Here is a 51,635-nt window from a genome sequence, read left to right as displayed (position 1 = left end):
GCCAATCCGACCGGTCCGGCGCTCCGGCAAGGCCGCTCCTACGCCGACCGCGTAAAGCCGGGCAACGCGGTCAACTGTAGGAGCGGCCTTGTGTCGCGAAAGGGCCGCAACGCGGCCCCAGCTCTCCATCTGACACCCTACAATCCCACCGGCTCCAAGAACAATTCGCCCGCATAGCCAGCCCCAAGGTCGCCTTTTCCTATGCAAGCCAGCAGGCCATGGCTATCATTCCAGCCTTATTCAAAGTCGAGACTGGCATGCTGAAGTTGTTGAATCTCCTCAAGGATGGCCGGTTTCATTCCGGGCAGGCACTCGGGGAAGCTCTCGGAGTGAGCCGCAGCGCCGTCTGGAAGCAGCTGCAGCATCTGGAATCCGAGTTGAATCTGTCTATCCACAAGGTTCGCGGTCGCGGCTATCAGTTGGCAGCGCCGTTGGCCCTGCTTGATGCCAGCGTCATCGCTGCGCAATCCGAAGGTGAACTGTGGCCGCTGTACATCCATGACGCTATCGACTCGACCAATGCCGAGGCCCTTAGAGCAGTAGGGCAGGGCCAGTCCGCCCCCTTTTTGGTGCTGGCCGAGCGGCAAAGTGCTGGTCGGGGCAGGCGTGGCCGGCAGTGGGTCAGCCCATTTGCCGAAAACCTGTATTACAGCCTCGTGCTCCGGATCGAGGGCGGCATGCGTCAGCTCGAAGGCCTGAGCCTGGTCGTAGGGTTGGCCGTCATGCGCACGTTACAAGGGTTTGGTGTAGAGCAGGCTGGCCTGAAATGGCCCAATGACGTGCTGGTTGCCGAGCAAAAGATCGCTGGCATCCTGCTTGAGCTGGTGGGCGACCCGGCCGATGTCTGCCATGTGGTGATCGGTGTCGGGATCAACGTCAATATGCAGACCAACGACCAGGTCGATCAGCAATGGACGTCAATGAAGCGTGAAGCCGGTGCGCCGATCGATCGCAATCTGCTGGTCGCGCGCCTCAATGTGCAGTTGCAGCATGAGTTGGCTCGCCATCGTCGTTATGGCTTTGCCGCGTTCCAGGAAGAATGGGAGCACGCGCATGTCTGGCAGGGGCGCAATGTCTCGCTGATCGCTGGTGCGAGCCATACCCATGGCATCGTCCGTGGGGTAGATGGGCAGGGTGGATTGCGGCTTGAGGTTGACGGTGTGGAAAAGAGCTTCAGCGGTGGTGAGCTCAGCCTGAGGTTGCGTGATGATTCTTGAGCTCGATTGCGGTAACAGCTTTATCAAGTGGCGCGTCATTCATGCCAGCGACGCCACCATTGTTGGCGGCGGGATTGTCGACTCGGATCAGGCCCTGGTTATCGCTGTGCTGGGCTTGCCTTCGTTGCACCTGCAAGGCTGCCGAATCGTCAGCGTGCGCAGTGAAGAAGAAACCGCGGCGCTGCGCGCCGTTCTGTCGACCGAGTTTGCCATAGATGCCCAGGTAGCCTTGCCAGCGCAGGCCATGGCCGGTGTGCGCAATGGCTATGAAGATTATCAGCGGCTGGGCATGGATCGCTGGTTGGCCGTATTGGGGGCTTATCACCTGGCCAAAGGCGCATGCCTGGTGATCGATCTCGGGACCGCCGCGAAGGCTGACTTCGTTGCTGCGGATGGCGAGCATCTTGGTGGCTACATATGCCCAGGGATGCCGTTGATGCGTAGCCAGTTGCGCACGCATACCCGGCGCATTCGTTATGACGATGCCTCGGCGGAGCGGGCGCTGAACACGCTCGCCCCGGGCCGTTCTACAGTCGAAGCGGTTGAGCGCGGTTGCGTGCTCATGCTGCAAGGCTTTGCTCGAACTCAGATCGAGCAGGCGCGGGCGTTGTGGGGTGACAGCTTCACTGTATTCCTCACAGGTGGTGACGCGCCGCTTGTTCGCGATGCGGCCCCGCAGGCGCGAATCGTGCCGGATCTGGTATTTGTCGGCTTGGCCATGGCTTGTCCACTGGATTGAGGTGCCTATGCGTTGGTTGTTTCTGTTGCTGTTGGTGCTTAACGTCGTTTTTTACGTGTGGCATCAGCAGGAGGCGCCGTTGAGAGTCAAAGAGGTCGCGCCGCTCTCTCTGTATAAAGGTAATCAGCAGGAGATCCGCCTGCTGCGCGAGACGGGTGCTGCGGCGCCGGCGCGCCGCCGCGATGAATGCCTGGTAGTGGGTGGCCTGCCCAGCAAGGAGCAGATCGATGCGCTGCGCCAGCGGCTGCTGAGCCTGGATATTGACACGCAGGTCGTGGCTGGCCAGCTGCCGGGAGCTGACGGTCAGTGGCTAAAGGTTGCAGTTGAAAGCGAGCGTTTGCTGGACCAATCAGTGGTCGAGAGTCTTTCCAAGGATTTCAAAGACTTAAAACGCAAAATTATTTTCTGCGGGGGTATTGCAACTGCTGAATAGCTTGATAGAATGGCGCCCGCTTCGCAGGGAACACCACTCAGGTGGTAGGACCGGAAGCTGTTGTCAAAGCAGCTAACTTCAAGATTTAATTGAAAAAAAGCTTGACAGCAGGACGGCAAAAGCTGAAAATGCCGCCCACGCTCAGGAGGGGTTCCCGAGCGGCCAAAGGGAGCAGACTGTAAATCTGCCGTCTTCGACTTCGAAGGTTCGAATCCTTCCCCCTCCACCATTTTAGCGAGAGCCGCAAGCTCCGCGGGTATAGTTTAGTGGTAGAACCTCAGCCTTCCAAGCTGATGATGCGGGTTCGATTCCCGCTACCCGCTCCAAGTTTGCTGTTATTGCACATTGTTTCGCTCTTGTAGCTCAGTTGGTAGAGCACACCCTTGGTAAGGGTGAGGTCAGCGGTTCAAGTCCGCTCAAGAGCTCCATATAACAAGGCAGATATGAAAATATCTGCCTTTGTTTTATCGGTAGTAGTGACTATTTTCTTCTGCGGAGGACTGTTCGATGGCTAAGGAAAAGTTTGATCGTTCCCTACCACACGTAAACGTTGGCACTATCGGCCACGTTGACCATGGTAAAACCACTCTGACCGCAGCTCTGACTCGCGTCTGCTCCGAGGTGTTCGGTTCGGCAGTCGTCGACTTCGACAAGATCGACAGTGCTCCAGAAGAGAAAGCGCGTGGTATCACCATCAACACCGCGCACGTCGAGTACAACTCGAAGATCCGTCACTACGCTCACGTCGACTGCCCAGGTCACGCTGACTATGTGAAGAACATGATCACCGGTGCTGCGCAGATGGACGGCGCTATCCTGGTTTGCTCGGCCGCCGATGGTCCGATGCCACAAACCCGTGAGCACATCCTGCTGTCCCGTCAGGTTGGCGTTCCGTACATCGTGGTCTTCCTGAACAAGGCTGACCTGGTAGACGACGCTGAGCTGCTGGAACTGGTCGAGATGGAAGTTCGCGACCTGCTGTCCACCTATGACTTCCCAGGCGACGACACTCCGATCATCATCGGTTCGGCTCGTATGGCTCTGGAAGGCAAAGACGACAACGAGATGGGCACCACTGCCGTCAAGAAACTGGTAGAAACTCTGGACAGCTACATCCCAGAGCCAGAGCGCGCTATCGACAAGCCGTTCCTGATGCCAATCGAAGACGTATTCTCGATCTCGGGTCGTGGTACCGTTGTTACCGGTCGTATCGAGCGTGGCATCGTCCGCGTTCAAGACGCTCTGGAAATCGTTGGTCTGCGTGACACCACCACCACCACCTGCACCGGTGTTGAGATGTTCCGCAAACTGCTCGACGAAGGTCGTGCTGGCGAGAACTGTGGCGTTCTGCTGCGTGGTACCAAGCGTGACGACGTTGAGCGTGGCCAGGTTCTGGTCAAGCCAGGTTCGGTCAAGCCGCACACCAAGTTCACCGCAGAAGTTTACGTTCTGTCGAAAGAAGAAGGCGGTCGTCACACTCCGTTCTTCAAAGGCTACCGTCCTCAGTTCTACTTCCGTACTACTGACGTGACCGGTAACTGCCAGCTGCCGGAAGGCGTTGAGATGGTAATGCCAGGTGACAACATCCAGATGGAAGTCACTCTGATCAAGACCATCGCAATGGAAGACGGTCTGCGCTTCGCTATCCGTGAAGGCGGTCGTACCGTCGGCGCCGGCGTCGTAGCAAAAATTATTGAATAAGTAGTTGATTTCATAAGATCAGGTCGGCATAATGGCCGGCCTGGTACAGTGTTAAAGGTCAGTAGCTCAATTGGCAGAGCGACGGTCTCCAAAACCGTAGGTTGGGGGTTCGATTCCCTCCTGACCTGCCATTCACCTCGGTGTGATTGGCTTTCTTCTCACAGGATCCTCCTCGATGACTCCCAAAACTGAAGCCCAAGATTCGCGTTTTGATCTTTTCAAGTGGCTCGCTGTTGTTGCACTGGTAGTCGTTGGTGTCGTGGGTAATCAATATTACTCCGCCTCTCCGATTCTGTACCGCGTACTCGCACTTCTAGCCCTGGCTGCTGCTGCTGGCTTCGTTGCCTTGCAGACTGCAAAGGGCAAGTCGTTCTTTGCGTTGGCGAAGGAAGCTCGTACCGAGATCCGTAAAGTCGTGTGGCCGACCCGCCAAGAAACCATGCAAACCACGCTTATCGTTGTGGTCGTTGTATTGGTTATGGCACTGCTGCTGTGGGGTCTCGACTCCCTGCTCGGCTGGGCGGTTTCCTTGATTGTTGGCTAAGGGTGTCCCGTGGCTAAGCGTTGGTACGTTGTGCATGCTTACTCGGGTTACGAGAAGCATGTGATGCGCTCTTTGACTGAGCGTGTCAAGCTGGCTGGCATGGAAGACGGTTTCGGCGAGATTTTGGTTCCGACCGAAGAAGTCGTCGAAATGCGTAATGGCCAGAAGCGCAAGAGCGAGCGTAAGTTCTTCCCTGGCTATGTATTGGTCCAGATGGAAATGAACGAAGGTACTTGGCACCTTGTCAAGGATACCCCTCGTGTAATGGGCTTCATTGGTGGTACTGCAGACAAGCCTGCACCGATCACCGATAAAGAAGCTGAGGCTATTCTGCGTCGCGTTGCCGACGGCAGCGACAAGCCGAAGCCAAAAACGCTCTTCGAGCCAGGTGAAGTGGTTCGTGTTGTTGACGGTCCCTTTGCTGATTTCAACGGTACCGTTGAAGAAGTTAACTACGAAAAGAGCCGGCTCCAAGTGGCGGTGCTCATTTTCGGTCGTTCCACTCCGGTGGAGCTCGAGTTCGGCCAGGTCGAGAAGGTCTAGGCGAACGACGCATCCCATACCCCGCAGCCCTATGTGCTGCGGGGTTTTGTCGTCACTGGGATAAAACGCACGTAATCCGGGGAGCCTTCAGGCGTTCGTACCCGATATTGGAGTAGCTCATGGCTAAGAAGATTCAGGCTTACATCAAGCTGCAAGTAAAGGCCGGCCAGGCCAACCCTAGCCCACCCGTTGGTCCAGCACTGGGTCAACACGGTGTGAACATCATGGAATTCTGCAAGGCCTTCAACGCCCGTACTCAGGGTCAAGAAGCCGGCCTGCCGACTCCTGTGATCATCACTGTTTACAGTGACCGTAGCTTCACCTTCGAAACCAAAAGCACCCCTGCTTCGGTTCTGCTGAAAAAAGCAGCTGGCCTGACCAGCGGCTCCGCGCGTCCTAACACCGTCAAGGTGGGTACTGTGACCCGTGCTCAGCTGGAAGAGATCGCCAAGACCAAAGAGGCTGATCTGACTGCCGCTGACCTGGATGCAGCCGTGCGTACCATCGCCGGTTCTGCTCGCAGCATGGGCCTCAACGTGGAGGGTGTGTAATGGCTAAGCTGACCAAGCGCCAAAAGGCTATTGCTTCGAAAATCGAAGCTGGCAAAGTCTACAACTTCGAAGACGCAGCAGTGCTGCTGGCCGAACTCTCCACCGTGAAGTTCAGCGAATCCTTCGACGTTGCCGTCAACCTCGGTGTTGACCCGCGTAAATCCGACCAGGTCGTTCGTAGCGCTACTGTGCTGCCACACGGCACTGGCAAGACCGTACGCGTTGCCGTGTTCACCCAGGGTCCTGCTGCTGAAGCCGCTCTGGCTGCCGGCGCTGACCGTGTAGGCATGGACGATCTGGCTGCCGAAATGAAAGCCGGCGACCTGAACTACGACGTAGTCATCGCATCCCCGGATGCCATGCGCGTTGTTGGTCAGTTGGGCCAGGTTCTCGGTCCTCGTGGCCTGATGCCTAACCCTAAGGTTGGTACCGTAACTCCAGACGTAGCTACCGCGGTTAAAAACGCCAAAGCTGGTCAGGTTCGCTACCGCACCGACAAAAACGGTATCATCCACACCTCCGTTGGCAAGGTTGGCTTCGAAGCCGGCAAGCTGAAGGAAAACGTTGAAGCCCTGATCGCTGATCTGAAGCGTATCAAGCCAGCTTCCTCGAAAGGTATCTACGTCAAGCGCGTTACCCTGAGCACCACTATGGGCCCAGGTCTGGTCATCGACCAGAGCTCGCTGGACGCGTAAGACAAAGCCGGCGTGCTCAGGCACGCCAGCTGCAAAAATTGGGGTCCCTGCCTGGCGGGGGCTATCCAAGACCGTAGGCGGCGCAAGCCTTAAACACCCAGCCTACGCAGATGGTGCTCCCGGTTCCTTACCGAATCAGACACCAAAACGACATCCGGCTTCGGCCAGATGAAACGGTAACAAGCAGGAGTTTTACCCGTGGCAATTAAACTCGAAGACAAGAAGGCCATCGTCGCTGAAGTCAACGAGGCTGCCAAAGTCGCTCTGTCCGCTGTCGTGGCTGATGCCCGTGGTGTGACTGTAGGCGCAATGACCGGACTCCGTAAAGAGGCTCGTGAAGCTGGCGTATACGTACGTGTTGTACGTAACACCCTGCTCAAGCGCGCTGTTGCTGGCACTGACTTCAGTGTCCTCAACGACGCCTTCACTGGCCCGACCCTGATCGCTTTCTCCAACGAACACCCGGGCGCTGCTGCTCGTCTGTTCAAAGAGTTCGCCAAGGGTCAGGACAAGTTCGAGATCAAGGCAGCTGCGTTTGACGGCAAGTTCATTGCAGCGAACGAAATCGACGTGTTGGCTACCCTGCCGACCCGCGACGAAGCCATCGCAAGGCTGATGAGCGTTATCCAAGGCGCTACCAGCAAGCTGGCTCGTACCCTGGCAGCCATTCGCGACCAGAAAGAAGCTACCGCTGCCTAAGGCAACGAAGCGCTTTCAAAATCATACGTTTAATTTGATGGCTGCGTAGGCCTTCACCCCAATACAGGATTTAAGTCAATGTCCCTGACTAACGAACAAATCATCGAAGCAATCGGCCAGAAAACCGTTCTGGAAGTTGTTGAACTGATCAAAGCAATGGAAGAAACCTTCGGCGTGACCGCCGCTGTTGCCGCTGCTGGCCCAGCTGCTGCTGCCGCCGTTGTTGAAGAGCAGACCGAATTCAACGTCGTTCTGCTGGAAGCTGGCGAGAAGAAAGTAAACGTGATCAAGGCAGTTCGTGAACTGACCGGTCTCGGCCTGAAAGAAGCCAAAGAGAAAGTCGATGGCGCTCCTCAGGTTGTAGCTGAAGGCGTTTCGAAAGAAGCCGCTGAAGACGCTAAGAAGAAGCTGGAAGAAGCAGGCGCTAAAGTCGAACTGAAGTAATTTCGACTTTGCGACTCCAGCCGGAGCGTTGAGCTAAGGCTGACGGCTGGTGGCTTTTGCCACCGGCCTTTTTCCGTTATTGGCGGCCGACCAGGTCGGCCCCGATAACGTGCTGTAGCCACCTAGAGGGTGGAGCAAACCATGGGGTTTGCACGATTTTCTGGTTGCTCCCGCCGGGAGACGCCAAACAAGCAGGTGACCAAGCTGGGGAACGCTGATGGCTTACTCATACACTGAGAAAAAACGTATCCGCAAGGACTTTAGCAAGTTGCCGGACGTGATGGATGTGCCTTACCTCCTGGCCATCCAGCTGGATTCGTATCGCGAATTCCTGCAAGCGGGAGCATCCAAGGATCAGTTCCGCGACGTCGGTCTGCATGCTGCCTTCAAGTCGGTCTTCCCGATCATCAGCTACTCCGGCAACGCTGCCCTGGAGTACGTTGGCTATCGTCTGGGCGAACCGGCTTTCGACGTCAAGGAATGCGTCCTGCGCGGCGTGACCTTCGCCGTACCGCTGCGGGTCAAGGTCCGTCTGATCATCTTCGACAAAGAGTCGTCGAACAAAGCGATCAAGGACATCAAAGAGCAAGAAGTCTACATGGGTGAAATCCCCCTGATGACTGAGAACGGTACCTTCGTTATCAACGGTACCGAGCGTGTGATCGTTTCCCAGCTGCACCGTTCGCCGGGTGTGTTCTTCGACCACGACCGTGGCAAGACGCACAGCTCGGGCAAACTGCTGTACTCGGCTCGTATCATTCCTTACCGCGGTTCCTGGTTGGACTTCGAGTTCGACCCGAAAGACTGCGTATTCGTGCGTATCGACCGTCGCCGCAAACTGCCGGCCTCGGTACTGCTGCGCGCGCTGGGCTACAGCACCGAAGAGGTTCTGAACGCCTTCTACACCACCAACGTGTTCCACGTTACCGGCGAAAGCCTGAGCCTGGAGCTGGTACCTCAGCGCCTGCGCGGTGAAGTTGCGGTCATGGACATCCATGACGAAAATGGCAAAGTCATCGTCGAGCAGGGCCGTCGTATCACTGCACGCCACATCAATCAGCTCGAGAAGGCTGGCGTCAAGCAGCTGGACGTGCCGATGGAGTACGTACTGGGTCGCACCACTGCCAAGGCAATCGTGCATCCGGCTACCGGCGAGATCCTGGCTGAGTGCAACACCGAGCTGACCACCGAGCTGCTGATCAAGATCGCCAAGGCTCAGGTTGTTCGCCTCGAGACCCTGTACACCAACGACATCGACTGCGGTCCGTTCATTTCGGACACCCTGAAGATCGACACCACCAGCAACCAACTGGAAGCGCTGGTCGAGATCTACCGGATGATGCGTCCAGGCGAGCCGCCAACCAAGGATGCCGCCGAGACCCTGTTCAACAACCTGTTCTTCAGCGCCGAGCGGTACGATCTGTCCGCCGTTGGCCGCATGAAGTTCAACCGTCGTATCGGTCGCTCCGAGATCGAAGGTTCGGGCGTGTTGAGCAAGGAAGACATCGTTGACGTACTGAAGACGCTGGTCGACATCCGTAACGGTAAAGGCATCGTCGACGACATCGACCACCTCGGCAACCGCCGTGTGCGTTGTGTTGGCGAGATGGCCGAGAACCAGTTCCGGGTTGGCCTGGTGCGCGTTGAGCGTGCGGTCAAAGAGCGTCTGTCGATGGCAGAAAGCGAAGGCCTGATGCCGCAAGACCTGATCAACGCCAAGCCGGTTGCGGCGGCGGTGAAAGAGTTCTTCGGTTCCAGCCAGCTCTCGCAGTTCATGGACCAGAACAACCCGCTCTCGGAAATTACCCACAAGCGTCGTGTCTCTGCACTCGGCCCTGGCGGTCTGACCCGTGAGCGCGCTGGCTTTGAAGTCCGTGACGTACACCCGACCCACTACGGCCGTGTGTGCCCGATCGAGACCCCTGAAGGTCCGAACATCGGTCTGATCAACTCCCTGGCGGCGTATGCCCGCACCAACCAGTACGGCTTCCTCGAGAGCCCGTACCGCGTGGTGAAAGAGGGTGTGGTTTCCGACGACATCGTGTTCCTGTCGGCGATCGAAGAAGCTGACCACGTCATCGCCCAGGCTTCGGCCACCATGAGCGAAGACAAGCGTCTGATCGACGAACTGGTAGCAGTACGTCACCTGAACGAATTCACCGTCAAGGCGCCGGAAGACGTCACCCTGATGGACGTTTCGCCGAAGCAGGTAGTTTCGGTTGCAGCGTCGCTGATTCCGTTCCTCGAGCACGACGACGCCAACCGTGCGTTGATGGGTTCGAACATGCAGCGTCAGGCTGTACCAACCCTGCGCGCCGACAAGCCGCTGGTAGGTACCGGCATGGAGCGCAACGTTGCCCGTGACTCCGGCGTCTGCGTCGTGGCTCGCCGTGGCGGCGTTATCGACTCGGTCGATGCCAGCCGTATCGTGGTTCGTGTTGCAGATGACGAAGTTGAAACCGGTGAAGCCGGTGTCGACATCTACAACCTGACCAAGTACACCCGCTCGAACCAGAACACCTGCATCAACCAGCGTCCGCTGGTCAGCAAAGGTGATGTGGTCAAGCGTCATGACATCATGGCTGACGGCCCGTCCACCGATATGGGTGAGCTGGCTCTGGGTCAGAACATGCGCATCGCGTTCATGGCGTGGAACGGCTTCAACTTCGAAGACTCCATCTGTCTGTCGGAGCGCGTGGTTCAGGAAGATCGCTTCACCACTATCCACATCCAGGAACTGACCTGTGTGGCGCGTGACACCAAGCTTGGGCCTGAGGAAATCACTGCAGACATCCCGAACGTGGGTGAAGCTGCACTGAACAAACTGGACGAAGCCGGTATCGTTTACGTGGGTGCTGAAGTCGGCGCTGGCGACATCCTGGTCGGCAAGGTCACTCCGAAAGGCGAGACCCAACTGACTCCGGAAGAAAAACTGCTGCGTGCAATCTTCGGTGAAAAAGCCAGCGACGTTAAAGACACCTCCCTGCGCGTGCCAACCGGCACCAAAGGTACTGTCATCGACGTGCAGGTCTTCACTCGTGACGGCGTTGAGCGCGATAGCCGCGCCCTGTCCATCGAGAAGACCCAGCTGGACGAGATCCGCAAGGATCTGAACGAAGAGTTCCGCATCGTTGAAGGCGCAACCTTCGAACGTCTGCGCTCGGCTCTGAACGGCCAGGTTGTCGACGGTGGCGCGGGCCTGAAAAAAGGCACCGTGGTCAGCGACGAAGTCCTCGACGGTCTGGAGCACGGCCAGTGGTTCAAACTGCGCATGGCCGAAGACGCGCTCAACGATCAGCTCGAGAAGGCTCAGGCCTACATCGTCGATCGTCGCCGTCTGCTCGACGACAAGTTCGAAGACAAGAAGCGCAAGCTGCAGCAGGGCGATGACCTGGCACCGGGCGTACTGAAGATCGTCAAGGTCTACCTGGCTATCCGCCGCCGCATCCAGCCGGGCGACAAGATGGCTGGCCGCCACGGTAACAAAGGTGTGGTCTCGGTGATCATGCCGGTCGAAGACATGCCGCACGACGCCAACGGTACTCCGGTAGACGTCGTACTGAACCCGCTGGGCGTACCATCGCGTATGAACGTCGGGCAGATCCTCGAAACCCACCTCGGCCTCGCAGCCAAAGGTCTGGGCGAGAAGATCGACCGGATGATCGAAGAGCAGCGCAAAGCCACTGAGCTGCGCAGCTTCCTCACCGAGATCTACAACGAGATCGGCGGTCGTCAGGAAAGCCTGGAAGACTTCACCGACGCTGAGATCCTTGCTCTGGCGCACAACCTGAAGAAAGGCGTGCCTATGGCTACTCCGGTCTTCGACGGTGCCAAGGAAAGCGAAATCAAGGCCATGCTGAAACTGGCTGACATGCCAGAAAGCGGCCAGATGGTGCTGTTCGACGGCCGTACCGGCAACAAGTTCGAGCGTCCGGTGACCGTTGGTTACATGTACATGCTCAAGCTGAACCACTTGGTGGACGACAAGATGCACGCGCGTTCCACTGGTTCGTACAGCCTGGTTACCCAGCAGCCGCTGGGTGGTAAGGCGCAGTTCGGTGGTCAGCGTTTCGGGGAGATGGAAGTCTGGGCGCTGGAAGCATACGGCGCGGCGTACACTCTGCAAGAAATGCTCACAGTGAAGTCGGACGACGTGAACGGCCGTACCAAGATGTACAAAAACATCGTGGATGGCGATCACCGTATGGAGCCGGGCATGCCCGAGTCCTTCAACGTGTTGATCAAAGAGATCCGTTCGCTCGGTATCGATATCGATCTGGAAACCGAATAACACGTGACGCGAATGGGAGCGGGGCTGTAACAGCCCGCTCCTTGCTCCGCCAGGAGGAAAGGCCTTGAAAGACCTACTGAATTTGCTGAAAAACCAGGGTCAAGTCGAAGAGTTCGATGCCATTCGCATCGGCCTCGCGTCGCCTGAGATGATCCGTTCGTGGTCGTTCGGTGAAGTTAAAAAACCGGAAACCATCAACTACCGTACGTTCAAACCTGAGCGTGACGGCCTGTTCTGCGCCAAGATCTTTGGCCCAGTCAAGGACTACGAGTGCCTGTGCGGTAAGTACAAGCGCTTGAAACACCGTGGTGTGATCTGTGAGAAGTGCGGCGTTGAAGTCGCCCTGGCCAAGGTTCGTCGTGAGCGCATGGCGCACATCGAGCTGGCCTCGCCAGTGGCCCACATCTGGTTCCTGAAGTCGCTGCCGTCCCGTATCGGCCTGCTGATGGACATGACCCTGCGTGATATCGAGCGCGTTCTCTACTTCGAGAGCTACGTCGTTATCGACCCGGGCATGACCACCCTGGAGAAGGGTCAGCTGCTCAACGACGAGCAGTACTTCGAAGCGCTGGAAGAGTTCGGTGATGACTTCGACGCGCGCATGGGTGCCGAGGCTGTTCGCGAACTGCTGCACGCTATCGATCTGGAGCACGAGATTGGCCGCCTGCGTGAAGAAATTCCGCAAACCAACTCGGAAACCAAGATCAAGAAGCTGTCCAAGCGCCTCAAGCTGATGGAAGCCTTCCAGGGCTCGGGCAACCTGCCTGAGTGGATGGTCCTGACCGTTCTGCCAGTACTGCCGCCGGACCTGCGTCCGCTGGTACCGCTGGATGGTGGCCGCTTCGCGACCTCCGACCTGAACGACCTGTACCGCCGCGTGATCAACCGGAACAACCGTCTCAAGCGTCTGCTTGACCTGTCGGCTCCGGACATCATCGTGCGCAACGAAAAGCGCATGCTGCAGGAAGCGGTCGACGCCCTGCTCGACAACGGCCGTCGCGGTCGCGCCATCACTGGCTCGAACAAGCGTCCGCTGAAGTCGCTGGCTGACATGATCAAAGGTAAGCAAGGTCGCTTCCGTCAGAACTTGCTCGGCAAGCGCGTGGACTACTCCGGCCGTTCGGTAATTACCGTAGGCCCGACCCTGCGTCTGCACCAGTGCGGTCTGCCGAAGAAGATGGCTCTCGAGCTGTTCAAGCCGTTCATTTTCGGCAAGCTGGAAATGCGTGGTCTGGCGACCACCATCAAGGCTGCCAAGAAGATGGTCGAGCGCGAGCTGCCAGAGGTCTGGGACGTGCTCGCCGAGGTCATCCGCGAACACCCCGTACTGCTCAACCGTGCACCGACCCTTCACCGTCTCGGCATCCAGGCGTTTGAACCGGTACTGATCGAAGGTAAGGCTATCCAGCTGCACCCGCTGGTCTGTGCTGCGTACAACGCCGACTTCGACGGTGACCAAATGGCTGTGCACGTGCCGCTGACGCTGGAAGCCCAGCTCGAAGCGCGCGCGCTGATGATGTCGACCAACAACATCCTGTCGCCAGCCAACGGTGAGCCAATCATCGTTCCGTCGCAGGACGTTGTATTGGGTCTGTACTACATGACCCGTGAAGCCATCAACGCCAAGGGCGAAGGTCGCGTCTTCGCTGACCTGCAGGAAGTCGACCGGGTATTCCGCGCCGGCGAAGCTGCCCTGCACGCCAAGATCAAGGTTCGTATCAACGAAACCGTGAACGACCGTGATGGCGGCAGCGTCAAGAACACCCGTATCGTCGACACCACTGTCGGCCGTGCACTGCTGTTCCAGGTTGTACCACCAGGTCTGTCGTACGACGTGGTCAACCAGCCAATGAAGAAAAAGGCGATCTCCAAGCTGATCAACCAGTGCTACCGCGTGGTTGGTCTGAAAGAGACCGTGATCTTCGCTGACCAGCTGATGTACACCGGCTTTGCCTACTCGACCATTTCCGGCGTCTCGATCGGTGTTAACGACTTCGTTATCCCGGACGAAAAAGCCCGCATCATCGGTGCTGCCACCGACGAAGTGAAGGAAATCGAGAGCCAGTACGCCTCCGGCCTGGTAACCCAGGGCGAGAAGTACAACAAGGTCATCGACTTGTGGTCCAAGGCGAACGACGAAGTCTCCAAGGCGATGATGGCCAACCTCTCGAAAGAGAAAGTCATCGACCGCAATGGCGACGAAGTCGACCAAGAGTCCTTCAACTCGATGTACATGATGGCTGACTCCGGTGCTCGGGGTTCGGCAGCTCAGATTCGTCAGTTGGCCGGTATGCGTGGTCTGATGGCCAAGCCGGACGGCTCGATCATCGAGACGCCGATTACCGCGAACTTCCGTGAAGGCCTGAGCGTTCTGCAGTACTTCATCTCGACGCACGGTGCTCGTAAGGGTCTTGCGGATACCGCCTTGAAGACTGCGAACTCGGGTTACCTGACTCGTCGTCTGGTCGACGTGGCGCAGGATCTGGTGGTTACCGAGATCGATTGCGGCACTGATCACGGCCTGCTGATGACTCCGCACATCGAAGGCGGCGACGTGGTCGAGCCATTGGGTGAGCGCGTACTGGGTCGAGTAATCGCCCGCGACGTGTTCAAGCCTGGCACCGACGATGTCATCGTTCCGGCCGGTACCCTGGTCGACGAGAAGTGGGTCGAGTTCATCGAGCTCAACAGCATCGACGAAGTTATCGTGCGTTCGCCGATCAGCTGCGAAACTCGCTTCGGCATCTGCGCCAAGTGCTACGGTCGTGACCTGGCTCGCGGTCATCAGGTGAACATCGGTGAAGCGGTCGGCGTTATCGCTGCCCAGTCCATCGGTGAGCCGGGTACCCAGCTGACCATGCGTACGTTCCACATCGGTGGTGCTGCAAGCCGGACCTCGGCTGCCGACAGCGTCCAGGTGAAGAACGGCGGTATGGTTCGTCTGCACAACCTCAAGCAGGTAGAGCGTGCTGACGGCAACCTGGTTGCTGTATCGCGTTCCGGCGAGCTGGCCATTGCCGACGAATTCGGTCGTGAGCGTGAGCGCTACAAGCTGCCTTACGGCGCCGTGATTTCGGTCAAGGAAGGTGACAAGGTCGACGCAGGCGCAATCGTCGCCAAATGGGACCCGCACACCCACCCGATCGTTACCGAGCTGAAAGGTACCGTGACCTTCGTGGGCATGGAAGAAAACATCACCATCAAGCGTCAGACTGACGAGTTGACTGGTTTGACCAACATTGAAGTCCTGGACGCCAAGGATCGCCCTGCCGCTGGCAAGGAAATCCGTCCGGCCATCAAGATGGTCGACGCCAACGGCAAGGATCTGATGCTGCCAGGTACCGACGTACCTGCTCAGTACTTCCTGCCGGCCAACGCCTTGGTAGGTGTAGCTGACGGTGCCCAGATCGGTGTTGGTGACGTTATCGCGCGGATCCCGCAAGAAACGTCGAAGACCCGTGACATCACCGGTGGTCTGCCACGTGTTGCCGACTTGTTCGAAGCACGTCGTCCGAAAGAAGCGTCGATCCTGGCGGAAGTCAGCGGTACCATCGCGTTCGGTAAAGAGACCAAAGGCAAGCGTCGTCTGGTCATCACTCCGACCGACGGTAGCGATCCGTACGAAGAGCTGATTCCGAAGTGGCGCCACCTGAACGTCTTCGAAGGCGAACAGGTCAACCGCGGCGAAGTTATCTCCGACGGTCCAAGCGATCCGCATGATATCCTGCGTCTGCTGGGTGTCAGCGCGCTGGCGAAGTACATCGTCAACGAGATCCAGGACGTTTACCGTCTGCAAGGCGTTAAGATCAACGACAAGCACATCGAGACCATCCTGCGTCAGATGCTGCGTAAGGTCGAGATTGCCGAGTCGGGCGACTCCAGCTTCATCAAGGGCGACCAGATGGAACTGACTCACGTGCTGGTCGAGAACGAGCGTCTCGCAGCCGATGACAAGTTCATCTCCAAGTTCACCCGTGTGCTGCTGGGTATCACCAAGGCCTCGCTGTCCACCGAATCGTTCATCTCGGCGGCTTCCTTCCAGGAAACCACCCGTGTACTGACCGAAGCGGCGGTAACCGGCAAGCGCGATTACCTGCGCGGCCTGAAAGAGAACGTGGTCGTCGGCCGTCTGATCCCGGCCGGTACCGGTCTGGCTTACCACAGCGAGCGCAAGCGTCGCCGTGATGCCGACAAACCGCTGCGCGTAAGTGCCAGTGAGGTGGAAGCCGCACTGACCGAAGCGTTGAATTCCAGCGGTAATTAAGTAACAGGGCGGGGCCCCGGCCCCTCTCCGCGGTGCTTGGTGACATGCAATGTTACCGATCACCGGGCGGGGAGGGCCGGGGCCTTGTCTTGACTGGGTGCAAGAACCTCTTTAGACTTTTGTACCCTTAAATTTGGTGAGGCTCCGTCTCGTCAATTTTAGGCTTTCTTGCAAGACAATAGCGTCGCAAGACAATCAGTGGAGCTAGTAGATGGCAACTATCAACCAGCTGGTACGTCAGCCGCGTAAGCGTACCGTCGAGAAATCCGACGTACCTGCGCTGCAGAACTGCCCGCAACGTCGTGGCGTGTGCACCCGTGTGTACACCACCACGCCGAAAAAACCTAACTCGGCACTGCGTAAAGTATGCCGTGTGCGTCTGACCAACGGTTTCGAGGTTTCCTCGTACATCGGCGGTGAAGGCCACAACCTGCAAGAGCACAGCGTCGTCCTGATCCGTGGCGGCCGTGTAAAAGACTTGCCAGGTGTTCGTTACCACACCGTTCGCGGCTCCCTGGATACCTCCGGCGTCAAAGGTCGTAACCAAGGTCGTTCGAAGTACGGTACCAAGCGTCCGAAGTAATCGGCCGTTTGCACATAATCAATTTTTTCAGTCGATAAGAGTAAGGTCGGGCGGGGGTCGTAGACCCAGGTCCCGGGCTAACCTGAAGACCGTTTGAGGGCTTATCATGCCAAGACGTCGTGTAGCAGCAAAACGTGAGATTCTGGACGATCCAAAATACGGATCGCAAATCCTCGCGAAGTTCATGAACCACGTGATGGAAAGCGGCAAGAAGGCCGTTGCCGAGCGTATCGTTTACGGTGCGCTGGACAAGGTCAAAGAACGCAAGAACAGCGATCCCCTGGAAATCTTCGAGAAAGCTCTCGACGCCATCGCTCCGCTGGTCGAAGTAAAGTCCCGCCGTGTCGGCGGTGCCACTTACCAGGTTCCGGTCGAAGTTCGTCCATCCCGTCGTAACGCTCTGGCAATGCGCTGGCTCGTAGACTACGCCCGCAAGCGCGGCGAGAAGTCCATGGCTCTGCGCTTGGCTGGCGAGCTGCTGGATGCTGCTGAAGGCAAAGGTGCTGCAGTCAAGAAGCGTGAAGACGTGCACCGTATGGCTGAAGCCAACAAAGCGTTCTCGCACTACCGCTTCTAATTCAAGCATCAATCATTTTGCGAGGGCTTTATGGCTCGTACTACAGCAATTAACCGCTACCGTAACATTGGTATTTGCGCGCACGTCGATGCGGGCAAAACTACCACTACCGAGCGGATCCTGTTCTACACAGGCCTGAGCCACAAGATGGGCGAGGTGCATGACGGCGCCGCGACCACCGACTGGATGGTGCAGGAGCAGGAGCGGGGTATTACCATTACCTCCGCTGCCGTTACCACCTTCTGGAAGGGTTCTACCGGTCAGTACGACAACTACCGCGTAAACGTCATCGATACCCCTGGCCACGTTGACTTCACCATTGAAGTTGAGCGTTCGCTGCGTGTACTCGACGGCGCGGTCGTTGTGTTCTGCGGTACCTCCGGCGTTGAGCCACAGTCCGAAACCGTATGGCGTCAAGCCAACAAGTACGGCGTTCCACGTGTTGTCTACGTGAACAAGATGGACCGTGCAGGCGCTGACTTCCTGCGCGTTATCGGCCAGATCAAGAACCGCCTGGGTCACACCCCGGTTCCGATCCAGCTGGCAATCGGTTCGGAAGACAACTTCCAGGGTCAGGTCGACCTGATCAAGATGAAAGCTGTCTACTGGAACGATGACGACAAGGGCACTTCGCCGCGCGAGGAAGAAATTCCTGCCGACATGCTCGAGTTGGCTGAGAAGTATCGCTCCGAAATGGTCGAGGCTGCTGCCGAGTCCAGCGAAGAGCTGATGAACAAGTACCTGGAAGGCGAAGAGCTGACCGTCGAAGAAATCAAGGCCGGTCTGCGCGCGCGCACCCTGGCTGGCGAGATCGTTCCGGCTGTCTGCGGTTCCTCGTTCAAGAACAAGGGTGTTCCCCTGGTTCTGGACGCCGTAATCGAGTTCCTGCCTGCTCCTACCGAAATCCCGGCGATCAAAGGTATTCACCCTGATCTGATCGAGAAGTCGAAAGAAGAGCTGGTCGATGCCGACTACGACGAGCGTCACGCTTCCGACGACGAGCCGTTCTCGGCTCTGGCGTTCAAGATTGCCACCGACCCGTTCGTTGGTACTCTGACTTTCGTGCGCGTCTACTCGGGTTTCCTGACCTCGGGCGACTCCGTGATCAACTCGGTCAAGGGCAAGAAAGAGCGCGTTGGTCGTATGGTGCAGATGCACGCCAACCAGCGTGAAGAGATCAAAGAAGTACGCGCAGGCGACATCGCTGCTCTGATCGGCATGAAGGACGTCACCACTGGTGACACCCTGTGCAACGCCGACAAGCCGATCATCCTCGAGCGTATGGACTTCCCGGAGCCTGTAATTTCGGTTGCTGTTGAGCCGAAAACCAAGCAGGACCAGGAAAAGATGGGTATCGCACTGGGCAAACTGGCTCAGGAAGACCCGTCGTTCCGCGTCAAGACCGATGAAGAAACCGGCCAGACCATCATCTCCGGTATGGGCGAGCTTCACCTGGACATCCTCGTTGACCGCATGAAGCGCGAGTTCAACGTCGAAGCCAACATCGGCAAGCCGCAGGTTTCGTACCGCGAGCGTATCACCAAGTCCAACGTCGAAATCGAAGGCAAATTCGTTCGTCAGTCGGGTGGTCGTGGTCAGTTCGGTCACTGCTGGATCCGTTTCTCGGAGCCGGACGTGGACGACAAAGGCAACATCACCGAAGGTCTGGTGTTCAGCAACGAAGTGGTTGGTGGTGTGATTCCTAAGGAATTCATCGCTCCGATCCAGAAGGGTATCGAAGAGCAGATGAAGAACGGCGTTGTTGCCGGTTATCCTCTGATCGGCCTCAAGGCCACGGTATTCGACGGTTCGTACCATGACGTCGACTCCAACGAGATGGCGTTCAAGGTTGCAGCTTCGATGGCAACCAAGCAGCTGGCCCAAAAGGGCGGTGGTCAGGTTCTCGAGCCGATCATGAAGGTTGAGGTTGTAACCCCTGAGGACTACATGGGTGACGTGATGGGTGACCTGAACCGTCGTCGTGGTCTGATCCAGGGTATGGATGATTCGGTCTCCGGCAGGGTTATCCGTGCTGAAGTGCCGCTCGGGGAAATGTTCGGTTATGCGACCGACGTTCGTTCCATGTCTCAGGGTCGCGCGAGCTACTCCATGGAATTCTCCAAATACGCCGAAGCTCCGTCGAACATCGTCGAAGCTCTCGTTAAAAAACAAGGCTGATTCAGCCCCTTTAGGCTAGGAGTTCACTGTCGTGGCTAAAGAAAAATTTGATCGTTCCCTTCCGCACGTCAACGTTGGCACCATCGGTCACGTCGACCACGGTAAAACCACTCTGACTGCTGCTCTGACTCGCGTCTGCTCCGAAGTTTTCGGTTCGGCTGTTGTTGACTTCGACAAGATCGACTCGGCTCCAGAAGAGAAAGCGCGTGGTATCACCATCAACACCGCGCACGTCGAGTACAACTCGAAGATCCGTCACTACGCTCACGTCGACTGCCCAGGTCACGCTGACTATGTGAAGAACATGATCACCGGTGCTGCGCAGATGGACGGCGCTATCCTGGTTTGCTCGGCCGCCGATGGTCCGATGCCACAAACCCGTGAGCACATCCTGCTGTCCCGTCAGGTTGGCGTTCCGTACATCGTGGTCTTCCTGAACAAGGCTGACCTGGTAGACGACGCTGAGCTGCTGGAACTGGTCGAGATGGAAGTTCGCGACCTGCTGTCCACCTATGACTTCCCAGGCGACGACACTCCGATCATCATCGGTTCGGCTCGTATGGCTCTGGAAGGCAAAGACGACAACGAGATGGGCACCACTGCCGTCAAGAAACTGGTAGAAACTCTGGACAGCTACATCCCAGAGCCAGAGCGCGCTATCGACAAGCCGTTCCTGATGCCAATCGAAGACGTATTCTCGATCTCGGGTCGTGGTACCGTTGTTACCGGTCGTATCGAGCGTGGCATCGTCCGCGTTCAAGACGCTCTGGAAATCGTTGGTCTGCGTGACACCACCACCACCACCTGCACCGGTGTTGAGATGTTCCGCAAACTGCTCGACGAAGGTCGTGCTGGCGAGAACTGTGGCGTTCTGCTGCGTGGTACCAAGCGTGACGACGTTGAGCGTGGCCAGGTTCTGGTCAAGCCAGGTTCGGTCAAGCCGCACACCAAGTTCACCGCAGAAGTTTACGTTCTGTCGAAAGAAGAAGGCGGTCGTCACACTCCGTTCTTCAAAGGCTACCGTCCTCAGTTCTACTTCCGTACTACTGACGTGACCGGTAACTGCCAGCTGCCGGAAGGCGTTGAGATGGTAATGCCAGGTGACAACATCCAGATGGAAGTCACTCTGATCAAGACCATCGCAATGGAAGACGGTCTGCGCTTCGCTATCCGTGAAGGCGGTCGTACCGTCGGCGCCGGCGTCGTAGCCAAAATCATCGAGTAATCACTCGATCGGTTGAAAAAGGCCTCCGCTCAGCGGGGGCCTTTTTTATTGGGTTGACACAAAATCGGACCGTCTATAGAATCACGCCTCCTTTTAGCGGGCGTAGTGCGTCCGTTGGGAACAGCCTGGAGTCTGAAATCCAATGCAAAATCAGCAAATCCGTATCAGGTTGAAGGCTTTCGACCATCGCCTGATCGACCAATCCACCCAGGAAATCGTGGAAACCGCGAAACGTACTGGTGCACAAGTGCGTGGTCCGATTCCACTGCCTACTCGCAAAGAGCGTTTCACCGTTCTGGTCTCCCCGCACGTCAACAAAGACGCGCGTGACCAGTACGAGATCCGCACTCATAAGCGCGTTCTGGACATCGTCCAGCCAACGGATAAAACCGTTGATGCGCTGATGAAGCTGGACCTTGCGGCAGGTGTGGAAGTACAGATCAGCCTCGGCTAAGACTTCGGTCTTAACCGTGTAACGCTCTGAAATGGGCGGCCATAGCGGGTGAAAGCCCCGTACACTCATGAGGTTCACAACATGACTATTGGTGTAGTCGGTCGTAAATGCGGTATGACCCGTATTTTCACCGAAGAAGGTGTCTCCATTCCGGTCACGGTCGTTGAGATCGAGCCGAATCGCGTCACCCAGTTCAAAACCGAAGAAACTGATGGCTACCGTGCAGTGCAAATCACTGTAGGCGAGCGTCGTGCTTCGCGTGTGACTGCTGCTCAAGCAGGTCACTTCGCTAAGGCGAACGTTGCCGCTGGTCGCGGTGTTTGGGAGTTCCGTCTTGAAGAAGGCGATTTCCAGGCTGGCGATCTGATCAAAGCTGAACTCTTTACTGCAGGCCAGCTGGTAGACGTCACCGGTCAGTCGAAAGGTAAAGGCTTCGCCGGTACCATCAAGCGCTGGAATTTCCGTGGCCAAGATAACACCCACGGTAACTCCGTATCGCACCGTGTTCCGGGTTCCATCGGCCAGTGCCAGACTCCTGGTCGTGTGTTCAAGGGCAAGAAAATGTCCGGTCACATGGGCGCCGAGCGCGTTACTGTGCAGTCCCTGGAAGTAGTTCGCGTCGACGCTGAACGCAACCTGCTGCTGATCAAGGGTGCCGTTCCTGGCGCTACTGGCGGCGACGTGGTTGTACGTCCAGCTGTCAAGGCTCGCGGTTAAGGGGAAACTGACATGCAACTTAACGTAAATGACGCTCAGGCGATCGAAGTTTCCGAACTGACCTTCGGTGGCGAATTCAACGAGACGCTGGTTCACCAAGCAGTCGTGGCCTACATGGCCGGCGGCCGTCAGGGCACCAAACAGCAGAAGACCCGTTCCGACGTATCCGGTGGCGGTAAGCGCCCATGGCGTCAGAAGGGTACTGGTCGTGCTCGTGCTGGTACCATCCGTAGCCCGATCTGGCGCGGCGGTGGCACCACCTTCGCAGCTCGTCCTCAGGACCACTCGCAGAAGCTCAACAAGAAGATGTATCGCGCAGCAATGCGTTCCATCCTCGCTGAGCTGGTGCGCACCGACCGTCTGGTCGTTGTCCAGGACTTCGCTGTTGAAGCGCCAAAGACCAAAGATCTGCTGAACAAGCTGAATGGCATGGGCCTGACTGACGTCCTGATCGTATCGGACGCCGTTGATCAGAACCTGTACCTGGCTGCTCGTAACCTGCCGCACGTCGACGTTCGTGACGTTCAAGGTTCCGATCCGGTCAGTCTGATCGCCTATGACAAAGTGTTGATCACTGTGTCGGCCGTGAAGAAATTCGAGGAGCTGCTGGGATGAACCAGGAACGCGTATTTAAAGTCCTCCTTGGCCCGCACGTTTCCGAGAAGGCTACCGTTCTGGCTGAGAAAAAAGGCCAGTTCGTATTCAAGGTTGCTACCGATGCAACCAAGCTGGAAATCAAGAAAGCTGTCGAAGGCCTGTTCGGCGTAAAAGTCGAAAACGTGTCGACTGTTAACGTATTGGGTAAAACCAAGCGTACCGCACGTGGTCTGGGCAAGCGTAATGACTGGAAGAAGGCGATCGTCTCCCTTCAGCCAGGCCAAGATCTCGATTTCAGCAGCAGTGCTGAGTAAGGAAGGGGTGCATCATGGCAATCGTTAAATGCAAACCGACTTCCCCTGGCCGCCGTTTCGTGGTCAAGGTGGTCAACAAGGAGCTGCATAAAGGCGCTCCTCACGCACCGCTGCTCGAGAAGAAATCGAAGTCTGGTGGTCGTAACAACAATGGCCGTATTACCACGCGTCACATTGGTGGTGGTCATAAGCAGCATTACCGTATGGTCGACTTCCGTCGCAACGACAAAGATGGCATTCCAGCCACTGTCGAGCGTATCGAATACGATCCAAACCGTACTGCTCACATCGCCCTGCTGTGCTACGCAGACGGTGAGCGTCGCTACATCATCGCCCCTAAAGGCGTGAGCGCTGGCGATCAGCTGATCGCAGGTGCACTGGCCCCAATCAAGGCCGGTAACTCCCTGCAGCTGCGCAACATCCCAGTAGGTAGCACCATTCACGGCATCGAACTGAAGCCGGGTAAAGGTGCACAGATCGCTCGTTCCGCTGGTGCTTCGGCTCAGCTGATCGCTCGCGAAGGTGTCTACGTGACCCTGCGTCTGCGCTCTGGTGAAATGCGTAAAGTCCTGGCTGAGTGCCGTGCGACCCTGGGCGAAGTCTCGAACTCCGAGCACAGCCTGCGTTCGCTGGGTAAAGCTGGTGCCAAACGCTGGCGTGGCGTTCGCCCAACCGTTCGTGGTGTTGCCATGAACCCGGTTGACCACCCGCATGGTGGTGGTGAAGGTCGTACCTCCGGTGGTCGTCATCCGGTATCGCCATGGGGCTTCCCAACCAAGGGTGCGAAGACTCGTGGTAATAAGCGTACCGACAAAATGATCGTCCGTCGTCGCAAGTAAATAGAGGGATACGACAGTGCCACGTTCTCTGAAAAAAGGTCCTTTTATCGATCTTCACCTACTGAAGAAGATCGAAGTGGCGGCGGAAAAGAACGATCGCAAACCGGTGAAAACCTGGTCGCGTCGTTCGATGATCCTGCCACAAATGGTCGGTCTGACCATCGCGGTTCATAACGGTCGTCAACATGTCCCAGTTCTCGTGAACGAAGACATGGTCGGTCATAAACTGGGCGAGTTTGCCGGTACCCGCACATATCGTGGGCACGTGGCTGACAAGAAAGCCAAGCGTTAAGGGGTAGGAAATGGAAGTAGCCGCTAAGTTGTCGGGCGCTCGAATCTCCGCCCAGAAAGCCCGCTTGGTCGCCGACCAGATCCGCGGGAAGAAGGTGGGCGAAGCGCTCAACCTGTTGGCCTTCAGCAGCAAAAAAGCCGCTGAAATCATGAAGAAAGTCCTCGAGTCGGCCGTTGCCAACGCCGAACACAACGAAGGCGCAGACGTTGATGACCTGAAGGTCTCCACCGTTTTCGTCAACGAAGGGCGTTCGCTGAAGCGCATCATGCCGCGTGCCAAAGGCCGCGCTGATCGCATCGTCAAGCGGTCTTGCCATATCACTGTCAAGGTTGCGGACAAGTAACGGAGTCGATCAGATGGGTCAGAAAGTACATCCCACTGGCATTCGCCTGGGAATCGTCAAGGAGCACACGTCCGTCTGGTATGCAGATGGCGCGACTTACGCAGATTACCTGTTGAAGGATCTGAAAACTCGTGAGTACCTCCAAGACAAACTAAAAAGCGCGTCCGTAAGCCGTATCGATATCCATCGTCCGGCCCAAACTGCACGCATCACCATCCACACCGCTCGTCCAGGTATCGTTATCGGGAAGAAAGGTGAAGATGTTGAGAAGCTGCGTCAGGACCTGACCAAGCAGATGGGTGTGCCTGTGCACATCAACATCGAAGAGATCCGCAAGCCGGAACTCGACGCCATGCTGGTTGCGCAAAGCGTAGCTCAGCAGCTGGAGCGCCGCGTAATGTTCCGTCGTGCTATGAAGCGCGCCGTGCAGAACGCCATGCGTATTGGTGCCAAGGGCATCAAGATCCAGGTGAGCGGTCGTCTCGGCGGTGCCGAGATTGCTCGTACCGAGTGGTATCGCGAAGGTCGTGTGCCGTTGCACACCCTGCGTGCTGATATCGACTACAACACCTACGAAGCTCACACCACTTATGGTGTGATCGGTGTGAAGGTTTGGATCTTCAAAGGCGAAGTAATTGGTGGTCGCCAAGAAGAGCTGAAACCACAAGCACCAGCGCCTCGTAAAAAAGCTGCTAAGTAAGGGGTACGCCAAATGTTGCAACCTAAGCGTACAAAATTCCGCAAGCAGATGACCGGCCACAACCGTGGTCTGGCACTGCGCGGTAGCAAGGTCAGCTTCGGCGAATTCGCCTTGAAAGCTGTCGCCCGCGGTCGCCTCACCGCTCGCCAGATCGAGTCTGCACGTCGTGCTCTGACTCGTCACGTTAAGCGTGGCGGCAAGATCTGGATCCGTGTGTTCCCGGACAAGCCGGTTACCAAGAAGCCTCTTGAAGTGCGGATGGGTAAAGGTAAGGGTTCCGTGGAATACTGGGTTGCCCAGATCCAGCCAGGCAAAGTCCTGTATGAGATCGAGGGTGTTTCTGAAGAGCTGGCGCGCGAAGCATTCGCCTTGGCTGCTGCAAAGCTGCCACTCGCCACCTCCTTTGTTAAGCGGACGGTGATGTGATGAAAGCGAATGAACTTCGTGAAAAATCGGCACAGCAGCTGAACGAGCAACTGCTCGGCCTGCTGCGCGACCAGTTCAATCTGCGTATGCAGAAAGCAACTGGTCAGTTGGGGCAGTCGCACCTGCTCTCGCAAGTTAAGCGTGACATCGCTCGCGTGAAAACTGTGCTCAACCAGCAGGCAGGTAAGTGATCATGGCTGAAGCTGAAAAAACCGTCCGTACGCTGACTGGCCGTGTCGTCAGCGACAAAATGGACAAGACCATCACCGTTCTGATCGAGCGTCGCGTAAAGCACCCGATCTACGGTAAATACGTTAAGCGTTCGACTAAGCTGCACGCGCACGACGAAACCAATCAGTGCAAAATCGGCGACAAGGTTTCCATTAGCGAAACTCGTCCGCTGGCCAAGACCAAGTCTTGGGCACTGGTTGAAGTCCTCGAACGCGCTGTTGAAGTCTAAGGGCTAGGGGTCGGAGAAATTTTATGATTCAGACTCAATCCATGCTCGATGTGGCCGATAACAGCGGCGCTCGTCGCGTCATGTGCATCAAGGTGCTCGGCGGTTCCCACCGTCGTTACGCCGGCATCGGTGACATCATCAAAGTAACCGTCAAGGAAGCAATTCCGCGCGGTAAGGTCAAAAAAGGCCAGGTGATGACCGCCGTAGTCGTACGTACCCGTCATGGTGTACGTCGCGCTGACGGTTCCATCATTCGTTTCGACGGTAACGCTGCTGTTCTGCTGAACAACAAGCAAGAGCCGATCGGCACTCGCATCTTCGGGCCAGTGACCCGTGAACTTCGCAACGAGAAGTTCATGAAGATCGTCTCGCTCGCCCCTGAAGTGCTCTAAGGAGATCCGACATGCAAAAGATTCGTCGTGACGACGAGATCATCGTGATCGCCGGCAAAGACAAAGGGAAGCGCGGTAAGGTGCTGAAGGTTCTCGCTGACGACCGTCTGGTCATCGGTGGTGTGAACCTGGTCAAGCGTCATACCAAGCCTAACCCGATGGCGGGCGTACAGGGCGGTATCGTCGAGAAAGAAGCGCCTCTGCACGCTTCCAACGTTGCCATTTTCAATGGTGAAACCAACAAGGCTGACCGCGTTGGCTTCAAGGTTGAAGACGGCAAGAAAATTCGTGTCTTCAAGTCGACCCAGAAAGCGGTTGATGCTTGAACACTGCTAGGTAGAAGACAATGGCACGACTCAAAGAGATTTACCGGAACGAAATCGCTCCCAAGCTTAAGGAAGAACTTAAGCTCGCGAACGTGATGGAAGTTCCACGCGTAACCAAGATCACCCTGAACATGGGTCTGGGCGAAGCTGTCGGTGACAAAAAAGTCATCGAAAACGCTGTAGCCGACCTGGAAAAGATCACCGGTCAAAAGCCGGTCGTGACTTTCGCTCGCAAGTCGATTGCGGGTTTCAAGGTTCGTGAAGGTTGGCCGATCGGCGTTAAAGTTACTCTGCGCCGTGACCGTATGTACGAGTTCCTGGACCGCCTGCTGGCGATCTCCCTGCCTCGGGTTCGCGACTTCCGCGGCCTGAATGCCAAGTCCTTCGATGGTCGTGGCAACTACAGCATGGGCGTGAAAGAGCAGATCATCTTCCCGGAAATCGACTACGACAAGATCGATGCTCTGCGCGGTCTGGACATTACCCTGACCACCACTGCTCGTTCGGATGACGAAGGCCGCGCTCTGCTGCGTGCATTCAAATTCCCGTTCCGCAACTGATTGGAGTAGGAAAATGGCCAAGAAGAGCATGAAAAACCGCGAGCTGAAGCGTCAGCTCACGGTAGCCAAGTACGCCAAAAAGCGTGCCGAGCTGAAAGCGACCATCGTCAACCTGAACGCATCGCCAGAAGAGCGCTATGCCGCCGTCGTCGCACTGCAAAAGCAGCCGCGTGACGCCAGCGCCGCTCGTCTGCGCAACCGTTGCCGCCTGACCGGCCGTCCTCACGGTGTATACCGTAAGTTCGGTCTGGGCCGTAACATGCTGCGTCAAGCTGCAATGCGTGGTGACGTACCAGGTCTGGTTAAAGCCAGCTGGTAAGCACCAGGGTTCTGGCGGAAGGGGAGCAATCTTCCGACCGCCGGTGACCTCGCTTCTAAACAAGCCCCTATATGGGGCTTGTTTCGTTTCTAGGTTGTGTCTAGAATGATCGGCTCACCCGAGCCCGGGTCTTTTGTCCTGGGTGCTTGGGTGGTTGTGATAGCCGAGAGGCTAATAATTCTTGTATCAGGAGCATCTAGCCCATGAGTATGCAGGACCCGTTAGCGGACATGCTAACTCGCATCCGTAATGCCCAGATGGCTGAAAAGTCCGTCGTAAGCATGCCTTCTTCGACTCTGAAGGTTGCGGTTGCCCAAGTTCTGAAGGACGAAGGTTACATCGCTGGTTACCAGGTAAGCAGCGAAGTCAAACCCTCCCTGTCGATCGAGCTGAAGTACTTCGAAGGCCGTCCGGTCATCGAAGAGCTGAAGCGCGCCAGCCGACCAGGCCTGCGTCAGTACAAGGCCGTTACAGATCTGCCGAAAGTTCGTGGCGGTCTGGGCGTGTCTATCGTCTCCACCAACAAAGGTGTGATGACGGATCGTGCTGCACGTGCCGCCGGTGTTGGTGGCGAAGTTCTGTGCACAGTGTTCTAAGGGGGGATAAGCATGTCTCGCGTCGCTAAGAACCCCGTAAAGCTGCCGTCCGGTGTCGAAGTCAAATTCGCCGGCCAACAGCTTTCGGTGAAGGGTGCCAAGGGCACTCTCGAACTGAACGTTCATTCGTCTGTTGAAGTTACCGAAGAGTCTGGTGAGCTGCGTTTCGTCGCTCGCAATGGTGACCAGCAAGCTCGCGCCATGGCCGGTACTACCCGCGCTCTGGTGAACAACATGGTCCAAGGCGTAAGCCAAGGCTTCGAGCGCAAGCTCCAGCTGGTCGGTGTTGGTTACAAGGCTCAGGCTAAGGGCACTGTCCTGAACCTGGCTCTGGGCTTCTCTCACCCAGTAGACTACGAGCTTCCAGCCGGCATCACCGCTGAAACGCCTAGCCAGACCGATATCCTGATCAAGGGCATCGACAAGCAACTGGTAGGTCAGGTGGCCGCTGAAATCCGCGACTTCCGTCCACCAGAGCCGTACAAAGGCAAAGGTGTGCGTTACGCGGACGAAGTCGTCCGTCGTAAAGAAGCCAAGAAGAAGTAGGGCCTAGCAAATGACCGACAAAAAAGTTACTCGACTGCGTCGCGCTCGCAAAGCACGCCTGAAAATGCACGAGCTCGAAGCCGTGCGTTTGTGCGTGTTCCGCTCCTCGCAGCACATTTATGCCCAAGTCATCTCGGCCGACGGCAGCAAGGTTCTGGCAAGCGCCTCTACCTTGGACAAAGACCTGCGTGATGGCGCCACCGGCAACATCGACGCGGCCACTAAGGTTGGCAAGCTGGTAGCTGAGCGCGCGAAAGCCGCCGGTGTATCTCAAGTTGCCTTTGACCGTTCCGGCTTCAAGTACCATGGCCGCGTCAAAGCGCTGGCTGATGCTGCTCGTGAAGGCGGGCTGGAGTTCTAAGTTATGGCAAATAACGATCAAAAGCGCGACGAAGGCTACATTGAGAAGCTGGTTCAAGTTAACCGCGTAGCCAAGACCGTCAAAGGCGGCCGTATCTTCACCTTCACCGCGTTGACCGTGGTTGGTGATGGCAAGGGCCGTGTAGGCTTCGGCCGTGGCAAATCGCGCGAAGTACCAGCCGCGATCCAGAAAGCCATGGAAGCTGCCCGTCGCAACATGATTCAGGTTGACCTGAAAGGCACCACTCTGCAGTACGCCACCAAGGCCGCCCACGGCGCCTCGAAGGTTTACATGCAGCCTGCCTCCGAAGGTACCGGTATCATCGCTGGCGGCGCTATGCGTGCTGTCCTGGAAGTTGCTGGTGTCCAGAACGTTCTGGCCAAGTGCTACGGTTCGACCAACCCAGTGAACGTGGTTTACGCCACCTTCAAGGGTCTGAAGGCCATGCAATCTCCTGAATCCATTGCTGCCAAGCGCGGCAAGAGCGTTGAGGAGATCTTCTAATGGCTGCCACCGTTAAAGTCACGCTGATCAAAAGCACCGCCGGCCGTCTGCCTAACCACAAACTGTGTGTTAAAGGCCTGGGTCTGCGTCGCATTGGTCACACCGTAGAAGTACTTGATACTCCCGAGAATCGCGGGATGATCAACAAGGCTTACTACATGCTGCGCGTCGAGGGTTAATCGATGAAACTCAATGATCTGAGTCCAGCGCCGGGTTCCCGTCGCGAGAAGCATCGTCCGGGTCGTGGTATCGGTAGCGGTTTGGGTAAGACTGGTGGCCGCGGCCACAAAGGTCAGACCTCCCGTTCCGGTGGCACCATCGCTCCGGGCTTCGAAGGCGGTCAACAGCCGCTGCACCGTCGTCTGCCGAAATTCGGCTTCGTTTCGCTGAAAGCCATGGACCGCGCAGAAGTGCGTCTGTCCGAGCTGGCCAAAGTGGAAGGCGATGTTGTCACCGTGCAATCCTTGAAGGATGCCAACGTGATCAACCAGAACGTACAGCGTGTGAAAATCATGCTGTCTGGCGAAGTCACTCGCGCAGTTACCATCAAGGGCATCGCAGCCACCAAAGGTGCGCGTGCGGCTATCGAAGCAGCTGGCGGCAAATTCGAGGAATAAATGGCTAAGCAAGGTGCTCTCTCTTCGCTCGGTAAGGGCGGGATGTCGGAACTCTGGGCTCGTCTGCGCTTTCTGTTCATGGCGATCATCGTCTATCGGATAGGTGCGCATATCCCGGTGCCTGGCATCAACCCGGACCGTCTGGCGGATCTGTTTCGACAGAATGAGGGGACCATTCTTAGCTTGTTCAACATGTTTTCCGGTGGTGCGCTGGAGCGCATGAGCATCTTTGCACTGGGGATCATGCCGTACATCTCGGCATCGATCATCATGCAGCTCATGACCGCTGTCAGCCCACAGCTGGAGCAGTTGAAGAAGGAAGGTGAAGCTGGCCGTCGCAAGATCAGCCAGTACACCCGCTACCTCACTGTAATCCTGGCACTGGTTCAAGCGATTGGCATGTCCATTGGCTTGGCCAACCAGGGCGTGGCGTTCTCTGCAAGCCTTGGCTTCCATGTGGTTGCCGTCTCCACCTTCGTGGCAGGCGCAATGTTCATGATGTGGCTGGGTGAGCAGATTACCGAGCGCGGTGTGGGCAACGGTATCTCGATGTTGATTTTCGCGGGTATCGTTGCCGGTCTTCCGAGAGCAATCGGGCAGTCTTTCGAGTCTGCGCGCACAGGCGATATCAACATTTTCGCCCTGGTCGCTATCGGTTTGCTGGCAGTAGCGATTATCGGTTTTGTGGTGTTCATTGAGCGTGGTCAGCGTCGAATCGCCGTTCACTACGCCAAGCGTCAGCAGGGCCGCAAGGTCTTTGCTGCGCAGACCAGCCACTTGCCGCTCAAGGTGAACATGGCAGGGGTTATCCCGGCTATTTTCGCCAGCAGCATTCTGCTGTTCCCGGCTTCGCTGGGTGCCTGGTTCGGTCAGTCCGAAGGTATGGGCTGGCTGCAAGACATCTCGCAGTCGATCGCTCCTGGTCAGCCGTTGAACATTCTGCTGTTTAGTGCAGGGATCATTTTCTTCTGCTTCTTCTACACAGCGTTGATGTTCAACCCGAAAGACGTAGCGGAAAACCTGAAGAAGTCCGGTGCCTTTATTCCGGGTATCCGTCCTGGTGAGCAGTCGGCGCGCTACATTGATGGCGTTCTGACTCGTCTGACCATGTTCGGTGCTCTTTACATGATGGCCGTATGCCTTCTGCCCCAGTTCCTTGTGGTGGCTGCAAACGTGCCGTTCTATCTCGGCGGGACGTCGTTGTTGATCGTGGTAGTGGTTGTGATGGACTTCATGTCCCAAGTACAATCCCACCTCGTTTCGCACCAGTACGAATCCCTGATGAAGAAAGCCAACCTGAAAGGCTATGGCGGCAGCAGCTTGCTGCGCTGACAGGCCCCTAAGGTTCGAGGAGTTGGTCATGAAAGTTCGTGCATCGGTGAAAAAGCTGTGCCGTAACTGCAAGATTATTCGCCGCGAAGGTATCGTGCGAGTAATTTGCAGCGCGGAACCGCGTCACAAGCAGCGCCAAGGCTGAGTGTGATCCGCGCTACAAGCCCAGCAGCTAGTGCGCTGCTGGGTTGATTAATTGTTTCTACAGCGATATTATCTCGCGCCCTATTTCTTGGCTTCCGGGGCGTAGGTAGCTGTCAATTGGAGTCCCACTGAATGGCCCGTATTGCAGGCGTCAACATTCCAGATAACAAGCACACTGTTATCTCGCTGACCTACATCTATGGTGTCGGTCGCACAACTGCACAGAAGATTTGTGCAGACACTGGGGTTAACCCAGCCGCAAAGATCAAGGATCTGAGCGACGAGCAGATTGAAACGCTGCGTAGCGAAGTCGCCAAGTTCACCACTGAAGGTGATCTGCGCCGTGACATCAACATGAAGATCAAACGCTTGATGGACCTGGGCTGCTACCGCGGTCTGCGCCATCGTAAAGGTCTGCCGGTTCGCGGTCAGCGCACCAAGACCAATGCACGCACCCGTAAGGGCCCGCGTAAGCCGATCCGCAAGTAATCGCACCAGCGAATCGACAGGAAAATAGACATGGCAAAACCTGCTGCTCGTCCTCGTAAAAAAATCAAAAAGACAGTGGTTGATGGCATCGCCCACATCCACGCGTCTTTCAACAACACCATCGTGACCATCACCGACCGTCAGGGCAATGCTTTGTCCTGGGCAACGTCCGGTGGTTCGGGTTTCCGTGGTTCGCGCAAATCCACCCCGTTTGCAGCTCAGATTGCTGCTGAACGAGCTGGTCAAGCTGCGCTGGAATACGGTCTGAAAAACCTCGACGTAAACGTCAAGGGTCCAGGTCCAGGTCGTGAGTCCGCCGTTCGTGCTTTGAACAGCTGCGGCTACAAGATCGCCAGCATCACCGACGTGACGCCAATCCCGCATAACGGGTGCCGTCCGCCGAAGAAGCGTCGCGTGTAATCAGGAGACAGATAAATGGCACGTTACATTGGTCCAAAATGCAAACTGTCTCGCCGTGAAGGCACTGACCTTTTCCTGAAGAGTGGCGTTCGCGCTCTGGAATCGAAGTGCAACATCGAAGCAGCCCCAGGTATCCACGGCCAGCGCCGTGGCCGTCAGTCCGACTACGGTACCCAGCTGCGCGAGAAACAAAAAGTCCGTCGTATCTACGGTGTTCTGGAGCGTCAGTTCCGCGGTTACTACCAAGCTGCAGCCTCGAAAAAAGGCGCAACTGGTGAGAACCTGCTGCAACTGCTCGAGTGCCGTCTGGATAACGTCGTTTACCGTATGGGCTTCGGCTCGACTCGTTCCGAGTCGCGTCAGCTGGTTTCGCACAAAGCGATCAGCGTCAACGGTAAGACTGTAAACATTCCATCTTACCAAGTTCGTCCGGGTGACGTGGTCTCGGTTCGTGAGAAATCGCTGAACCAGCTGCGCATTGTTCAAGCCCTTGAACTGTGCTCTCAGCGCGGCCGCGTTGAGTGGGTAGACGTGGATGCTGCTAAAAAGTCGGGCGTTTTCAAGAACGTTCCTGCTCGCAGCGACCTGTCTGCCGACATCAACGAAAACCTGATTGTCGAGCTCTACTCCAAGTAAGGGCTAGAAAATAGGTGCATCCATGCAGATTTCGGTAAATGAGTTCCTGACTCCCCGCCACATTGATGTGCAGGTAGTCAGTCCGACCCGCGCCAAGATTACGCTCGAGCCTCTCGAGCGTGGTTTCGGCCATACCCTGGGCAACGCGCTGCGCCGCATCCTGTTGTCCTCCATGCCTGGCTGTGCAGTAGTCGAGGCCGAGATCGATGGCGTACTCCATGAGTACTCCGCGATCGAAGGTGTACAGGAAGACGTAATTGAAATCCTGTTGAACCTGAAAGGCCTGGCTATCAAACTGCACGGTCGTGACGAAGTTACGCTGACCTTGTCGAAAAAGGGTTCGGGGGTGGTTACCGCTGCCGATATTCAGCTGGATCACGATGTCGAGATCGTCAACCCCGATCACGTAATCGCGAACCTGGCGTCCAACGGCGCCCTGAACATGAAGCTCACTGTAGCTCGTGGTCGCGGTTACGAGCCGGCCGACTCTCGTCAGACTGACGAAGATGAAAGCCGCAGCATTGGCCGTCTTCAGCTGGACGCTTCGTTCAGCCCGGTGCGTCGTATCGCCTATGTGGTCGAAAACGCCCGTGTTGAGCAGCGTACCAACCTGGACAAGCTGGTCATTGATCTGGAAACCAACGGTACTCTGGACCCAGAAGAGGCAATCCGTCGTGCCGCGACCATCCTGCAACAGCAGCTGGCCGCGTTCGTGGACCTCAAAGGTGACAGTGAACCGGTAGTGGTCGAGCAGGAAGACGAGATCGATCCGATCCTGCTGCGTCCGGTTGACGACCTGGAACTGACCGTACGGTCTGCCAACTGCCTCAAGGCGGAGAACATCTACTACATCGGCGACCTGATTCAGCGCACCGAAGTAGAGCTGTTGAAAACTCCTAACCTGGGCAAGAAGTCCCTGACTGAAATCAAGGACGTTTTGGCTTCCCGTGGTCTGTCCCTCGGCATGCGCCTCGACAACTGGCCGCCTGCAAGTCTTAAGAAGGACGACAAGGCGACTGCCTGATCGTCGTAATCACCGAACGTAGTGTTTGGTAAGGAATGAATCATGCGTCATCGTAAAAGTGGACGTCACCTGAGCCGTACCAGCTCTCACCGCAAGGCTATGTTCCAGAACATGGCAGTGTCGTTGATCGAGCACGAGCTGATCAAAACTACTCTGCCAAAAGCCAAGGAACTGCGCCGCGTTGCCGAGCCGCTGATCACCCTGGCCAAGGAAGATAGCGTAGCCAACCGTCGTCTGGCTTTCGACCGTACCCGTTCGAAATCCGCTGTTGGCAAGCTCTTCAACGATCTGGGCAAGCGCTACGCCACCCGTCAGGGCGGCTACCTGCGTATCCTGAAGTGCGGTTTCCGCGCTGGCGACAATGCGCCTATGGCGTACGTCGAGCTGGTTGATCGTCCAGTCGGTGGTGCTGTAGAAGCTGCCGAGTAAGACGTTCTGTCTGCTACAAAAAACCGGGCCTAGTGCCCGGTTTTTTGTGCTTACAATTATTGTTAATTCCTATCGATCCAACTCGATCAATGAATTAGCTCTTGTCATGCTGCTCCCCGATACTGTCTGCAAGCCGACAAACGGCACATATAGACCGTCAAGGAGAGCCCATGAGCAAGATTCTTACCACCGCCAGCGGTGCACCTGTAGCCGACAACCAGAATTCCCGTTCGGCTGGCCCTCGCGGTCCGCTGCTGCTCGACGACTTCCACCTGCTGGAAAAACTCGCCCACTTCAACCGCGAGAACATCCCTGAGCGCCGTGTACACGCCAAGGGCTCGGGCGCCTACGGGACCTTCACCGTAACCCGCGATATCACCGGCTACACCTGCGCCAAGCTGTTCGACAAGGTTGGCAAGCAAACCGAGACCTTTTTGCGGTTCTCCACCGTGGGTGGCGAGCGCGGCTCGGCTGACACCGAACGTGACCCGCGTGGCTTCGCGCTGAAGTTCTACACCGAGGAAGGCAACTGGGACATCGTTGGCAACAACACTCCTGTCTTCTTCATCCGTGACCCTCTGAAGTTTCCTGACTTCATCCACACGCAGAAGCGCCACCCGCAGACCAACCTGAAGAACGCCCAGATGATGTGGGACTTCTGGTCGCATTCGCCCGAGGCCTTGCACCAGGTCACCATCCTGTTCTCGGATCGGGGTATCCCGGACGGCTATCGCCACATGCATGGGTTCGGCAGCCATACCTACAGCCTGATCAGCGCGAGCGGTAAGCGCACCTGGGTCAAATGGCACTACAAGACCCAGCAGGGCATCAAGAATCTGGCACCGGCCGAAGCAGCACGTCTCGCCGGCACTGATCCTGATTACGCCCAGCGTGACCTGTTCGAGGCGATCGAACGCGGTGACTACCCACGCTGGACTGTGTGCATTCAGGTCATGAGCGAGGAGCAGGCAGCCAATCGTTCCGAGAATCCGTTCGACGTGACCAAGACCTGGTCGCAGAAGGAATTCCCGTTGATCGAGGTTGGCGTGCTTGAGCTCAACCGCAACCCGCTCAACTACTTTGCCGAAGTCGAGCAAGCCACCTTCGGCCCGAGCAACATGGTCCCAGGCGTTGGCCTGTCGCCAGACCGCATGCTGCAGGGTCGGGTGTTCGCCTATGCCGATGCACACCGCTACCGCGTAGGTACCAATCACCAGCATCTGCCGGTCAACGCGTCGCGCAGCCCGGTCAATAGCTACCAGCGCGATGGCGCCATGGCTTCGGGCAGCTACGGCAGCGCGCCTAACTACGAGCCGAACAGCTACAGCGATGCGCCAAAGCAGTCGCCGCAGCATGCCGAGCCGGCGCTTGCCCTGAACGGCGCAGCGGATCGCCACGACCACCGTGAGGACGGCGATTACTACAGCCACGCCGGCGCCTTGTTCCGGTTGATGAGCCCAGAGCAGCAGACACTGCTGATCAACAACATCGCCGGCACCATGGCAGGCGTCAGCGCGGTTGTGGTGATGCGCCAGTTGCAGCACTTCTTCAAGGCAGATCCTGCTTACGGAGAAGGGATTGCCAAGGCGCTGGGGCTGAATCTCGTCTGAGTCGAAATGATAAGTAGAACCGCCCTCATTTGGGCGGTTTTTCAATGAATATCACTACTGTTTAGGCGTTTTTTTGCATGTTATTGCGCGTTTTTCAGTGACCTCGCAGCAGTCCTGGTTCACACTATGCACATAGCGCTTTCACATGGAGAACCAGGGCGATGCAAGGTCACCCGGACGTAATCGATTACCTCAACACGTTGCTCACCGGCGAGCTGGCAGCACGTGATCAGTATTTCATTCATTCGCGGATGTACGAAGACTGGGGCTTGTCCAAGCTCTACGAGCGCATCAACCATGAAATGGAAGAAGAGGCACAACACGCCGACGCCCTGATGCGCCGCATTCTCATGCTGGAAGGCACACCGCGCATGCGCCCGGATGATCTGGACGTGGGCACTACTGTGCCGGAGATGCTCGCCGCTGACCTGCGCCTTGAATACAAGGTGCGTGCAGCTTTGTGCAAAGGCATTGAGCTGTGTGAAACGCACAAGGACTACATCAGCCGCGACATCCTGCGTCAGCAGTTGGCAGATACCGAGGAAGACCACACCTACTGGCTGGAAAAGCAGCAGGGTCTGATCAAGGTCATTGGCCTGCAGAACTACCTGCAATCGCAGATGTGATCAGCTTGCTGTAACTGGCATGCATGGTTGTAAAAAAGCCCCTGGTAGCGCGCTACCGGGGGCTTTTTTGTGGGCTTATGCCCGGTCACGCTCCAGCAACGGCTTGAGGTAATGGCCGGTATACGACTGTTTCATCTTGGTCACCTCTTCAGGCGTACCCACCGCGATGATCTGGCCGCCCTTGGAGCCGCCCTCAGGGCCGAGGTCGACCAGCCAGTCGGCGGTCTTGATCACGTCCAGGTTGTGCTCGATCACCACCACGGTGTTTCCGTGATCGCGCAGGCGGTGCAGTACATCGAGCAACTGCTGGATATCGGCGAAGTGCAGGCCGGTAGTCGGTTCGTCGAGGATGTACAGGGTCTTGCCGGTGTCGCGCTTGGACAGCTCGCGTGACAGCTTGACCCGCTGCGCCTCGCCCCCGGAAAGGGTCGTGGCCGACTGACCAAGCTTGATGTACGACAGGCCGACATCCACCAGCGTCTGCAGCTTGCGCGCCAGCGCCGGCACGGCATCGAAGAATGCGCGGGCATCCTCGATGGTCATTTCCAGCACCTCGTGGATGTTCTTGCCCTTGTACTTGATCTCCAGCGTCTCGCGGTTGTAGCGCTTGCTCTTGCACACGTCGCAGGGCACGTAGATGTCCGGCAGGAAGTGCATTTCAACCTTGATAAGGCCATCGCCCTGACACGCCTCGCAGCGCCCGCCCTTGACGTTGAACGAGAATCGCCCTGGACCATAACCGCGTGCACGCGACTCGGGCACCCCTGCAAACAGCTCGCGCACCGGGGTGAAGATGCCGGTATAGGTCGCCGGGTTGGAACGTGGGGTGCGGCCAATCGGGCTCTGGTCGATGTCGACCACTTTGTCCAGGTGCTGCAGGCCGTCCATGCTGCTGTGCGCGGCGGCCTCATGGCTGGTAGCGCCGTTCAAGGCAGTCGCCGCCAGCGGGAACAGTGTGTTGTTGATCAGCGTCGATTTGCCCGACCCGGAGACACCGGTCACGCAAGTGAGCAAGCCGATCGGGATTTCCAGGTCGACGTTCTGCAAGTTGTTGCCACGCGCGCCTTTGAGCTTGAGCGACAGCTTCTTGTCGCGGGGCGTGCGCTTACCCGGTACGACAATCTTCTTGCGCCCGGACAGGTAGGCACCGGTCAGCGAGTCAGGGTGGTCCATAACCTCCTGCGGAGTACCCTCGGCAACGATCTGGCCACCGTGCACACCTGCGCCCGGGCCGATGTCGACAACGTAGTCAGCCAAGCGAATGGCGTCCTCGTCGTGCTCCACCACGATCACCGTGTTGCCCAGATCGCGCAGATGATTGAGCGTGCCGAGCAAGCGGTCGTTGTCGCGCTGATGCAAGCCAATCGACGGCTCATCGAGGATATACATGACGCCGACAAGGCCCGCGCCAATCTGGCTGGCCAGGCGAATACGCTGCGCTTCGCCGCCAGAGAGGGTATCGGCACTGCGATCCAGGGTCAGGTAATCAAGGCCGACGTTGACCAGGAACTGCAGACGCTCGCAGATCTCCTTGAGAATCTTCGAAGCGATCTCGCCGCGGCGACCGGTCAGGGTCAGCTCGCTGAAGTAGGTGCTGGCATCGCCAATCGGCAGGTTGGTCACCGCTGGCAGGGTTTTCTCGCCGACCCACACATGCCGCGACTCACGGCGCAGGCGGGTGCCGCGACAGTCCGGGCATGGCTGCGTCCCGAGGAACTTGGCCAGCTCTTCACGCACCGTGGCCGACTCGGTCTCGCGGTAGCGTCGCTCCAGATTCGGCACGATGCCTTCAAACGGGTGCGAGCGCTTGACGATATCGCCACGGTCATTGAGGTATTTGAAGTCGACGTTCTGCTTGCCGCTGCCCTGCAGAATGATCTTTTGATCCTCCGCTGCCAGTTCAGCGAACGGTTGTTCCAGGCTAAAGCCAAAATGCGCGGCAAGCGAGCCAAGCATCTGGAAGTAGTACACGTTGCGCCTGTCCCAGCCGCGGATCGCGCCTTCAGCCAGGGTCAGCTCGGTGTTTACCAGGCGCTTGGTGTCGAAGTACTGCTTCACGCCTAGGCCATCGCAGGTCGGGCATGCGCCAGCCGGGTTGTTGAAGGAGAACAGCTTGGGTTCCAGCTCGCTGATGGCATGGCCGCAAATCGGGCAGGCGAAGCGCGCAGAGAAGATGATTTCTTCGCCGGGCTCGTCGTCCATCGGTGCCACCAGAGCAATGCCGTCAGCCAGCTTCAGCGCGGTCTCGAACGACTCGGCCAGGCGCTGCTGCAGGTCGCTACGGACCTTGAAGCGGTCGACCACGACATCGATGCTGTGTTTTTTCTGTTTCTCGAGGGTCGGCAGTTCGTCCATCTCGTACAGCTTGCCGTTGACCCGCACGCGCACAAAGCCCTGCGCGCGCAGCTCGTCGAACACTGCCAGGTGCTCACCCTTGCGCTCGCGGATGACCGGCGCCAGCAGCATCAGTTTGCTGCCCTCAGGTTGCTCGAGCACCAGGTCGACCATCTGGCTGACGGTTTGCGCTTCCAGCGGAATGTCATGGTCCGGGCAGCGCGGTGTACCTACCCGCGCATACAGCAGGCGCAGGTAGTCGTAGATCTCGGTAATGGTGCCAACCGTCGAGCGCGGGTTGTGCGAGGTCGATTTCTGCTCGATCGAGATTGCCGGTGAAAGGCCCTCGATGGTGTCGACGTCGGGCTTTTCCATCATCGACAGGAATTGCCGGGCATATGCCGACAACGACTCGACATAACGGCGTTGACCCTCGGCGTAGAGGGTATCGAAGGCCAGCGATGACTTGCCGGAACCGGACAAGCCGGTGATCACGATCAACTTGTCCCGGGGCAGGGTCAGGTCGATGTTCTTCAGGTTGTGGGTACGTGCCCCACGAATCAGAATCTTGTCCACTGCGGCCTCGCTTGGCGGGCATAAACATAGAAGTATACGGCGCGCTGCCATTACGCGGCAAAGCGTCGCGTATATGCCGTCAAGGCGTGGGACTGATAGAATCGCCGCCGGTTCACACGAGGTTTATCCATGCACGACACCCACAACGAGCGCATGAGTGGTAGCGAGACTCGCGCCGCCGGTGGCCTGGCCCTGGTCTTTGCCTTTCGTATGCTGGGCATGTTCATGGTGCTGCCGGTACTTGCCACCTATGGCATGGACCTGGCCGGCGCCACGCCTGCGCTGATCGGCCTGGCCATCGGTGCCTACGGCCTGACTCAGGCGGTGCTGCAGATCCCGTTCGGGATGATCTCCGACCGCATCGGCCGGCGCCCGGTGATCTACCTCGGGTTGATCATCTTCGCCCTCGGCAGTGTCCTGGCGGCCCAGGCCGACTCGATCTGGGGCGTGATTGCCGGGCGCATTCTGCAGGGTGCCGGGGCGATCTCGGCAGCGGTCATGGCGCTGCTCTCCGACCTGACCCGGGAACAGCACCGGACCAAGGCCATGGCCATGATCGGCATGAGCATCGGTTTGTCGTTTGCCGTGGCAATGGTGGTGGGGCCATTGTTGACGCGCGCCTTTGGCTTGTCAGGATTGTTCCTCGCGACTGCAGGACTTGCCCTGGTCGGCATCCTCTTGGTGGCCTTTCTGGTGCCGCATGCACATAGCACCCTGCAGCACCGCGAGTCGGGAGTGGCGCGCAAGGCCATCGGCCCGACCCTGCGCCATCCGGACCTTCTGCGCCTGGACGTGGGTATTTTCGTCCTGCATGCGATCCTCATGGCCAGCTTCGTGGCGCTGCCTTTGGCCTTCGTCGAGCGCGGCGGCCTGCCCAAGGAAGAGCACTGGTGGGTATACCTGACCGCGCTGTTCGTCTCATTTTTTGCAATGGTGCCGTTCATCATCTACGGCGAAAAAAAGCGCAAGATGAAGCGTGTGTTGCTCGGCGCGGTGAGCGTGCTGCTGCTGGTCGAGGTGTTCTTCTGGCAGTGGGCTGACAACTTGCACGGACTGGTGATCGGCACCGTGATATTCTTTACTGCCTTCAACCTGCTGGAGGCATCCTTGCCTTCGCTGGTCAGCAAGGTGTCGCCCGCCGGCGGCAAGGGAACGGCCATGGGGGTTTATTCCACCAGCCAGTTCCTCGGTGCCGCGCTGGGAGGAATCATCGGTGGCTGGTTGTTCCAGCATGGTGGTCTGGGCATGGTGTTCGTCGGTTGTGCGCTGCTGTGTGCTGTGTGGTTGGTCGTCGCCTTGAGCATGAACGAGCCGCCCTATGTGACCAGCCTGCGCATGCCACTGACGCCTGAGGCAGTCCGGGAAGCCGGGTTGACCGAACGCCTGATGGCCGTGCCGGGTGTGACCGACGCTGTGGTGGTGGCAGAAGAAGCCGCCATCTATATCAAACTGGATACGAAAATTTTGGACCGTGCGACCCTCGAGCGTCTGGTAAATCCAGCCTCATCGGCGTGCGAAGCCTAGGAGAACGTTATGGCCCGTGGGGTTAACAAAGTCATTCTGGTCGGTACCTGTGGTCAGGATCCCGAAGTCCGCTACCTGCCCAACGGTAACGCCGTGACCAACCTGAGCCTGGCCACCAGCGAGCAGTGGACCGACAAGCAATCCGGTCAGAAGGTCGAGCGTACCGAGTGGCACCGTGTGTCGATGTTCGGCAAGGTTGCCGAAATCGCCGGTGAATACCTGCGCAAGGGTTCCCAGGTCTACATCGAGGGCAAGCTGCAGACCCGCGAGTGGGAAAAAGACGGCATCAAGCGTTACACCACTGAAATCATCGTCGACATGCAAGGCACCATGCAGCTGCTCGGCGGCCGTCCGCAGAACCAGCAGGGCGGCGGTGATCAGTACAACCAGGGTGGTGGCAACAACTACAACCAGGGCGGTGGTCAGCCACAGCAGTACAACCAGCAGCCACAGCAGCAGGCACCGCGTCAGCAGGCACCACGCCCGCAGCAGTCCCAGCAGCGCCCGGCGCCGCAACAGCCAGCGCCACAGCCGGCTGCTGACTTTGACAGCTTTGATGACGATATTCCGTTCTGATCAATAGTCTTGTCGTAATAAAAAGCCCGCGGCATCTCATGCTGCGGGCTTTTTTATTGACTCGATGTCAATGTTCCGATGGGTTATTAATAGAAGTTACAGGTGTGCATCCGAGATAACTTTTAGTGTAGGAAGTTTCTGAGATTGCTTGCTTGGTAATTAATGCCAGAATTTATTAAGTACAATCCGCTTTTTCCAAGGAGCGGGCCCATGCAGGACATCATTTCTTCAACTCGAATTACAATCAAGAACTCGCAAAGCGAGTACTGCGTTGCCGGCTTTGCCGATGCCTATCAGGCCTACGTCAACGCTGAGGAGGGCGGCGCAGTCTATGCCTACTGGCTGTTGGTAGGTATAGGCTTTATCGTGACAGCCGTAGGGGTGCTCACCATGATTTTCGGCCCGGAAACCATAAGGTACAACGGAATGACTGGACCGACATTGTTCCAGTACATCCAGATTTACCCTGGCCCTATCGCAACGATCGGTGGCGTGTGCATGGCAGTGGGCAGTAAGTTGGGTTCAAAGATGATCATGACTAGCGAGTCATATTTGCAGTCCAACTATCAGCTCGTGACTGAAGACGGGCAAGATGTAACTAATGCTGTCAAAGTCACTCACTTGGGTGAGGACGATTTTGAGATTGCATTGAATCAATGATATGCGTCGTAAAGTTTGGTGGTCGTTTCGAGCAAGGCTGTTGATGCAGTGAGCAGCGTTATCTTATTCGCTAGGCTAACTGAACAGGCCAGTCATTGCGCGAAGCGTGCTCCTCGCAATGACTAGCCAGATTATAAATCAGTAGCTCAAGCCCGCTCACCACACAGATCCAGCGCAAACCAATGCTCCGTCGCCTGCGCATCCAACCCCGCCCCAAGCAAGCCAAACAACTTGCCCAACGCCGCTTCACGGGTCATACCGCCGCCGCTGATCAGGCCAGTGTCACGCAGCCGGCTACCGGCGGCGTAGGTGTCAAACACCACCGAACCAACGGGGCACTGGCTGATCGCAACGATCACCACGCCGCCCTGGTGGGCGTCATGCAGCACATCCAGCAAGGCCTGGTCGTCGGACGGCCCGGTGCCGCTGCCGTAGCACTCCAGCACCAGCCCTTGTATGCCAGTTTCGAGCAGGCCGCGCAGGTGTTCTGCCTGCAGCCCGGGGAACACCGGCAGTACAGCCAACTTTACCGGCTGGCGCGGCTGGCGATAGTCGAGCACTGCCGGGATCGCTGGTGCCCGCTCGCCGTCGCGATGGCGGGGCAGGGCGGCGAAGGCGTCGAATGCCTCGCTGCGCAGCTTTGAGGCGCGGCAGCCGTGCAGCAGTTGCTCGTGGAAGTACAACTGCACGCCGTCTTCGATACCGCTTTCAAGCAGGCGCAAGGCGCCGATCAGGTTGTCCCAGGCGTCGCTGTCCGGTGCGCCGGCGGGCAGCATCGAGCCGGTCAGCAGCACCGGCACCGGCAGGCCGAGCAGCACGAACGACAAAGCCGCGCCGGTGTAGGCCAAAGTATCGGTGCCGTGCAGTACCAGCACGCCGTCATGGCCGTCACGTTCCACTGCTTCGACAATCGCGTCACGCATGGCCAGCCAGTTGGCTTGCTGCATGTTGGCGCTGTCCAGCAGCGGGTTCATTTCACGCAGTGTCCACTGGATCTGCGGAGCATCGTCAAGCTGCGCCAGATGCTCGCGCATGCGCACGTCGAAGCCGCCCGCCGGGGCCAGGCCCTGGGGTGTTTCGAGCATGCCGATGGTGCCACCGGTATAGAGGACGAGGAGATTCTTGACTGCACGCATGGCGCATTCCGTAACGATGAGCGGAGAGTAAAGCAGCCGCCCGCGAATGGGGCGGCTGGCAGGGGAGGATATCAGCGCTGGGTCTGAACCTGACCGACGGTGTTGTCAGCGGTTGTTTCAGCAGCTGCCGGCACTGGCCAGGCGTTGCGGTCCAGGTCCAGGTCAGGGAACTTGCTCGAGTCGAACACTGGTTGCTTGATGCCAGCCTTGCGCTGCACATCGTAGTCACGCATTACTCGCAGGCCGATGTTGAACAGCAGGGTCAGAGCGATCAGGTTAACGAAGGCCAGGCAGGTCATGGTGATGTCGGCGAAGGCGAACACGGTCGACAGGTCTTGCGCCGAACCCCATACGATCAGCGCCAGGACCAGGCCGCGGTAGCCCATCAGCACCGAACGCTTGCGGGTCAGGAACTGCAGGCTGGTCTCGCCCAGGTAGTAGTTGTAGAGGATGCAGGTGAAGACGAACAGCGACAGCGCGACGCTGACGAACAGACGACCCCAGTCACCGACCACAGCGGCCAGCGAGTTCTGGGTCAGGACGATGCCGTCACCTTCGAAGCCTGGGGTGTAGAAGCCCGACAGCAGGATCAGCAGTGCGGTGCAGGTGCAGATTACGAAGGTGTCGAGGAACACGCTGAACGCCTGCACCACGCCCTGTGCGCCAGGGTGCTTGACCGCGGCCACAGCAGCAACGTTGGGCGCACTGCCCAGGCCCGCTTCGTTGGCGAACACGCCACGCTTGACGCCCATCACGATCGCGCTGCCGAGCAGGCCGCCGAACGCAGGGTCAAGGCCGAAGGCGCTTTTGAAGATGGTTTCCAGCATCGCCGGAACGTGCTCGATCTGGCTGCCGATTACATACAGGGTGACGCCGATGTAAGCCAGGGTCTTGACCGGTACCAGCAGGTCGGACACCGAAGCAATACGCTTGATACCACCGAGGAAGACGATCGCCAGCAGCACTGCCAGGGCAATACCGGTCTGCTGCGGCGGGAAGCCGAAGGCATTTTGCAGCGAGTGTGTCACGGTGTACGACTGCAGGCCGTTGAAGGCGAAGCCGTAGGTCACCAGCAGCAACAGCGAGAACACCACCGCCATGCGCTTGAATTTCAAGCCATGCAGGATGTAGTAAGCCGGGCCGCCACGGTACAGGCCATCGCCATCGGCGCGCTTGTACACCTGGGCCAGGGTACATTCGAAGAAGCTGCTGGACATGCCGACCAGCGCGGTCACCCACATCCAGAACACAGCGCCTGGGCCACCGAGGGTCACGGCAATACCGACACCGGCGATGTTACCGGCGCCAACACGGCCGGCCAGGCTCAGCATCAGTGCCTGGAACGAGCTCAGCTGGCCAGCCTGGCCACGCAGGGATTCTTTGAACACACCGAACATGTGCGCGAAATGACGGAACTGGACGAACCGCGAGCGGATGGTGAAGTAGCTACCGAGTCCGACGATAAGGACGATGAGCAGCTTCCCCGAAAGGAAATCGTTGAGTACTTCGAGCATGGCAAATGACCTCGATTCTTATTCTTCGCGTGGAATGACCAGCGGCGGCAACGACGCGCCGCTTTTCGTTGGGCGCATGGTTGGCCATGACAAGAGTCGTTACAATTTCGCGGGTTGCTCTCAGTTGGCGCGACTTGATGCTATGATTGCGTCACTCGCATCAGCTGGACCTCGTACATGAGCGATCATTTCGCTAGCAATCTGAAATTGGCTTGTAGCCACTACCGCTCTATCTCCGAGGTTTGCCGACAGCTGTCGATCAACCGCGCCCAGTTCAACAAGTATTTGAGCGGGCAGAGCCGTCCGACGGCTTACAACCTCAAGCGCATCGGTGATTTCTTCGGTGTCGAGGATTACGAGCTGAATTTGCCGCCCGAGCAGTTCGCGCGTTTAATCGGCGCGCGCATTCCGTCGGAGCAGAATGGGCCGTTGAACGACCCCATCAGCGAGCTGTTCAAGCCCCTGCACGCCCACGCCGGTAACCTTTCGCGCTACTGCGGCTATTACTTCGAATACTCCAACTGCATGTCGGTACCGGGGGCCATTCTGGTGTCGCTGGTGCATTTACGTGAGGAGCGCGGCAGCTTTCTGTTCGAGCGCCAGGAACGCCAGGAGCGCAGCAGCGCCACCGACCTGCACGCCGAAGTGCGCTGCCGCTACCTTGGTGCAGCGTTCCAGTTGCAGGACCGCATGTTCCTGATCGACTACGAATCACTGACCCTCAACGAGATGAGCCAGACCATCCTCATCCCCAGCTTCAAGAGCCGCATCACCCGCTTGAACGGGCTCAAGACCGGGGTCTCCAGCGGCGACCGGCGCAACCCGGCCTGTACCCGGGTGGTCTGGGAATTTCTTGGCGAGGAGATCAACCGCATCAATGCCTACCGCCAGGTCAAGCTGTATCGCCCGGATGATCCGCGCATCGACGATGACGTGCGCGAGCGCCTCAGCGTCGGCCCGCTGAGCAACGGCCTGTTCGAGATCGAGTAGGCCGCCTCAGCCGCGAATGAACGCTGCGGTCACCTCTGCCACCTGGTCGGCGACCTGCGGATTGTCCCGCAGGTGAGCGGCGATGCCGTGGTCGCAGTCGGTCAGCAGCAGGCACTCGACATGCGGCGCTGGCACCGAGCGCAGCAGGGTATGAGTGACCTCTTCCGGGATCGGGCTGTAGCGCTGAACGCCGGACACCCAGCGCGTGCCCGCCGAGGTGCCGGCGCCTTGGCCATAGGCCCGCGAATTGAGCCCGTCGTATTCACCGATCACCAGCAACACCTGGCCGGTAAAGGTGCGCAAGAATTCATAGCTGTCACATTGCAGAAAGGCGAACGGCTGGCGAATCGCTGCGGTGAACGCGGGGCCGAACGGCGCCTGGTGCGCGGCGTCCGGGTAAACCGCCGGGCAGATCAGCACCAGCTTGGAGATGCTCGGCAACTGCGCGGCCATCTTCAGCGCAATGGCTGCGCCGAGGCTGTGGCCGATCAAGGTATGGCACTGTTCGGCGATATGCCGATGAAAGCTCAGTGCCTCGTGCAGATTGGTGCTCAGCGACGGCGCGGTGGCGCCCGGTTGGCTGGCCAGGCTGTGGCCGGACAAGTTGCCGCTGAGCGAGCCGATGCCCTGCGCCTGCAAGCGATACAGCAACGGGTTGAGACGAGTGAAGTCCGAGCGTGCGCCACCGACGATAAAGGCGGGCGGGGCGTGTGCAACATCGGGCACCAGCAGTCGTGCCTGCTGCCGATAGCCGTCGAATGACTGTTCGATGAACCGCTCTGCGCCGGGCGCTGCCTCGTCGTACTGCCAGGTCGAACGGTGTGCAGCGATGGATTCGGTAGGCATGTAGACCTTCGCGCTGAGCAGGGGATGGCGCGCTCAGTATAGGTCGATAACAGCCTCGCACAGTGCGCTGGCGCAGTGCCGAGCAACGCCGCAATCCAGCAGGCGTTGGACTTCCCCTGTCGGAAACCGCAAAATGCTTTTTTCTTCCAACGATCTGAGCGGACTTTTTTACCCTATGCGTATGCGCCTGATGCTGTTGGGTGGTGGCAATGCCCTCGGGCAAGCGCTGATTCGTCTCGGGGCCGAGGAAGACATCGGATTCCTGGCGCCGCGTCCGCCGGACAACGGCTGGGATCCGGCCAGCCTGACCCTGCTGCTGGACGAACACCGCCCCAACGTGGTGATCAACCTCGCCTATTACTTCGACTGGTTCCAGGCCGAGGCGGTCAGCGAACAGCGCCTCGCCCAGCAAGAGCGCGCAGTCGAGCGCCTGGCCGAGCTTTGCCAGCACCACGAAATGATCCTCGTGCAGCCTTCCAGCTATCGCGTGTTCGATGGCTCGCGGGCCACTGCCTACAGCGAAAAGGACGAGCCGATGCCCCTGGGCAGCCGCGGCCAGGCGCTGTGGCGGGTCGAGCAGAGCGTGCGCGCAACGTGCCCGCAGCATGTGCTGCTGCGCTTTGGCTGGGTGCTGGACGAGAGCATCGACGGCACCCTCGGGCGCTTCCTGACCCGCGCCGAGCAACCGCAGGAGTTGCTTCTGGCAGATGACCGCCGCGGCAATCCGACGCCAGTCGACGATGCTGCCCGGGTCATCCTCTCGGTGCTCAAGCAGCTCGACTGCGCCGCGCCGCTGTGGGGCACCTACCACTACGCCGGCAACGAGGCGACCACGCCGCTGGCGCTGGGCCAGGCGATCCTTGCCGAAGCACAGCAATGGCGCCAGCTCGCAGTGCAGGCACCCACCGCCCAGGCTCACGCCGCGCGGCCGGACGCCAGCGAAGAGCCACAGAACGCGGTGCTGGCCTGCAAGAAGATCCTTCACACCTTCGGCATCAAGCCGCGCGCCTGGCGCTCGGGCCTGGCGCCTTTACTGGACCGATTCTACCGACATGGCTGACGCCCCTATTCTGATCACCGGCGGCGCGGGCTTCATCGGCTCGCACCTGTCCGACGCCTTGCTGGGCAAAGGCTATGCGGTGCGCATCCTTGACGACCTGTCCACCGGCAAGCGCGCCAACCTGCAGTTGCAGCACCCCGGCCTGGAGCTGATCGAAGGCGATGTCGCCGACGCTGCTCTGGTCGCCCGTGCTGCCGCTGGCTGCCGCGCAGTGGTGCATCTGGCTGCAGTGGCTTCGGTGCAGGCCTCGGTGGATGACCCGGTGAAAACCCACCAGAGCAATTTCATCGGCACCCTGAATGTCTGCGAAGCCATGCGCCTGAACGGCGTGCGTCGGGTGCTGTTTGCGTCCAGCGCCGCGGTGTATGGCAACAATGGTGAAGGCCAGTCGATTGCCGAAGACACGCCCAAGGCGCCACTGACGCCTTACGCAGTGGACAAACTTGCCAGCGAGCAGTACCTGGATTTCTACCGCCGCCAGCATGGTCTGGAGCCGGTGATCTTCCGCTTCTTCAACATCTTCGGCCCGCGCCAGGATCCGTCCTCGCCGTATTCCGGGGTGATCAGCATTTTCAGCGAGCGCGCCACCCAAGGCTTGCCGATCAAGGTATTTGGCGACGGCGAACAGACTCGCGACTTCCTCTATGTTGGTGATCTGGTCCAGGTCATGGTCCAGGCCCTTGAGCAACCGCAGGTGGAAGAGGGCGCCGTGAACATCGGCCTGAACCAGGCGACCTCGCTGAATCAGCTGCTGGCCGCGCTGCGCAACGTCATTGGCAGCCTGCCGGAAATCAGCTACGGCGAAGCCCGCTCGGGCGACATCCGCCACTCCCGCGCAGACAACGCGCGTTTGCTGGCGCGTTTCGACTTCCCCCAGCCGACGCCGATGGTCGAAGGTTTGGCCAAGCTGTTAGGCAAGGGCTAAGCCTCCGTTCCGCAGGTCGCTCTGGCCTGCGGGAAACCCATCTGCGCGTCAGACCTTTCTGAAATCAAATCCAAATGCTTCTGCAAAAGCCCGTCTAGGAATTATCCTACGCGTCTTTCGGAAGCAGCTCAGTTGTCGGGAAATCACCTCAGTCTTAATGTCAAAGGGTCGCCAGAAGTGGTGACCGGGTGTGAGAACCCGACAACACAAGTTACGGCCAGTTTATGGCAGCCGTGCGCGGGCAGACTTCGGTCTGGCCGGGTTTCTCTTGTGTCTCGGTTTCTCACCCTGTGCACGGCTGCCACCCTCAATCCGTGAGAAGAGCGACGGTGGTGGTTTTCTGTGAACACACAAGAGACCTGACCATGAAAAAGCTCGTCCCCGACCCGCCAGTAGCCTATTTCCTGATTAACGCCGAACTCAGCGTGGAAGATGCGCTCGCTCAGGTCGACAAGCTGCTCGACTGCTTGAACGGAACAATCAGAGCCAATCTTGTCGGTGAGCCTATCGGCATCCACAAGTACTTGCTGGAGGTCATAGAGGTGCTCAACCAGCTGATACTTGCGTTGGTTGCGCATGCCAGGGATAAGGAGGCGGTGTCATGAAAACCGATATCAAGCACCGCCGAACTCCAGGCCAGACACCTTGCCAGAACCTTTTCTGCGTACAGCGTGATGTGCCACTTGATCAGGCGTTCTCGGAGCTATCTGTACTCCTGGGCTGTATCCGCCATCTCGCTACAGAGGCGGAGATGGAGAATGATCGGCAAGCAGGCAGCGCTGTACGAATACTGAGTGAGCTCGCCAAGGCCCTAATTGACGACATGGAGCTGGGTGTCAACAGAGCACTGGTTTCGCACTGAACCACTGCTCTGCTCGCGGAGAATTTATTGGCTTTACCTGCGCCTGCATGTCTGCCTGCATGAAGGCTGGCAATGCCCAGCGCTGACAGCAAAAAGCCGCTGCCTGATGGCAACGGCTTTGTCATGCAACAACGATCAGAACTTGTAGCCGATACCGACCATATACACCCATGGATCGACTTCTACGTCGACCTTGGTCTTGCTGTAGCCCAGTGCGGCAGGGCCGTCGACGGTGGCTTTGGTGTCGATGTCGACGTACCAGACCGAGGCGTTGACCAGCACGTTGTCGGTGATCATGTAGTCCATGCCGACCTGGCCGGCGATGCCGATCGAGTCCTGCATCTTGAGGTTGCTGAAGCCTTGCTGCTTGCGCGCGCTGCTCAGGTCTTCATCGAAGAACAGGGTGTAGTTGATGCCCACGCCCACATACGGTTGGAACTTGGAGGCTGGGTCCATCGGGAAGTACTGCAGCGACAGGGTCGGTGGCAGTTGCTTGATGTCGGCCAGCTTGCCGTCCAGGCCGCCGCCCAGGCCCTTGACGCCAACGGTGTGCTGGAACGGCGTGGCCGCCAGCAGCTCGACGCCGATGTGGTCGCTGAGCATGTAAGCGAAGGTCAGGCCCAGCTGGGTGTCGCTGGTCAGGGTTGCTTTGGTGCCGGCTACCTTGTTGCCGTCGAAGCGCAAGTCGCCGCTGCTTTCGTTGGGCGCGGTGGTGATGGCGCCGGCGCGGACAATGAAATCACCCGGCTGGTGAGCGTGGGCAGCAGGCGCAACGAGGGCCAGGGCGACGAGCGAGGCGCCGAGCAAGGACTTGTTCATGGAAGCTCCGAAAGGACATAGGTAATCAATGGCCTAATGGTACGGAGGCGCTTAAACCAAATGTTTGACCCAGCTCAACGAAGCGCGGCATAGCAGTCCTGCGGGCTTATTTCAGCTCGTAAGCGTAGATTTTTTCGGCTTCCATCTGGTAACCGGCGTCGGCCAGCTCGCTGCTGCTGGCTTTGACCTGCATACGCCCCTCGATCCAGTACGGCTGGTACAGGTCTTCGACGCGAACCCCCATCTCGCTGAAAATATGCACGATCTGATTCGACGGCGGTGGCGGCACGTGAATGCAGGCACCGTAGTACGGCACCAGCAAAAATTCGGTAGTACGGCCTTCTTCGCTGACTTCCAGCGGCACGATATAGCCCGGCAGCTTGATCTGCTGATTGTCCAGCGCCTGCACCACCGGCGCATTGGCCGATTGCTGTGGCGCAGGGGGCGCGGACTCTGCCGCCAGCGCGTTGCCGATCTGCGACAGGTCGTGCAGCGGCGCCAGCTGCGGCGCTTCTACGGGTGCACCTTCGGGGATCAGCGCCGGCCAGTCCAGCTCGCGCGGTTCAGCCGCCCACACCGGTGAGGTACAGAGCAACACCAGCACCATCAGGCGGCGCCAGAGCTGGGCACTAAAGCAGGGCAAACGCATGGCAATCACTCACAGATGAATCGACAGGCCATCAGCCAATGACTGCCGATAGGCACGCCAGGCCGGCACGCTGCCCATCAGCAACGCTGCGCCGAGGATGATAGCCAGCAGCGTCCACTCATGGCTACTCGGCCAGGCCACTGGCAGGTATAAGCCATAGTTGGCCTGCACGTAGCCCTGGGCCAGAGCGATGCCGGCGTACAGCAGGGCGAGACCGGCGACGATACCCGCTACCGCCAGCGCTAGCGCCTCGAGGACCAACAGGCCAGCGATATGCCAAGGCCGAGCACCCACCGAGCGCAAAATGGCCATCTCCCGGCGGCGCTCGTTGAGGCTGGTCAGAATCGCCGTGAGCATGCCGATCAAGCCGGTCAGCACGACGAACAACGACACCACGAACAGCGCTT

The 51,635-nt window shown here is 58.2% G+C and carries 61 protein-coding genes and 4 tRNA genes (1 of these 65 cut by a window edge); 58 read left to right on the top strand and 7 right to left on the bottom strand.

Annotated features, from left to right (window positions below):
• The first annotated feature begins 257 nt into the window (after positions 1-257).
• The 50 genes from birA to bfr all read left to right on the top strand — a co-directional run bounded on the left by birA (position 258) and on the right by bfr (position 36,757).
• Entirely contained in the window at positions 258-1,217 is a 960-nt protein-coding gene (birA, locus tag ACQZ2L_RS14460; protein WP_430326692.1) for a bifunctional biotin--[acetyl-CoA-carboxylase] ligase/biotin operon repressor BirA, read from the top strand.
• A complete protein-coding gene (locus ACQZ2L_RS14455) occupies positions 1,207-1,956 on the top strand; it encodes a pantothenate kinase (protein WP_430326691.1) in 750 nt (249 codons plus the stop codon). Before birA ends, ACQZ2L_RS14455 begins: the two co-directional genes overlap by 11 nt.
• Positions 1,957-1,963: 7 nt before the next feature.
• Positions 1,964-2,389, top strand: a complete 426-nt coding sequence (locus ACQZ2L_RS14450; RefSeq protein WP_430326690.1) for a hypothetical protein — start codon at positions 1,964-1,966, stop codon at positions 2,387-2,389.
• A 144-nt stretch (positions 2,390-2,533) separates the two neighbouring features.
• Positions 2,534-2,618 (top strand) — tRNA-Tyr (locus tag ACQZ2L_RS14445).
• A gap of 23 nt (positions 2,619-2,641) precedes the next feature.
• A tRNA-Gly gene (locus ACQZ2L_RS14440) sits at positions 2,642-2,715 on the top strand.
• Between the two features lie 26 nt (positions 2,716-2,741).
• Positions 2,742-2,817: transfer RNA gene (locus ACQZ2L_RS14435), tRNA-Thr, on the top strand.
• A 79-nt stretch (positions 2,818-2,896) separates the two neighbouring features.
• Entirely contained in the window at positions 2,897-4,090 is a 1,194-nt protein-coding gene (tuf, locus tag ACQZ2L_RS14430) for an elongation factor Tu (protein WP_101322346.1), read from the top strand.
• Between the two features lie 55 nt (positions 4,091-4,145).
• Positions 4,146-4,221 (top strand) — tRNA-Trp (locus ACQZ2L_RS14425).
• A 44-nt stretch (positions 4,222-4,265) separates the two neighbouring features.
• Positions 4,266-4,634 (top strand): preprotein translocase subunit SecE, encoded by a 369-nt coding sequence (gene secE, locus ACQZ2L_RS14420; RefSeq protein ID WP_101322354.1) that lies wholly within the window; start codon positions 4,266-4,268, stop codon positions 4,632-4,634.
• A gap of 9 nt (positions 4,635-4,643) precedes the next feature.
• On the top strand, positions 4,644-5,177 hold the full coding sequence (gene nusG, locus ACQZ2L_RS14415; protein WP_101322353.1) for a transcription termination/antitermination protein NusG: 534 nt from the start codon (positions 4,644-4,646) through the stop codon (positions 5,175-5,177).
• Between the two features lie 119 nt (positions 5,178-5,296).
• The gene (gene rplK / locus ACQZ2L_RS14410) at positions 5,297-5,728 is read left to right on the top strand and encodes a 50S ribosomal protein L11 (RefSeq protein WP_103435168.1); all 432 of its coding nucleotides are present in this window, start codon (positions 5,297-5,299) and stop codon (positions 5,726-5,728) included.
• Positions 5,728-6,423, top strand: a complete 696-nt coding sequence (rplA, locus tag ACQZ2L_RS14405) for a 50S ribosomal protein L1 (protein WP_101322351.1) — start codon at positions 5,728-5,730, stop codon at positions 6,421-6,423. Before rplK ends, rplA begins: the two co-directional genes overlap by 1 nt.
• Before the next feature lie 198 nt (positions 6,424-6,621).
• Positions 6,622-7,122, top strand: a complete 501-nt coding sequence (gene rplJ, locus ACQZ2L_RS14400; RefSeq protein ID WP_101322350.1) for a 50S ribosomal protein L10 — start codon at positions 6,622-6,624, stop codon at positions 7,120-7,122.
• Positions 7,123-7,200: 78 nt separating this feature from the next.
• The gene (gene rplL, locus ACQZ2L_RS14395; RefSeq protein WP_033703494.1) at positions 7,201-7,566 is read left to right on the top strand and encodes a 50S ribosomal protein L7/L12; all 366 of its coding nucleotides are present in this window, start codon (positions 7,201-7,203) and stop codon (positions 7,564-7,566) included.
• A 217-nt stretch (positions 7,567-7,783) separates the two neighbouring features.
• Entirely contained in the window at positions 7,784-11,857 is a 4,074-nt protein-coding gene (rpoB, locus tag ACQZ2L_RS14390; protein WP_101322349.1) for a DNA-directed RNA polymerase subunit beta, read from the top strand.
• A gap of 64 nt (positions 11,858-11,921) precedes the next feature.
• On the top strand, positions 11,922-16,121 hold the full coding sequence (gene rpoC, locus ACQZ2L_RS14385) for a DNA-directed RNA polymerase subunit beta' (RefSeq protein ID WP_314877064.1): 4,200 nt from the start codon (positions 11,922-11,924) through the stop codon (positions 16,119-16,121).
• Between the two features lie 211 nt (positions 16,122-16,332).
• Positions 16,333-16,704 carry a 30S ribosomal protein S12 gene (rpsL, locus tag ACQZ2L_RS14380; RefSeq protein ID WP_003257088.1) on the top strand — a complete coding sequence of 124 codons (372 nt, stop codon included), beginning with the start codon at positions 16,333-16,335 and terminating at the stop codon, positions 16,702-16,704.
• 106 nt (positions 16,705-16,810) lie between these two features.
• The gene (gene rpsG, locus ACQZ2L_RS14375) at positions 16,811-17,281 is read left to right on the top strand and encodes a 30S ribosomal protein S7 (RefSeq protein WP_008089143.1); all 471 of its coding nucleotides are present in this window, start codon (positions 16,811-16,813) and stop codon (positions 17,279-17,281) included.
• 30 nt (positions 17,282-17,311) lie between these two features.
• Positions 17,312-19,459 (top strand): elongation factor G, encoded by a 2,148-nt coding sequence (gene fusA / locus ACQZ2L_RS14370; protein WP_430326689.1) that lies wholly within the window; start codon positions 17,312-17,314, stop codon positions 19,457-19,459.
• 31 nt (positions 19,460-19,490) lie between these two features.
• A complete protein-coding gene (tuf, locus tag ACQZ2L_RS14365; RefSeq protein WP_101322346.1) occupies positions 19,491-20,684 on the top strand; it encodes an elongation factor Tu in 1,194 nt (397 codons plus the stop codon).
• 142 nt (positions 20,685-20,826) lie between these two features.
• The gene (rpsJ, locus tag ACQZ2L_RS14360) at positions 20,827-21,138 is read left to right on the top strand and encodes a 30S ribosomal protein S10 (protein ID WP_003186070.1); all 312 of its coding nucleotides are present in this window, start codon (positions 20,827-20,829) and stop codon (positions 21,136-21,138) included.
• A gap of 81 nt (positions 21,139-21,219) precedes the next feature.
• Positions 21,220-21,855 carry a 50S ribosomal protein L3 gene (rplC, locus tag ACQZ2L_RS14355; protein ID WP_101322345.1) on the top strand — a complete coding sequence of 212 codons (636 nt, stop codon included), beginning with the start codon at positions 21,220-21,222 and terminating at the stop codon, positions 21,853-21,855.
• 12 nt (positions 21,856-21,867) lie between these two features.
• The gene (rplD, locus tag ACQZ2L_RS14350; RefSeq protein ID WP_101322344.1) at positions 21,868-22,470 is read left to right on the top strand and encodes a 50S ribosomal protein L4; all 603 of its coding nucleotides are present in this window, start codon (positions 21,868-21,870) and stop codon (positions 22,468-22,470) included.
• Positions 22,467-22,766, top strand: coding sequence for a 50S ribosomal protein L23 (gene rplW, locus ACQZ2L_RS14345; RefSeq protein WP_010220306.1), 300 nt, complete (start codon positions 22,467-22,469; stop codon positions 22,764-22,766). Before rplD ends, rplW begins: the two co-directional genes overlap by 4 nt.
• Positions 22,767-22,780: 14 nt before the next feature.
• The gene (gene rplB / locus ACQZ2L_RS14340; protein ID WP_314877067.1) at positions 22,781-23,605 is read left to right on the top strand and encodes a 50S ribosomal protein L2; all 825 of its coding nucleotides are present in this window, start codon (positions 22,781-22,783) and stop codon (positions 23,603-23,605) included.
• 16 nt (positions 23,606-23,621) lie between these two features.
• Complete coding sequence (gene rpsS / locus ACQZ2L_RS14335; protein ID WP_002555486.1) at positions 23,622-23,897, top strand: 30S ribosomal protein S19; 276 nt, start codon at positions 23,622-23,624, stop codon at positions 23,895-23,897.
• A gap of 10 nt (positions 23,898-23,907) precedes the next feature.
• A complete protein-coding gene (gene rplV / locus ACQZ2L_RS14330) occupies positions 23,908-24,240 on the top strand; it encodes a 50S ribosomal protein L22 (RefSeq protein ID WP_003103908.1) in 333 nt (110 codons plus the stop codon).
• A 13-nt stretch (positions 24,241-24,253) separates the two neighbouring features.
• A complete protein-coding gene (gene rpsC, locus ACQZ2L_RS14325) occupies positions 24,254-24,940 on the top strand; it encodes a 30S ribosomal protein S3 (RefSeq protein ID WP_003255481.1) in 687 nt (228 codons plus the stop codon).
• A 12-nt stretch (positions 24,941-24,952) separates the two neighbouring features.
• Positions 24,953-25,366, top strand: coding sequence for a 50S ribosomal protein L16 (rplP, locus tag ACQZ2L_RS14320; protein ID WP_009397508.1), 414 nt, complete (start codon positions 24,953-24,955; stop codon positions 25,364-25,366).
• Positions 25,366-25,557 (top strand): 50S ribosomal protein L29, encoded by a 192-nt coding sequence (gene rpmC, locus ACQZ2L_RS14315; protein ID WP_002555481.1) that lies wholly within the window; start codon positions 25,366-25,368, stop codon positions 25,555-25,557. The genes rplP and rpmC overlap by 1 nt, the downstream gene beginning before the upstream one ends.
• A 2-nt stretch (positions 25,558-25,559) precedes the next feature.
• Positions 25,560-25,826 carry a 30S ribosomal protein S17 gene (gene rpsQ / locus ACQZ2L_RS14310; protein WP_101322342.1) on the top strand — a complete coding sequence of 89 codons (267 nt, stop codon included), beginning with the start codon at positions 25,560-25,562 and terminating at the stop codon, positions 25,824-25,826.
• A 23-nt stretch (positions 25,827-25,849) separates the two neighbouring features.
• Positions 25,850-26,218 (top strand): 50S ribosomal protein L14, encoded by a 369-nt coding sequence (rplN, locus tag ACQZ2L_RS14305; RefSeq protein WP_011063774.1) that lies wholly within the window; start codon positions 25,850-25,852, stop codon positions 26,216-26,218.
• A gap of 11 nt (positions 26,219-26,229) precedes the next feature.
• Positions 26,230-26,544, top strand: coding sequence for a 50S ribosomal protein L24 (gene rplX, locus ACQZ2L_RS14300; protein ID WP_003255476.1), 315 nt, complete (start codon positions 26,230-26,232; stop codon positions 26,542-26,544).
• A gap of 20 nt (positions 26,545-26,564) precedes the next feature.
• On the top strand, positions 26,565-27,104 hold the full coding sequence (rplE, locus tag ACQZ2L_RS14295) for a 50S ribosomal protein L5 (RefSeq protein WP_101322341.1): 540 nt from the start codon (positions 26,565-26,567) through the stop codon (positions 27,102-27,104).
• A gap of 13 nt (positions 27,105-27,117) precedes the next feature.
• Entirely contained in the window at positions 27,118-27,423 is a 306-nt protein-coding gene (gene rpsN / locus ACQZ2L_RS14290; RefSeq protein ID WP_101322340.1) for a 30S ribosomal protein S14, read from the top strand.
• A gap of 203 nt (positions 27,424-27,626) precedes the next feature.
• Positions 27,627-28,019, top strand: coding sequence for a 30S ribosomal protein S8 (rpsH, locus tag ACQZ2L_RS14285; RefSeq protein ID WP_101322339.1), 393 nt, complete (start codon positions 27,627-27,629; stop codon positions 28,017-28,019).
• Positions 28,020-28,031: 12 nt separating this feature from the next.
• Positions 28,032-28,565 (top strand): 50S ribosomal protein L6, encoded by a 534-nt coding sequence (gene rplF, locus ACQZ2L_RS14280; RefSeq protein WP_003255469.1) that lies wholly within the window; start codon positions 28,032-28,034, stop codon positions 28,563-28,565.
• A 10-nt stretch (positions 28,566-28,575) separates the two neighbouring features.
• A complete protein-coding gene (gene rplR / locus ACQZ2L_RS14275) occupies positions 28,576-28,926 on the top strand; it encodes a 50S ribosomal protein L18 (RefSeq protein ID WP_029614571.1) in 351 nt (116 codons plus the stop codon).
• A gap of 3 nt (positions 28,927-28,929) precedes the next feature.
• Positions 28,930-29,430: a 30S ribosomal protein S5 gene (rpsE, locus tag ACQZ2L_RS14270; protein ID WP_003255465.1), complete on the top strand. Its 501-nt coding sequence runs from the start codon at positions 28,930-28,932 to the stop codon at positions 29,428-29,430.
• A complete protein-coding gene (rpmD, locus tag ACQZ2L_RS14265; protein ID WP_101322338.1) occupies positions 29,430-29,609 on the top strand; it encodes a 50S ribosomal protein L30 in 180 nt (59 codons plus the stop codon). The genes rpsE and rpmD overlap by 1 nt, the downstream gene beginning before the upstream one ends.
• A 3-nt stretch (positions 29,610-29,612) precedes the next feature.
• Positions 29,613-30,047, top strand: a complete 435-nt coding sequence (gene rplO / locus ACQZ2L_RS14260; RefSeq protein WP_010220318.1) for a 50S ribosomal protein L15 — start codon at positions 29,613-29,615, stop codon at positions 30,045-30,047.
• Positions 30,048-31,379 (top strand): preprotein translocase subunit SecY, encoded by a 1,332-nt coding sequence (gene secY / locus ACQZ2L_RS14255; protein WP_101322337.1) that lies wholly within the window; start codon positions 30,048-30,050, stop codon positions 31,377-31,379.
• A gap of 28 nt (positions 31,380-31,407) precedes the next feature.
• On the top strand, positions 31,408-31,524 hold the full coding sequence (gene rpmJ, locus ACQZ2L_RS14250) for a 50S ribosomal protein L36 (protein ID WP_011531897.1): 117 nt from the start codon (positions 31,408-31,410) through the stop codon (positions 31,522-31,524).
• 131 nt (positions 31,525-31,655) lie between these two features.
• Positions 31,656-32,012, top strand: a complete 357-nt coding sequence (gene rpsM / locus ACQZ2L_RS14245) for a 30S ribosomal protein S13 (protein ID WP_101322336.1) — start codon at positions 31,656-31,658, stop codon at positions 32,010-32,012.
• A gap of 30 nt (positions 32,013-32,042) precedes the next feature.
• Positions 32,043-32,432 (top strand): 30S ribosomal protein S11, encoded by a 390-nt coding sequence (gene rpsK, locus ACQZ2L_RS14240; protein WP_012270237.1) that lies wholly within the window; start codon positions 32,043-32,045, stop codon positions 32,430-32,432.
• Between the two features lie 15 nt (positions 32,433-32,447).
• Positions 32,448-33,068 (top strand): 30S ribosomal protein S4, encoded by a 621-nt coding sequence (rpsD, locus tag ACQZ2L_RS14235; RefSeq protein ID WP_101322335.1) that lies wholly within the window; start codon positions 32,448-32,450, stop codon positions 33,066-33,068.
• A 22-nt stretch (positions 33,069-33,090) separates the two neighbouring features.
• Entirely contained in the window at positions 33,091-34,092 is a 1,002-nt protein-coding gene (locus ACQZ2L_RS14230; RefSeq protein WP_003255452.1) for a DNA-directed RNA polymerase subunit alpha, read from the top strand.
• Positions 34,093-34,134: 42 nt separating this feature from the next.
• Positions 34,135-34,521 (top strand): 50S ribosomal protein L17, encoded by a 387-nt coding sequence (gene rplQ / locus ACQZ2L_RS14225; protein ID WP_003255451.1) that lies wholly within the window; start codon positions 34,135-34,137, stop codon positions 34,519-34,521.
• Between the two features lie 170 nt (positions 34,522-34,691).
• Positions 34,692-36,131, top strand: coding sequence for a catalase (locus ACQZ2L_RS14220; protein ID WP_430326688.1), 1,440 nt, complete (start codon positions 34,692-34,694; stop codon positions 36,129-36,131).
• 161 nt (positions 36,132-36,292) lie between these two features.
• Positions 36,293-36,757: a bacterioferritin gene (bfr, locus tag ACQZ2L_RS14215; protein WP_101322333.1), complete on the top strand. Its 465-nt coding sequence runs from the start codon at positions 36,293-36,295 to the stop codon at positions 36,755-36,757.
• A gap of 75 nt (positions 36,758-36,832) precedes the next feature.
• On the opposite strand, the gene uvrA is transcribed toward bfr, so the two are convergent.
• Positions 36,833-39,667, bottom strand: coding sequence for an excinuclease ABC subunit UvrA (gene uvrA, locus ACQZ2L_RS14210; protein ID WP_430326687.1), 2,835 nt, complete (start codon positions 39,665-39,667; stop codon positions 36,833-36,835).
• 129 nt (positions 39,668-39,796) lie between these two features.
• Between uvrA and ACQZ2L_RS14205 the strand changes: the two genes are divergently transcribed.
• The 3 genes from ACQZ2L_RS14205 to ACQZ2L_RS14195 all read left to right on the top strand — a co-directional run bounded on the left by ACQZ2L_RS14205 (position 39,797) and on the right by ACQZ2L_RS14195 (position 42,427).
• On the top strand, positions 39,797-41,191 hold the full coding sequence (locus ACQZ2L_RS14205) for an MFS transporter (protein WP_430326686.1): 1,395 nt from the start codon (positions 39,797-39,799) through the stop codon (positions 41,189-41,191).
• A gap of 9 nt (positions 41,192-41,200) precedes the next feature.
• Positions 41,201-41,767, top strand: coding sequence for a single-stranded DNA-binding protein (locus ACQZ2L_RS14200; protein WP_430326685.1), 567 nt, complete (start codon positions 41,201-41,203; stop codon positions 41,765-41,767).
• 210 nt (positions 41,768-41,977) lie between these two features.
• Positions 41,978-42,427: a hypothetical protein gene (locus ACQZ2L_RS14195; protein WP_430326684.1), complete on the top strand. Its 450-nt coding sequence runs from the start codon at positions 41,978-41,980 to the stop codon at positions 42,425-42,427.
• Positions 42,428-42,573: 146 nt separating this feature from the next.
• Here ACQZ2L_RS14195 and ACQZ2L_RS14190 read toward each other — a convergent pair whose 3' ends face one another.
• Positions 42,574-43,563: an asparaginase gene (locus ACQZ2L_RS14190; protein ID WP_430326683.1), complete on the bottom strand. Its 990-nt coding sequence runs from the start codon at positions 43,561-43,563 to the stop codon at positions 42,574-42,576.
• Positions 43,564-43,634: 71 nt separating this feature from the next.
• Positions 43,635-45,077 (bottom strand): alanine/glycine:cation symporter family protein, encoded by a 1,443-nt coding sequence (locus ACQZ2L_RS14185; RefSeq protein ID WP_430326682.1) that lies wholly within the window; start codon positions 45,075-45,077, stop codon positions 43,635-43,637.
• A 177-nt stretch (positions 45,078-45,254) separates the two neighbouring features.
• Between ACQZ2L_RS14185 and ACQZ2L_RS14180 the strand changes: the two genes are divergently transcribed.
• Entirely contained in the window at positions 45,255-46,067 is an 813-nt protein-coding gene (locus tag ACQZ2L_RS14180) for a helix-turn-helix domain-containing protein (protein WP_103435151.1), read from the top strand.
• A 6-nt stretch (positions 46,068-46,073) separates the two neighbouring features.
• On the opposite strand, the gene ACQZ2L_RS14175 is transcribed toward ACQZ2L_RS14180, so the two are convergent.
• Positions 46,074-46,913, bottom strand: a complete 840-nt coding sequence (locus tag ACQZ2L_RS14175; RefSeq protein WP_430326681.1) for an alpha/beta hydrolase — start codon at positions 46,911-46,913, stop codon at positions 46,074-46,076.
• Between the two features lie 175 nt (positions 46,914-47,088).
• On the opposite strand from ACQZ2L_RS14175, the gene ACQZ2L_RS14170 reads away from it, so the two are divergent.
• The 4 genes from ACQZ2L_RS14170 to ACQZ2L_RS14155 all read left to right on the top strand — a co-directional run bounded on the left by ACQZ2L_RS14170 (position 47,089) and on the right by ACQZ2L_RS14155 (position 49,760).
• Positions 47,089-47,973, top strand: a complete 885-nt coding sequence (locus ACQZ2L_RS14170) for a sugar nucleotide-binding protein (protein WP_430326680.1) — start codon at positions 47,089-47,091, stop codon at positions 47,971-47,973.
• Positions 47,966-48,898: an NAD-dependent epimerase/dehydratase family protein gene (locus ACQZ2L_RS14165; protein WP_430326679.1), complete on the top strand. Its 933-nt coding sequence runs from the start codon at positions 47,966-47,968 to the stop codon at positions 48,896-48,898. The genes ACQZ2L_RS14170 and ACQZ2L_RS14165 overlap by 8 nt, the downstream gene beginning before the upstream one ends.
• A 365-nt stretch (positions 48,899-49,263) precedes the next feature.
• A complete protein-coding gene (locus ACQZ2L_RS14160) occupies positions 49,264-49,503 on the top strand; it encodes a hypothetical protein (protein WP_430326678.1) in 240 nt (79 codons plus the stop codon).
• A complete protein-coding gene (locus tag ACQZ2L_RS14155) occupies positions 49,500-49,760 on the top strand; it encodes a DUF3077 domain-containing protein (protein WP_430326677.1) in 261 nt (86 codons plus the stop codon). Before ACQZ2L_RS14160 ends, ACQZ2L_RS14155 begins: the two co-directional genes overlap by 4 nt.
• Positions 49,761-49,895: 135 nt before the next feature.
• Here ACQZ2L_RS14155 and ACQZ2L_RS14150 read toward each other — a convergent pair whose 3' ends face one another.
• From ACQZ2L_RS14150 to ACQZ2L_RS14140, 3 genes are all read right to left on the bottom strand, one after another.
• Positions 49,896-50,579: an OmpW family outer membrane protein gene (locus tag ACQZ2L_RS14150; protein ID WP_101322316.1), complete on the bottom strand. Its 684-nt coding sequence runs from the start codon at positions 50,577-50,579 to the stop codon at positions 49,896-49,898.
• 106 nt (positions 50,580-50,685) lie between these two features.
• On the bottom strand, positions 50,686-51,228 hold the full coding sequence (locus ACQZ2L_RS14145) for a DUF3299 domain-containing protein (RefSeq protein ID WP_430326676.1): 543 nt from the start codon (positions 51,226-51,228) through the stop codon (positions 50,686-50,688).
• 9 nt (positions 51,229-51,237) lie between these two features.
• A protein-coding gene (locus ACQZ2L_RS14140) for an ABC transporter permease (protein WP_430326675.1) crosses the window boundary here: on the bottom strand, positions 51,238-51,635 show its final stretch. 868 nt of this gene lie beyond the right edge of the window; only the last 398 of its 1,266 coding nucleotides appear in the window; its start codon lies beyond the right edge, outside the window — the gene reads right to left on this strand; its stop codon occupies positions 51,238-51,240.

The sequence above is a fragment of the Pseudomonas shirazensis genome, from assembly GCF_050496565.1.
GTDB lineage: Bacteria > Pseudomonadota > Gammaproteobacteria > Pseudomonadales > Pseudomonadaceae > Aquipseudomonas > Aquipseudomonas shirazensis_A.
The sequence above is the reverse complement of the archived record's forward strand: the minus strand, read 5'-3'. Positions and strand labels throughout refer to the sequence as shown.

Excerpts from the sequence above, each read along its gene's own strand:
- birA (WP_430326692.1), top strand. The coding sequence starts at position 258 with ATGCTGAAGTTGTTGAATCTCCTCAAGGATGGCCGGTTTCATTCCGGG.
- ACQZ2L_RS14455 (WP_430326691.1), top strand. The coding sequence starts at position 1,207 with ATGATTCTTGAGCTCGATTGCGGTAACAGCTTTATCAAGTGGCGCGTC.
- ACQZ2L_RS14450 (WP_430326690.1), top strand. The coding sequence starts at position 1,964 with ATGCGTTGGTTGTTTCTGTTGCTGTTGGTGCTTAACGTCGTTTTTTAC.
- tuf (WP_101322346.1), top strand. The coding sequence starts at position 2,897 with ATGGCTAAGGAAAAGTTTGATCGTTCCCTACCACACGTAAACGTTGGC.
- secE (WP_101322354.1), top strand. The coding sequence starts at position 4,266 with ATGACTCCCAAAACTGAAGCCCAAGATTCGCGTTTTGATCTTTTCAAG.
- rplK (WP_103435168.1), top strand. The coding sequence starts at position 5,297 with ATGGCTAAGAAGATTCAGGCTTACATCAAGCTGCAAGTAAAGGCCGGC.
- rplA (WP_101322351.1), top strand. The coding sequence starts at position 5,728 with ATGGCTAAGCTGACCAAGCGCCAAAAGGCTATTGCTTCGAAAATCGAA.
- rplL (WP_033703494.1), top strand. The coding sequence starts at position 7,201 with ATGTCCCTGACTAACGAACAAATCATCGAAGCAATCGGCCAGAAAACC.
- rpoB (WP_101322349.1), top strand. The coding sequence starts at position 7,784 with ATGGCTTACTCATACACTGAGAAAAAACGTATCCGCAAGGACTTTAGC.
- rpsL (WP_003257088.1), top strand. The coding sequence starts at position 16,333 with ATGGCAACTATCAACCAGCTGGTACGTCAGCCGCGTAAGCGTACCGTC.
- rpsG (WP_008089143.1), top strand. The coding sequence starts at position 16,811 with ATGCCAAGACGTCGTGTAGCAGCAAAACGTGAGATTCTGGACGATCCA.
- fusA (WP_430326689.1), top strand. The coding sequence starts at position 17,312 with ATGGCTCGTACTACAGCAATTAACCGCTACCGTAACATTGGTATTTGC.
- rpsJ (WP_003186070.1), top strand. The coding sequence starts at position 20,827 with ATGCAAAATCAGCAAATCCGTATCAGGTTGAAGGCTTTCGACCATCGC.
- rplC (WP_101322345.1), top strand. The coding sequence starts at position 21,220 with ATGACTATTGGTGTAGTCGGTCGTAAATGCGGTATGACCCGTATTTTC.
- rplD (WP_101322344.1), top strand. The coding sequence starts at position 21,868 with ATGCAACTTAACGTAAATGACGCTCAGGCGATCGAAGTTTCCGAACTG.
- rplW (WP_010220306.1), top strand. The coding sequence starts at position 22,467 with ATGAACCAGGAACGCGTATTTAAAGTCCTCCTTGGCCCGCACGTTTCC.
- rplB (WP_314877067.1), top strand. The coding sequence starts at position 22,781 with ATGGCAATCGTTAAATGCAAACCGACTTCCCCTGGCCGCCGTTTCGTG.
- rplV (WP_003103908.1), top strand. The coding sequence starts at position 23,908 with ATGGAAGTAGCCGCTAAGTTGTCGGGCGCTCGAATCTCCGCCCAGAAA.
- rpsC (WP_003255481.1), top strand. The coding sequence starts at position 24,254 with ATGGGTCAGAAAGTACATCCCACTGGCATTCGCCTGGGAATCGTCAAG.
- rplP (WP_009397508.1), top strand. The coding sequence starts at position 24,953 with ATGTTGCAACCTAAGCGTACAAAATTCCGCAAGCAGATGACCGGCCAC.
- rpmC (WP_002555481.1), top strand. The coding sequence starts at position 25,366 with ATGAAAGCGAATGAACTTCGTGAAAAATCGGCACAGCAGCTGAACGAG.
- rpsQ (WP_101322342.1), top strand. The coding sequence starts at position 25,560 with ATGGCTGAAGCTGAAAAAACCGTCCGTACGCTGACTGGCCGTGTCGTC.
- rplN (WP_011063774.1), top strand. The coding sequence starts at position 25,850 with ATGATTCAGACTCAATCCATGCTCGATGTGGCCGATAACAGCGGCGCT.
- rplX (WP_003255476.1), top strand. The coding sequence starts at position 26,230 with ATGCAAAAGATTCGTCGTGACGACGAGATCATCGTGATCGCCGGCAAA.
- rplE (WP_101322341.1), top strand. The coding sequence starts at position 26,565 with ATGGCACGACTCAAAGAGATTTACCGGAACGAAATCGCTCCCAAGCTT.
- rpsN (WP_101322340.1), top strand. The coding sequence starts at position 27,118 with ATGGCCAAGAAGAGCATGAAAAACCGCGAGCTGAAGCGTCAGCTCACG.
- rpsH (WP_101322339.1), top strand. The coding sequence starts at position 27,627 with ATGAGTATGCAGGACCCGTTAGCGGACATGCTAACTCGCATCCGTAAT.
- rplF (WP_003255469.1), top strand. The coding sequence starts at position 28,032 with ATGTCTCGCGTCGCTAAGAACCCCGTAAAGCTGCCGTCCGGTGTCGAA.
- rplR (WP_029614571.1), top strand. The coding sequence starts at position 28,576 with ATGACCGACAAAAAAGTTACTCGACTGCGTCGCGCTCGCAAAGCACGC.
- rpsE (WP_003255465.1), top strand. The coding sequence starts at position 28,930 with ATGGCAAATAACGATCAAAAGCGCGACGAAGGCTACATTGAGAAGCTG.
- rpmD (WP_101322338.1), top strand. The coding sequence starts at position 29,430 with ATGGCTGCCACCGTTAAAGTCACGCTGATCAAAAGCACCGCCGGCCGT.
- rplO (WP_010220318.1), top strand. The coding sequence starts at position 29,613 with ATGAAACTCAATGATCTGAGTCCAGCGCCGGGTTCCCGTCGCGAGAAG.
- secY (WP_101322337.1), top strand. The coding sequence starts at position 30,048 with ATGGCTAAGCAAGGTGCTCTCTCTTCGCTCGGTAAGGGCGGGATGTCG.
- rpmJ (WP_011531897.1), top strand. The coding sequence starts at position 31,408 with ATGAAAGTTCGTGCATCGGTGAAAAAGCTGTGCCGTAACTGCAAGATT.
- rpsM (WP_101322336.1), top strand. The coding sequence starts at position 31,656 with ATGGCCCGTATTGCAGGCGTCAACATTCCAGATAACAAGCACACTGTT.
- rpsK (WP_012270237.1), top strand. The coding sequence starts at position 32,043 with ATGGCAAAACCTGCTGCTCGTCCTCGTAAAAAAATCAAAAAGACAGTG.
- rpsD (WP_101322335.1), top strand. The coding sequence starts at position 32,448 with ATGGCACGTTACATTGGTCCAAAATGCAAACTGTCTCGCCGTGAAGGC.
- ACQZ2L_RS14230 (WP_003255452.1), top strand. The coding sequence starts at position 33,091 with ATGCAGATTTCGGTAAATGAGTTCCTGACTCCCCGCCACATTGATGTG.
- rplQ (WP_003255451.1), top strand. The coding sequence starts at position 34,135 with ATGCGTCATCGTAAAAGTGGACGTCACCTGAGCCGTACCAGCTCTCAC.
- ACQZ2L_RS14220 (WP_430326688.1), top strand. The coding sequence starts at position 34,692 with ATGAGCAAGATTCTTACCACCGCCAGCGGTGCACCTGTAGCCGACAAC.
- bfr (WP_101322333.1), top strand. The coding sequence starts at position 36,293 with ATGCAAGGTCACCCGGACGTAATCGATTACCTCAACACGTTGCTCACC.
- ACQZ2L_RS14205 (WP_430326686.1), top strand. The coding sequence starts at position 39,797 with ATGCACGACACCCACAACGAGCGCATGAGTGGTAGCGAGACTCGCGCC.
- ACQZ2L_RS14200 (WP_430326685.1), top strand. The coding sequence starts at position 41,201 with ATGGCCCGTGGGGTTAACAAAGTCATTCTGGTCGGTACCTGTGGTCAG.
- ACQZ2L_RS14195 (WP_430326684.1), top strand. The coding sequence starts at position 41,978 with ATGCAGGACATCATTTCTTCAACTCGAATTACAATCAAGAACTCGCAA.
- ACQZ2L_RS14190 (WP_430326683.1), bottom strand. The coding sequence starts at position 43,563 with ATGCGTGCAGTCAAGAATCTCCTCGTCCTCTATACCGGTGGCACCATC.
- ACQZ2L_RS14185 (WP_430326682.1), bottom strand. The coding sequence starts at position 45,077 with ATGCTCGAAGTACTCAACGATTTCCTTTCGGGGAAGCTGCTCATCGTC.
- ACQZ2L_RS14180 (WP_103435151.1), top strand. The coding sequence starts at position 45,255 with ATGAGCGATCATTTCGCTAGCAATCTGAAATTGGCTTGTAGCCACTAC.
- ACQZ2L_RS14175 (WP_430326681.1), bottom strand. The coding sequence starts at position 46,913 with ATGCCTACCGAATCCATCGCTGCACACCGTTCGACCTGGCAGTACGAC.
- ACQZ2L_RS14170 (WP_430326680.1), top strand. The coding sequence starts at position 47,089 with ATGCGTATGCGCCTGATGCTGTTGGGTGGTGGCAATGCCCTCGGGCAA.
- ACQZ2L_RS14165 (WP_430326679.1), top strand. The coding sequence starts at position 47,966 with ATGGCTGACGCCCCTATTCTGATCACCGGCGGCGCGGGCTTCATCGGC.
- ACQZ2L_RS14160 (WP_430326678.1), top strand. The coding sequence starts at position 49,264 with ATGAAAAAGCTCGTCCCCGACCCGCCAGTAGCCTATTTCCTGATTAAC.
- ACQZ2L_RS14155 (WP_430326677.1), top strand. The coding sequence starts at position 49,500 with ATGAAAACCGATATCAAGCACCGCCGAACTCCAGGCCAGACACCTTGC.
- ACQZ2L_RS14150 (WP_101322316.1), bottom strand. The coding sequence starts at position 50,579 with ATGAACAAGTCCTTGCTCGGCGCCTCGCTCGTCGCCCTGGCCCTCGTT.
- ACQZ2L_RS14145 (WP_430326676.1), bottom strand. The coding sequence starts at position 51,228 with ATGCGTTTGCCCTGCTTTAGTGCCCAGCTCTGGCGCCGCCTGATGGTG.